This window comes from Streptomyces sioyaensis, assembly GCF_004122735.1.
In the GTDB taxonomy this organism is placed as follows: Bacteria; Actinomycetota; Actinomycetes; order Streptomycetales; family Streptomycetaceae; genus Streptomyces; species Streptomyces sioyaensis.
In genome coordinates this window covers 56,839-111,579 of sequence record NZ_SDIF01000012.1, presented here as the reverse complement: position 1 = coordinate 111,579, position 54,741 = coordinate 56,839, and the positions used below count along the sequence as shown (strand labels likewise).

44 protein-coding genes (1 of these 44 only partly in view) are annotated in these 54,741 nt (G+C 72.5%); 12 read left to right on the top strand and 32 right to left on the bottom strand.

Going from position 1 to position 54,741, the window contains the following annotated elements; translation table 11 throughout:
- The first annotated feature begins 251 nt into the window (after window positions 1-251).
- Window positions 252-983 (top strand): L,D-transpeptidase family protein, encoded by a 732-nt coding sequence (locus EST54_RS06990; RefSeq protein ID WP_129246094.1) that lies wholly within the window; start codon window positions 252-254, stop codon window positions 981-983.
- Window positions 984-1,089: 106 nt separating this feature from the next.
- Here the strand turns inward: EST54_RS06990 and EST54_RS06985 are convergent, their stop codons facing one another.
- Both EST54_RS06985 and EST54_RS06980 read right to left on the bottom strand, forming a co-directional pair.
- Entirely contained in the window at window positions 1,090-1,476 is a 387-nt protein-coding gene (locus EST54_RS06985; RefSeq protein ID WP_129246092.1) for a thiol-disulfide oxidoreductase DCC family protein, read from the bottom strand.
- A 128-nt stretch (window positions 1,477-1,604) separates the two neighbouring features.
- Entirely contained in the window at window positions 1,605-2,108 is a 504-nt protein-coding gene (locus EST54_RS06980; protein ID WP_129246090.1) for a C40 family peptidase, read from the bottom strand.
- A gap of 237 nt (window positions 2,109-2,345) precedes the next feature.
- Between EST54_RS06980 and EST54_RS06975 the strand changes: the two genes are divergently transcribed.
- Window positions 2,346-3,167 carry an SDR family oxidoreductase gene (locus tag EST54_RS06975; protein ID WP_129246088.1) on the top strand — a complete coding sequence of 274 codons (822 nt, stop codon included), beginning with the start codon at window positions 2,346-2,348 and terminating at the stop codon, window positions 3,165-3,167.
- A 40-nt stretch (window positions 3,168-3,207) separates the two neighbouring features.
- Window positions 3,208-3,711 (top strand): metallophosphoesterase family protein, encoded by a 504-nt coding sequence (locus EST54_RS06970; RefSeq protein ID WP_129246086.1) that lies wholly within the window; start codon window positions 3,208-3,210, stop codon window positions 3,709-3,711.
- Window positions 3,712-3,730: 19 nt separating this feature from the next.
- Here the strand turns inward: EST54_RS06970 and EST54_RS06965 are convergent, their stop codons facing one another.
- From EST54_RS06965 to EST54_RS06915, 11 genes are all read right to left on the bottom strand, one after another.
- Window positions 3,731-4,240, bottom strand: a complete 510-nt coding sequence (locus tag EST54_RS06965) for a mycothiol transferase (RefSeq protein ID WP_129246084.1) — start codon at window positions 4,238-4,240, stop codon at window positions 3,731-3,733.
- Window positions 4,241-4,541: 301 nt separating this feature from the next.
- A complete protein-coding gene (locus EST54_RS06960) occupies window positions 4,542-5,027 on the bottom strand; it encodes a hypothetical protein (RefSeq protein ID WP_129246082.1) in 486 nt (161 codons plus the stop codon).
- A gap of 175 nt (window positions 5,028-5,202) precedes the next feature.
- The gene (locus tag EST54_RS06955; protein ID WP_129246080.1) at window positions 5,203-6,438 is read right to left on the bottom strand and encodes a cytochrome P450; all 1,236 of its coding nucleotides are present in this window, start codon (window positions 6,436-6,438) and stop codon (window positions 5,203-5,205) included.
- A complete protein-coding gene (locus EST54_RS06950; protein WP_129246078.1) occupies window positions 6,435-7,160 on the bottom strand; it encodes a TetR/AcrR family transcriptional regulator in 726 nt (241 codons plus the stop codon). The genes EST54_RS06955 and EST54_RS06950 overlap by 4 nt, the downstream gene beginning before the upstream one ends.
- A 212-nt stretch (window positions 7,161-7,372) precedes the next feature.
- Entirely contained in the window at window positions 7,373-10,228 is a 2,856-nt protein-coding gene (locus EST54_RS06945; protein WP_129246076.1) for a condensation domain-containing protein, read from the bottom strand.
- Window positions 10,218-12,134, bottom strand: a complete 1,917-nt coding sequence (locus EST54_RS06940) for a non-ribosomal peptide synthetase (protein ID WP_129246074.1) — start codon at window positions 12,132-12,134, stop codon at window positions 10,218-10,220. The genes EST54_RS06945 and EST54_RS06940 overlap by 11 nt, the downstream gene beginning before the upstream one ends.
- Before the next feature lies 1 nt (window position 12,135).
- The gene (locus EST54_RS06935; protein WP_129246072.1) at window positions 12,136-14,055 is read right to left on the bottom strand and encodes a non-ribosomal peptide synthetase; all 1,920 of its coding nucleotides are present in this window, start codon (window positions 14,053-14,055) and stop codon (window positions 12,136-12,138) included.
- Entirely contained in the window at window positions 14,052-17,240 is a 3,189-nt protein-coding gene (locus EST54_RS06930) for a non-ribosomal peptide synthetase (protein ID WP_129246070.1), read from the bottom strand. Before EST54_RS06930 ends, EST54_RS06935 begins: the two co-directional genes overlap by 4 nt.
- Before the next feature lie 140 nt (window positions 17,241-17,380).
- The gene (locus EST54_RS06925; RefSeq protein WP_129246068.1) at window positions 17,381-18,676 is read right to left on the bottom strand and encodes a condensation domain-containing protein; all 1,296 of its coding nucleotides are present in this window, start codon (window positions 18,674-18,676) and stop codon (window positions 17,381-17,383) included.
- 104 nt (window positions 18,677-18,780) lie between these two features.
- Window positions 18,781-20,091 (bottom strand): MFS transporter, encoded by a 1,311-nt coding sequence (locus tag EST54_RS06920; protein ID WP_239012481.1) that lies wholly within the window; start codon window positions 20,089-20,091, stop codon window positions 18,781-18,783.
- A 366-nt stretch (window positions 20,092-20,457) separates the two neighbouring features.
- Window positions 20,458-21,033 carry a TetR/AcrR family transcriptional regulator gene (locus EST54_RS06915; protein WP_129246064.1) on the bottom strand — a complete coding sequence of 192 codons (576 nt, stop codon included), beginning with the start codon at window positions 21,031-21,033 and terminating at the stop codon, window positions 20,458-20,460.
- Window positions 21,034-21,125: 92 nt separating this feature from the next.
- On the opposite strand from EST54_RS06915, the gene EST54_RS06910 reads away from it, so the two are divergent.
- Window positions 21,126-22,268: an agmatine deiminase family protein gene (locus EST54_RS06910; RefSeq protein ID WP_129246062.1), complete on the top strand. Its 1,143-nt coding sequence runs from the start codon at window positions 21,126-21,128 to the stop codon at window positions 22,266-22,268.
- An 87-nt stretch (window positions 22,269-22,355) separates the two neighbouring features.
- On the opposite strand, the gene EST54_RS06905 is transcribed toward EST54_RS06910, so the two are convergent.
- Genes EST54_RS06905 through EST54_RS06890 form a run of 4 tightly spaced genes read right to left on the bottom strand, consistent with a single transcriptional unit; the run spans window position 22,356 to window position 27,925 of the window.
- Window positions 22,356-23,177 (bottom strand): class I SAM-dependent methyltransferase, encoded by an 822-nt coding sequence (locus tag EST54_RS06905; RefSeq protein ID WP_129246060.1) that lies wholly within the window; start codon window positions 23,175-23,177, stop codon window positions 22,356-22,358.
- 22 nt (window positions 23,178-23,199) lie between these two features.
- On the bottom strand, window positions 23,200-24,531 hold the full coding sequence (locus EST54_RS06900) for an MFS transporter (RefSeq protein ID WP_129246059.1): 1,332 nt from the start codon (window positions 24,529-24,531) through the stop codon (window positions 23,200-23,202).
- The gene (locus tag EST54_RS06895; protein ID WP_129246057.1) at window positions 24,528-26,543 is read right to left on the bottom strand and encodes a PEP/pyruvate-binding domain-containing protein; all 2,016 of its coding nucleotides are present in this window, start codon (window positions 26,541-26,543) and stop codon (window positions 24,528-24,530) included. The genes EST54_RS06900 and EST54_RS06895 overlap by 4 nt, the downstream gene beginning before the upstream one ends.
- Complete coding sequence (locus tag EST54_RS06890) at window positions 26,540-27,925, bottom strand: ATP-grasp domain-containing protein (RefSeq protein WP_129246055.1); 1,386 nt, start codon at window positions 27,923-27,925, stop codon at window positions 26,540-26,542. The genes EST54_RS06895 and EST54_RS06890 overlap by 4 nt, the downstream gene beginning before the upstream one ends.
- A 338-nt stretch (window positions 27,926-28,263) precedes the next feature.
- Here EST54_RS06890 and EST54_RS06885 point away from each other — a divergent pair, with 338 nt between their 5' ends.
- Together EST54_RS06885 and EST54_RS06880 are read left to right on the top strand one after the other, a co-directional pair.
- Entirely contained in the window at window positions 28,264-29,547 is a 1,284-nt protein-coding gene (locus tag EST54_RS06885; protein WP_129246053.1) for a helix-turn-helix transcriptional regulator, read from the top strand.
- Window positions 29,548-29,742: 195 nt separating this feature from the next.
- Window positions 29,743-30,147, top strand: coding sequence for a hypothetical protein (locus EST54_RS06880; protein ID WP_129246119.1), 405 nt, complete (start codon window positions 29,743-29,745; stop codon window positions 30,145-30,147).
- Between the two features lie 139 nt (window positions 30,148-30,286).
- Here EST54_RS06880 and EST54_RS06875 read toward each other — a convergent pair whose 3' ends face one another.
- The 4 genes from EST54_RS06875 to EST54_RS06860 all read right to left on the bottom strand — a co-directional run bounded on the left by EST54_RS06875 (window position 30,287) and on the right by EST54_RS06860 (window position 34,399).
- Window positions 30,287-30,652, bottom strand: a complete 366-nt coding sequence (locus EST54_RS06875; RefSeq protein ID WP_129246051.1) for a hypothetical protein — start codon at window positions 30,650-30,652, stop codon at window positions 30,287-30,289.
- A 269-nt stretch (window positions 30,653-30,921) separates the two neighbouring features.
- Window positions 30,922-31,797: an HpcH/HpaI aldolase/citrate lyase family protein gene (locus EST54_RS06870; RefSeq protein ID WP_129246049.1), complete on the bottom strand. Its 876-nt coding sequence runs from the start codon at window positions 31,795-31,797 to the stop codon at window positions 30,922-30,924.
- Between the two features lie 5 nt (window positions 31,798-31,802).
- Window positions 31,803-32,876: an HpcH/HpaI aldolase/citrate lyase family protein gene (locus EST54_RS06865; protein ID WP_129246047.1), complete on the bottom strand. Its 1,074-nt coding sequence runs from the start codon at window positions 32,874-32,876 to the stop codon at window positions 31,803-31,805.
- Between the two features lie 224 nt (window positions 32,877-33,100).
- Window positions 33,101-34,399 (bottom strand): glycosyl hydrolase family 28-related protein, encoded by a 1,299-nt coding sequence (locus EST54_RS06860; RefSeq protein WP_239012483.1) that lies wholly within the window; start codon window positions 34,397-34,399, stop codon window positions 33,101-33,103.
- A 39-nt stretch (window positions 34,400-34,438) separates the two neighbouring features.
- On the opposite strand from EST54_RS06860, the gene EST54_RS06855 reads away from it, so the two are divergent.
- Window positions 34,439-35,170: a CDP-alcohol phosphatidyltransferase family protein gene (locus EST54_RS06855; RefSeq protein ID WP_129246045.1), complete on the top strand. Its 732-nt coding sequence runs from the start codon at window positions 34,439-34,441 to the stop codon at window positions 35,168-35,170.
- A gap of 76 nt (window positions 35,171-35,246) precedes the next feature.
- Here EST54_RS06855 and EST54_RS06850 read toward each other — a convergent pair whose 3' ends face one another.
- The 5 genes from EST54_RS06850 to EST54_RS06830 all read right to left on the bottom strand — a co-directional run bounded on the left by EST54_RS06850 (window position 35,247) and on the right by EST54_RS06830 (window position 42,050).
- The gene (locus EST54_RS06850) at window positions 35,247-35,675 is read right to left on the bottom strand and encodes an adenylyltransferase/cytidyltransferase family protein (RefSeq protein ID WP_129246044.1); all 429 of its coding nucleotides are present in this window, start codon (window positions 35,673-35,675) and stop codon (window positions 35,247-35,249) included.
- A gap of 22 nt (window positions 35,676-35,697) precedes the next feature.
- On the bottom strand, window positions 35,698-37,236 hold the full coding sequence (locus EST54_RS06845) for a fibronectin type III domain-containing protein (protein WP_244942458.1): 1,539 nt from the start codon (window positions 37,234-37,236) through the stop codon (window positions 35,698-35,700).
- Window positions 37,237-37,324: 88 nt separating this feature from the next.
- Entirely contained in the window at window positions 37,325-38,878 is a 1,554-nt protein-coding gene (locus EST54_RS06840) for an oligosaccharide flippase family protein (protein ID WP_129246042.1), read from the bottom strand.
- Complete coding sequence (locus tag EST54_RS06835; protein WP_129246039.1) at window positions 38,875-40,554, bottom strand: polysaccharide biosynthesis tyrosine autokinase; 1,680 nt, start codon at window positions 40,552-40,554, stop codon at window positions 38,875-38,877. Before EST54_RS06835 ends, EST54_RS06840 begins: the two co-directional genes overlap by 4 nt.
- A complete protein-coding gene (locus tag EST54_RS06830) occupies window positions 40,551-42,050 on the bottom strand; it encodes a hypothetical protein (protein ID WP_244942457.1) in 1,500 nt (499 codons plus the stop codon). The genes EST54_RS06835 and EST54_RS06830 overlap by 4 nt, the downstream gene beginning before the upstream one ends.
- 188 nt (window positions 42,051-42,238) lie before the next feature.
- Between EST54_RS06830 and EST54_RS06825 the strand changes: the two genes are divergently transcribed.
- The gene (locus EST54_RS06825) at window positions 42,239-43,447 is read left to right on the top strand and encodes a glycosyltransferase (protein WP_129246111.1); all 1,209 of its coding nucleotides are present in this window, start codon (window positions 42,239-42,241) and stop codon (window positions 43,445-43,447) included.
- Between the two features lie 37 nt (window positions 43,448-43,484).
- Here the strand turns inward: EST54_RS06825 and EST54_RS06820 are convergent, their stop codons facing one another.
- Genes EST54_RS06820 through gmd form a run of 3 tightly spaced genes read right to left on the bottom strand, consistent with a single transcriptional unit; the run spans window position 43,485 to window position 46,152 of the window.
- Window positions 43,485-44,609, bottom strand: a complete 1,125-nt coding sequence (locus EST54_RS06820) for a glycosyltransferase (RefSeq protein WP_239012485.1) — start codon at window positions 44,607-44,609, stop codon at window positions 43,485-43,487.
- A complete protein-coding gene (locus tag EST54_RS06815) occupies window positions 44,606-45,142 on the bottom strand; it encodes a DapH/DapD/GlmU-related protein (protein WP_129246037.1) in 537 nt (178 codons plus the stop codon). The genes EST54_RS06820 and EST54_RS06815 overlap by 4 nt, the downstream gene beginning before the upstream one ends.
- On the bottom strand, window positions 45,139-46,152 hold the full coding sequence (gene gmd / locus EST54_RS06810; protein ID WP_129246035.1) for a GDP-mannose 4,6-dehydratase: 1,014 nt from the start codon (window positions 46,150-46,152) through the stop codon (window positions 45,139-45,141). Before gmd ends, EST54_RS06815 begins: the two co-directional genes overlap by 4 nt.
- A gap of 184 nt (window positions 46,153-46,336) precedes the next feature.
- Here gmd and EST54_RS06805 point away from each other — a divergent pair, with 184 nt between their 5' ends.
- Window positions 46,337-47,281 carry a GDP-L-fucose synthase family protein gene (locus EST54_RS06805; protein WP_129246033.1) on the top strand — a complete coding sequence of 315 codons (945 nt, stop codon included), beginning with the start codon at window positions 46,337-46,339 and terminating at the stop codon, window positions 47,279-47,281.
- 88 nt (window positions 47,282-47,369) lie between these two features.
- Here the strand turns inward: EST54_RS06805 and EST54_RS06800 are convergent, their stop codons facing one another.
- Window positions 47,370-48,686, bottom strand: a complete 1,317-nt coding sequence (locus tag EST54_RS06800) for a sugar transferase (RefSeq protein ID WP_129246031.1) — start codon at window positions 48,684-48,686, stop codon at window positions 47,370-47,372.
- A 464-nt stretch (window positions 48,687-49,150) separates the two neighbouring features.
- Here EST54_RS06800 and EST54_RS06795 point away from each other — a divergent pair, with 464 nt between their 5' ends.
- Window positions 49,151-49,828, top strand: a complete 678-nt coding sequence (locus EST54_RS06795) for an AIM24 family protein (protein WP_129246029.1) — start codon at window positions 49,151-49,153, stop codon at window positions 49,826-49,828.
- 198 nt (window positions 49,829-50,026) lie between these two features.
- Window positions 50,027-50,773, top strand: a complete 747-nt coding sequence (locus tag EST54_RS06790; protein WP_129246027.1) for a ribonuclease H family protein — start codon at window positions 50,027-50,029, stop codon at window positions 50,771-50,773.
- 67 nt (window positions 50,774-50,840) lie between these two features.
- Here the strand turns inward: EST54_RS06790 and EST54_RS06785 are convergent, their stop codons facing one another.
- Window positions 50,841-53,036, bottom strand: coding sequence for an FUSC family protein (locus tag EST54_RS06785; protein ID WP_129246107.1), 2,196 nt, complete (start codon window positions 53,034-53,036; stop codon window positions 50,841-50,843).
- 483 nt (window positions 53,037-53,519) lie between these two features.
- On the opposite strand from EST54_RS06785, the gene EST54_RS06780 reads away from it, so the two are divergent.
- Complete coding sequence (locus EST54_RS06780) at window positions 53,520-54,062, top strand: DUF4232 domain-containing protein (RefSeq protein WP_129246025.1); 543 nt, start codon at window positions 53,520-53,522, stop codon at window positions 54,060-54,062.
- Between the two features lie 116 nt (window positions 54,063-54,178).
- Here the strand turns inward: EST54_RS06780 and EST54_RS06775 are convergent, their stop codons facing one another.
- A protein-coding gene (locus EST54_RS06775) for an NAD-dependent epimerase/dehydratase family protein (protein ID WP_129246023.1) crosses the window boundary here: on the bottom strand, window positions 54,179-54,741 show its 3' portion. Its footprint extends 394 nt past the window's final position; only the last 563 of its 957 coding nucleotides appear in the window; its start codon lies off the right edge, out of view; it ends in the stop codon at window positions 54,179-54,181.

Sequence of the window (54,741 nt, the reverse complement as noted above, 5' to 3'; positions counted from 1 at the left end):
GTCTTCTACTTCGACGACGACGGGTTCAGCTACGCGCACGAGGAGACCGCCGCGGTGCTCTGAGCGTCGCGGCCGCCGGCGGACGGGACGACCTCCCGTCCGCCGGCGGCACCACCTCCTGGAGCCCGGCCGCCCGGATCCAGGCCGACGGCGGGGGGCGTACCCGCCGGCAGGAGCGCAGGACGGCACAGCAGATATTTCGGGTCGGTCACGCCTGCAACCGACGGGTCGGGCAAACAGTCCTACGGGACATGAAAAGACGACTGAACCTGCGTATGCGGCGGTCCGCTGCCGGTCGCCGGGTGGGCGCCGCGCTCGCCTTCACGGCGCTGACCGTCCCGCTGACGGTGGCCTTCGGCTCCACGGCCCAGGCGGCCACCGCGTCCTCGTGCACCGCGGCCCGCGGCCCCTATCAGAAGCAGGCCGAGAGGTTCCTCGGGCTTCCGGTGGACGGCCGGCAGTCGGCCGCCGACTGCCGGGCGATCCGTGACTTCCAGACCAGCCACGGCATCACCCCGAACATCGGCTACGCGGGCCCCGTCACCTGGGGGGTGATGAGCCTGGTGGCGCAGCAGAAGGCGGCCGGGAGCAACCCGAACAAGGCGCACAAGTGCCCCACCACCAAGGGGCGGATAGCCTGCGTCGACCTGACCCGCCAGCTCAGCTGGGTCCAGGACGGCTCGAAGCTGGTGTACGGGCCGGTGCCGATCCGCAGCGGTCGCGACGGTTACGAGACCCGCACCGGCGCCAAGAAGATCTACTGGCGCAACCTGCACCACTACTCGACGATCTATCACGTGGCCATGCCCTACAGCCAGTTCTTCGACGGCGGCCAGGCATTCCACTCCATCAGCGGCAGCGTCTGGTCGGCTCCCGGCTCGCACGGCTGCGTCAACATGCGCACCGGCGACGCCAAGAAGTACTGGTCGCTGCTGAAGAACGGTGACGACGTCTACGTCTACGGCCGTAAGCCCGGCACCTGAGCCGACCCCGCACGGGGGAGCGCCCGATGGCGGAGAGCCACCGGGCGCCGTGCCCTCGGCACGCCGGGCCCGTCCGGTCCGGTCCGGCTGGGTCCTGCGCGGCCCGCTAACGGGAGGCGCGGGAGGAGGGCAGCGCACAGGCCGCCGTGCCGCCCGGCAGCCGATGACGGTTGCGGGCGATCAGCCGGTACAGGCCGTGGGCCATCCAGCGCACCGGCGGGAGAGTGAGCAGCGCTCCCACGAGCGGCCACCCGCCGGACGCGCTCAGCAGCAGCTTCGCGACGGCCTGGGCGCCACCGTGCACCGCTCCGGCCGGCGTCACCCACAACACTTCGCGCTCCGCGCGCCCGGGGGTGACGCCCAGCCCTGCGAGATCGGCGAACTGCCAGGGCGTGGCGGTACAGCGCGGACGCAGCCATCGTTCCGCGAACCGGACCGAGGACGTGCAGAAGGCGCAGTCGCCGTCATAGACAAGTACGGGCTGCCGCTGCATTTCCCGTCACCCCTCGACCCTCACGCGGTCCGTCACGATGTGCGCTGCCGACGACCATGATATTCGCCGCGTTGCGCGAGGAATCGTGCGGCGCCGCCGCGCGTGGCCGCCGAGGGGGACGGGCCCGGTCAGTCGGCCAGCAGGTGGTACAGCGCCATCGGCGTCACATAGCCCGGCCAGCGGCCGTCGGCGAAGAGATGCACGCCGGCGTCCTCGTAGCACTGGTCGACGAGCTGGGAGCAGATCATGTGCCGGGTGCTGGCGACATAGCGGCGCAGCCCCGGCAGGGGCAGACGGAAGCGGTGCGCGGCGATCGCCAGGTAGTCGAGGAAGCTGTACGGCACCCCGGTGTAGCGGGTGGCCGCGGTGCAGAGAGCGGCGCGCTGACGTTCGGTGAGCCGCTCCGGGCACACATAGCGCACCTCGGCGCCGTCGTAGGTGTCGAGCGGCACGATGCGGGCACCGCCCGGTTCGGCCTCCAGCAGCCGGTCGTCGGGCAGGACCAGGAAGGCGTGTTCGTAGTCGGCGAAGCCGTCTCCGTTGATCCATTGTCCGAAGCGGATCAACCGGCCTGTGACGCCGGATATTTGGGTGAGTCCGATGTCGCCGGGCAGGGGGTGGGTGTGCCTCATGAGCAGCTCCCGGGAGCCGAAGGGGGTTCCCGGAGGTGATACCCGCTGGACCGTCAGGCGGACCGCATCGCGCGGCTGCGCGGCCGAATTCCGGCCGCGGCAGGGCAGATGGCGGACGGGGCGGGAAATCGGACTCTGGGCGGGGTACGGGTCACCGGACCGGGATGTCACGGGTCACCGGACCGGAATGCGGCCCGCCGGGAGCCGGCGGGAACGAGCAGGAGGAGCGGGCGCACTATGGGCACCGGAGAGAGCGAGCACACCCCGGCCGCGCGCCGGGACGCCTCCGCGCCGGGCGGCGGCAACGGCCAACGGCCGCTGTCGGGCACCGTGGCGCTGGTGACCGGCGCCTCCAGCGGCATCGGTGCGGCCACCGCACTGGCGCTCGCCCGGGAAGGCTGCTCCGTCGCACTGGTCGCCCGCCGCACCGGGCGGCTGGCGGAGCTCACCCGGTCCCTCGGCGCACAGGGCGCTACGTCCCTGGCCCTGACCGCCGACCTGTGCGACGCGGCGCAGCCGGCCGAGGCGGTCGAGCGGGCCGTGGCCCACTTCGGGCGGCTGGACATCGTGGTGAACAACGCGGGCTTCGGCGTGCGCGGCCCGGTGGCGGAGAGCGATCCCGAGGACTGGGACCGGATGATCGACCTCAACGTCAGGGCGGTGCTGCGGATGTCCCGTGCCGCGCTCCCGCATCTGCTGCACGCGGCGAACGCGGGGCCGCGCGGCGTGGCCGACCTGGTGAACGTCAGCTCGGTCGCGGGCCGGGTGCCCCGCAAGGACAACAGCGTCTACTCGGCCACCAAGCATGCGGTCTGCTCGTTCAGCGAGGCGCTGCGCCGGGAGGTGACTGGGCGTCAGGTCCGGGTCGGGCTGGTCGAGCCGGGCATGACCACGACGGAGATGACGCGCGGCGGCCAGGCCGCGTCGGCCCACGGACTGCCGCCGGACAGCTGGCTGCGGGCCGAGGACATCGCCCGCTCCCTCGCCTTCATGGTCACCCAGCCGGCGCATGTGGCGATCAATGAGATCATGGTGCGGCCGACCGCCCAGGAACACTGACCGACCTGCCGTCTCCACGAGCCCTGCCGAGGAGAGTCCCGTGCGCCTGCTGATCGTCTCCGACACCCATCTCCCCAGCCGCGCCAAGGCGCTGCCGCCGCAGCTGCTCGACGAAGTGCCGCGCGCGGATGTCGTCGTGCATGCCGGTGACTGGGTCGACACCGCGACCCTGGACCTGCTGGAGGAGCGGGCCGCCCGACTGATCGCGGTGTACGGCAACAACGACGGCCCGGAACTGCGCTCCCGGCTGCCCGAGGTGGCATACGCGGAACTGGCCGGAGTTCAGCTGGGCGTGGTGCATGAGACGGGCCCGGCGCAGGGGCGGGAGCGCCGGTGCGCCGAACGGTTCCCCGGCCTCGACGTCCTGGTCTTCGGCCACAGCCACATCCCCTGGGACGCCATGGCCGGCGACCGGCTGCGCCTGCTGAACCCGGGCTCGCCGACCGACCGCCGCCGGGAGCCGTACTGCACCTATATGACCGCGGAGATCGCCGCGGGCCGGCTCACCTCGGTGGAGCTGCACCGGCTGCCGCACCGCACATGAGAGACGCCCGCCCGGATCCTCAAACGCCGAGCAGCCCGCGGATGTAGGCCGCCTGTCCGGCGTGCTGCAGATCGTCGGCGATCACGCTGATCAGGCGGACTCCCAGGGTGACGGGCGGGGTCCAGGCCCGGTCGACGACCCGCTTCATGTCCTTGTCGTCGATCCCGGCGAGGTACTGCACCGTATTGTCGTGGACCGCGCCGTGATAGTCCGTCAACAACTGTCCGCTCAGGTCCCGTACGGCGGCCACGTCCTTGGTGGAGTGGGCGAAGCCGGTGTCGTCGGCGGCGAAGGGGAGGCCGAAGCGGTCGTACCAGCCGTCCGAGGTCCAGATCTGCTCGGTGCCGGCCACACCGGCGAGGTGGTCGTCCTGGATCCTGGTGAGGTGCCAGACCAGCCAGCCGATGGAATTGGCGTCGTCCTCGGGGCGGGTGCTGAGTTCGTCGGGGTCGAGCCCGGTGACCACGTCTTCGACGACCTCCCGGATCCGGCCGAAGGCATCGACGAGCAGGTCCGTGCTGGCGTTCATACAGGGCTCCTTTGCGGCGACGGAGGTCTGCGCGCGGAAGGTCCGCGGCTGCCGGTACCGGTCGACCGATCCGTCGCGCCCCGGCGGCGGTCGCACACCCGGCGGGCCCCGGTCCCGGCAGCCCGCCCATGGTCGCAAGCCGAGCGGAGGAATCGGCGGGGGCAGGCCGACGGGCGGCATTTTCCCCGGCGCACCGAACTCGTTCGGCCGGGGCCGCGCCGCACCGCGGCCGCGTCCGGCGCGCGCCGCGGTGCGCGGTTCCTGCTAGGCCCTGTCCGATGGGTACAGGGTCGGAAAGGGTCTAGGGAACGGCGGTGGGCGACCGCACCAGCAAGTAGCGGTGCAGGAGCGGCCCGAGGACGGTGATGACGCTGGTCAGCCCCGCCGCGACGGCCAGGTCGGGGTGGCGCATCGAGTCCTCCAGCAGCCAACTGGCGCCGATCGCGAGGGCGACCAGGGCGATCTTGGCGGCGGCCAGCCGGACGAACGACAGCTGGAGGCGTCGCGCCGGACGCCGGGCGGCACGGCGGCTGCGCGCGCGGTGCAGCAGCGGTGCGGCGACGAACAGGAGGACCAGCAGCTTCACGGCGTGCTCCCACAGCGGTGAGCCCTGGTTCCAGGCCCAGACGCCGCCCATGACGAGCCCGGCGACGAGGTAGAGCCCGGCGATGGTCCCCTTGCCGGGGCTCGGGGCGGGGTCGTCGGACGCCGCGGTGGTGCCGCTGGGCGGGGTGGCGGCGCCGGTTCGGGCCGGGCCGTGCGGAGAGCGGCGCGTGGGCGTGGGCAAGGCGACCTCCGAGGGGCCTCGTGTGAGGGTGCGGGCGGGGCGGCGGTGCTCGTGACACCGGATCCCTGGTGCGGGCCCGGGCGTGGGCGGGGGTGGTGCTCGTGACACCTCCCCGCACGACAGTTGGGAGAAGTGGGGCAGCCGTGGGAGAAGCGGGTCGGCCGGGAGAAGTACGTCAGCCGAGCGAGAGCGGAAGCCGGCTCAGCCCCCGCAGCGTGATGTGGTCCTTCCACTCGGGCTCGCCGGCCAGTCGCACCTGTGGGGCGCGGGCCAGCAGCATCCGCAGCGCGATCTGTGTTTCGAGGCGGGCGAGCGGAGCGCCCAGACAGAAGTGGATGCCCTGGCCGAAGGCGAGGTGCCGCAGGGGCGTGCGGCCGATGTCCAGCCGCTCGGGGTGCTCGTACGCCGCCGGGTCGCGGTTCGCCGCACCGATCAGCAGCAGAAGTGTGCTGCCCGCGGGGACCGGGACCCCGGCGACCTCGGCATCCTGCAGGGCGAAGCGGACGGTGAGCTGGACCGGCGAGTCATAGCGCAGCAGCTCCTCGACCGCGTTGTCGGTCAGGGCCGGGTCGTTGCGCAGCCGCGTCAGCTGGTCGGGGTGGCGCAGCAGGGCGAGGGTGCCGTTGCCGATCAGGTTGACGGTGGTTTCATGACCGGCGATCAGCAGCAGGGTGCAGGTGGCCAGCAGCTCGTTCTCGGTCAGCGCGTCGCCGTCGTCGTGCACGGTGACCAGGGCCGAGAGCAGGTCGTCGCCCGGTGCGCGGCGGCGCTCGACGACGAGTTCGCGCAGATAGTCGGTGAACTCGCGGCGGGCCCGCGCTTCCTGTTCGGCGGCACCGGGCGGCAGCAGGAAGTCCGGGACGAGGGCGCCCGCGACCGCATGCGACCAGGTCAGCATCCGGTGGCGGTCCTCCGTGGGCACGCCGAGCAGTTCGCTGATCACCGCCACCGGCAGGGGAGTGGCCAGGCCCTCGATGAGGTCGACCGGTCCCGGTGTGCGCTCCATCGCCGTGAACAGCTCGTCGGTGAGCTCTTCGATCCGCGGTGCGAGACGCTCGACCCGTCGCCGGGTGAAGGCCTGGGAGACCAGGGCCCGCATCCGTGTGTGGTCGGGTGGGTTCAGGCCGAGGAAGCCGCGTACGGGACGGCCGTCGTCGTCGACCAGGACATCGAGGGACGGGCGGCGGCCGGCGAACCGGGGATCGTCGGCCTCCGGGTGCCCGAACCGTCCGTCGCGCAACACCGCGGCGCAGTCCTCGTACCGGGTGAGCACCATCAGTCGATCGTCGAGTCGCGCGAGCGGCGTCTGTGTCCGCCAGCGGGAATAGAGGGGGTAGGGGTCGGCCTGGTTCCGGGGGTCGAGCAGGTCCTGAAGTGACGGCAGGGCAGTTGTGGTGCCGAGCTGGGTCATCGGTTCTCCTCGGGCCGGTCGGCGGCCGCGGGGTCGTCCGTGGCCGCGGGGGCATCCGGGTGGGCGGGGCCCGGGGCGCCGCTGGTGGTGCCGCTCGCCGCGATACCGGCGAGCAGCCACTGCATCGCCTGGCCCAGCAGCTCGTCCGGCACGCTGGCCGGGTCGATCCGCCGCTGGCGCAGCAGGCCCTGGAAGAGCGCCATCGCGATCGTGGCCACCGCATCGGCGGGTACGGACCCGGCTGCCCCGACGTGCTCCAGCGCCTTGCCCATGAGGCTTTCCAGCTCGGCCCGGGGACCGCGCAGCTCCTCGGCCAGCGTCTCCATCAGCGGGGGGTTGCGCACCGCGTAGAGCCAGAATTCGGCCTGGAGGGGAGCGAAGTCGGGATCCTTGTCGGCGGCGTTCGCCAGCAGCCGGCCGAGCGCCGGTACCGGATCGTCGCCGGCCTGTGCGTCGGCCATGATCCGCGTCGCCCGGGACACCTGCTCGCTCGCGCGCTCCTTGAGCAGCTCGACGAACAGCCGCTCCTTGCTGCCGAAGTTCGAGTAGACCGCGCCGATGGAGAACCCCGCCGCCTCGGCGACCTCCTCGACGGAGGCGCCGGCGAATCCCTTGCGGGCATACGTCCGGGCCGCCGCGTCGAGCAGCAGCCGCCGGGTACGGGCCTTGGTCTCCGCTCTCGTCGGGCGGCGCTTCGGTGGGTGGTCGGCATCCGGGCTCATGCCTTCCACGCTATAGATAGCGCTGGCTATGTCAATATCTCGCACTATGTGAAGCGCCGGCTACCGCGGGATCCGGCGGTGTCGCCGCGCGCCGTGCGACCGGGGTGCACGCCGATCCGTCCGGTGCGGGAGGCCGGATACGGCAACGCCGCGGGTGACGGCACGGCTGTCACCCGCGGCGCGGCACGGCGGCACCGCCCCGCCGCGGCGGTTCAGTCCTCCTCGGGGCCGACCATGGCGGCCAGCACGGATCGCCAGTCCTCGCCCGGCCGCGCCGCGAGGGACGGGGCCAGCCGCCCGGAGCGGTAGTGCCAGCGGTGGTCCAGATCCGGGTGGACCTCGTCGGTGTCCCGGATCTCGCTGTCGCTGCCGAGCAGTGCGGTCAGTTCGGTGGCGAGGTCCCGCCAGGCGAGATGTCCGCTGATGGCGTTGGCGACACCGTGCACGGGGGCGTCCAGGCAGGAGACCACCGCCCGGGCCAGCGCCGCGGCGTGCACCCAGGCCGCGCCGTACCAGGCATGCCCGCCGGTGCCCGGCCGCGGCAGGGCGATCGGCCGGCCCTCCCGCGCGGCCTGGTAGAGCAGACCGGTGGCGCCCCAGCGCAACTGGTCCCGCAGCCGCTGGTGCGCGCCCCACACCAGAGGGGAGCGGACGGCGCTCGCGCCGCCCCGGCCCTCGGCACCGGCGGCCCGCAGCAGCAGCCCCTCACAGTCGGCCTTCGCCTGGCCGTACCCGCTCAGCGGCCCGCGCGGGGCGGACTCCTCCGCCACCCACTCGCCCTCGGGGTGCCCGTAGGCGTCCACGCTGCTGACGAAGACGAACGGGCCGCGCGACCAGGCCCCGATCATCGCTGCCATCGCCGTCACGTCGACCTCGGGCCGGGTGAAGGTACAGGCCGCGTGGATGACCGCGTCGGCGTTGTCGACGGCCTTGCGCAGCCCGTCCAGGTCGGTGAGATCGCCCTCGATGACGTCCACGCCCTGCGCGGCGACCAGGTGCGCGGATTCGGGGCGGGCCAGCGCCAGCACCGGGCGCCCCCGGGCGGCCAGTTCCCGCAGGACGAACGCGCCGACCCCGCCGGTGCCTCCGGTGACCAGGACCGTGCCCTCGCGGGCGCGCCGCGGGCGGGAGGGGGCGGCCGAGGGCGCGGCGGCCCGCTCCGCCTCGCGCGCGTCCAGCAGGGCGGTGACTGCGCGCGGGGTGCGGGCCTGCATGATGTCCAGGCCGGTCAGCGGCAACTTCAGCGCCTGGCGCAGCCGTTCGGCGAGCTGCACGGCGATCAGCGAGTGGCCGCCGAGCAGGAAGAAGTCGTCGTCCGGCCCGGGCGCATGCCCCAGCAGCGCGGCGAAGCCCTCGGCCACGGCCTCGGCGCGCTCGCCTTCCGGCGCGGGGGCCGACGGGATGCCCGGCAGCCGGGCCACATCGACCGTGCCGGCGGCCGTCCGCGGCATGGCGTCCAGCAGGGTCACCGCGGCGGGCACCAGGTCCCGGGCCAGTGCCGCGCGCAGATGGGAGCGCAGCACGGCCGGTGCGGGGCCGCCGATCTCCCGCAACACGGCGTACGCCAGCAGCGGGCCGCCCGCCGGTTCGACCACGACGGCCTCGGCCACCTCGGGGTGCGCCCGCAGCAGTGCCTCGGCCGGGTGCCCGCCGCCCTCGCCGCGGCGCGCCGGCGGCTCACCGGGCAGGCGGGACAGCCGCAGGCCCGGGTCGGCGGCGACCGCGGTGAGCAGGGCGGCGTAGTGCCCGCCGAGCGCGGCCGCGGCCTCCTCGTCCAGTGCGGTCCGGCTGTACTGGACGAGGCCGGCCGGTTCGGCGCCGTCCACCAGGCCGAAGGACAGGTCGAACTTGGCTTCCCCGGCGCTGACGTCGAGGTACTCGCCCTCGGTGCCCGGCAGTTGCAGGGTGGTGGGCGCGCCCAGGACATCCGCGGTCACCCGGATCAGCGGTGTCCCGTCGGCGTCACGTGCGGTGGCGCCGAGCCGTTCCAGGATGAGGTCGAAGGGCACCTCGCGGCCCTGCTGGGCGTCGAGCAGTGCGTCCCGTACGCGGGCCACGAGCGCGGTGAAGGACGGGTCGCCGGTGGTGTTCACCCGGACCGGGAGGGTGTTGACGCAGAGTCCGACCAGGCCGCGCATGCCCGCGCCCTGCCGGTGCGTGCCGGCCACGCCGATCACCAGGTCGTCCCGGCCGGTGAAGCGGTGCAGGGCGGCGAAGGCCCCGGCGAGTGCCACGGTGAACAGGGTGGCCCGGTGCTCTTGGCCGAGGGCGCGCAGGGCGGCCGGCACCTGAGGGTCGAGCGGGACGGTGCGGGTGCCGGCCGGCCGGTCGCATGCGTCGGCGGGCGGCTGCGCGGGGCGCGGCAGCGGTAGCGGAGAGGCGCCGTCGAGCCGCTCGGCCCAGTGGCCCAGCCCCTGTGCCAGCCGGTCGGCGGCCGCCTGCTCGCGCCGGGCGAAGTCCGCGTACTGCGGGGGCGGCGACGGCAGAGCGGCGGCCGAGCCCTCGGCGGCGGCCGTGTAGAGCAGGCTCAGCTCCCCGGCCACCGTCTCCAACGACGGGCCGTCGATGGCGATGTGATGGAACGTCAGCATGACCGTGTGGTCCTGCGGCCCGTGCCGCAGGACCAGGGACCGCGGCACCGGGCCGGCGGCGAGGTCGAACGGGCGGTGGGCCTCCTCGGCCAGCAGCGCGGGGGCGCCCGCCTCGTCCGTCTCCACGACGCGCGGTGCGAGCGCCTCCGGTGCCGGCAGCACCTCCTGGTACGGCTCACCGTCCCGCTGCCCGTAGCGGGTCCGCAGAATCTCGTGGCGGCGTACCAGCGAGGTCAGCGCGGTCGCCAGCGCCTCCAGATCGAGCGGGCCGCGCAGCCGGGTGGCGAAGGGCACGCTGTACGAGGCGCCGTCCTGGCCGAGCCGGTCCATCAGCCACATCCGGCGCTGGGCATGGGAGAGCGGCGTCGGACCCGCAGGGGCGGCCTCGTCGGCGGGAGCGGGGCGGGCGGTGCGGGAGCGCGCCCGGCGCAGCAGCTCCTCCTGGAGCGCCGCGGCGGTCGGGGAATCAGTGGCCATCGGTGTCCTCCGGGGCGCCGGGGTGCAGATCGCTGTGGGCGGCGAGCAGCGCGCGCTCGACCAGCGCGGCATGCCCCGCCACCGTCGGGGCGGCGAAGAAGTCGGCGAGCGTCAGCTCCACGCCGAGGTCCTCGCGGAGGTCGTCGGTGACGGCCAGCGCGAGCAGGGAATGACCGCCCAGCGCGAGGAAGTCGGCGTCCGGACGGGCGACTTCACGCCCCAGCGACCGGCTCCAGATCTCGGCGACGGCCTGCTCCAGCGGACTCAGCGGCCCGGCCGGGGCCTCGGCCCCGCCGTCGGTGACGAGATCCGTCAGCGCGCGGCGGTCGACCTTGCCGGAGGGGGTGAGCGGCAGCGCCTCGACCAGCTGGATGTCGTCGGGGACCAGATGGGCGGGCAGGACGGCGGTGAGCGCCTCGCGCAGGGCGCCGGGACGCGGCACCGGACCGGGCGCGGCCACCACGAACGCGGCCAGCCGGGCGTCGTCGGGCGCGGGGTGGTGCACGGTGACGGCCGCGTCGGCCACCTCGGGCCGCTCCCGCAGGGCGTGTTCGATCTCGCCCGGCTCGATCCGGAAGCCGCGGATCTTCACCTGGTCGTCGGTGCGCCCGTGGAAGTCGAGAGTGCCGTCCGGCCGCAGCGAGACGAGGTCGCCGGTGCGGTAGCAACGTCCCCACTCGGGCAGGTCGCAAAAGCGCTCGGCGGTCAGCTCCGGCTGCCCGGTGTAGCCCTGTGCCAGCCGGCTGCCGCCGATCCACAGCTCCCCGCGCGCACCGTCCGCGACCGGCCGCCCGGCGTCGTCGAGCACGTGCACGCTGGCCCCGGCGATCGGCCGGCCGATGGGCACCTGGCCGTGGCAGTCGGCGTCGGTGACGCGGTGGGCCGTGGTGAACGTCGCCGCCTCCGTCGGCCCGTAGCCGTTGACCAGTTCCAGCCAGGGGAAGGCTCGCAGCACCTCGCCGGCGTGGTGCGCGGACAGCGCCTCGCCGCCCACGATCACCGACCGCAGCAGCGAGAAGATCCGGGAGCGCCGGCCGGCCAGCTGGTGGAACAGGGCGGTGGTGAAGAACGCGACGGTGACGCCGTGGCGCTCCACGTGCCGCGCCAGGTCCTCCAGCGACGGCCGTTCGGTGGTGCACACCACCACGGCGGCGCCGTTGGCCAGCGCGCCCCACACCTCGAAGGTCGAGGCGTCGAAGGTCATCGGCGAGTGGAAGAGCACCCGGTCGCGGGCGGTGAGGGTGAGGTACGCCGGGTCCAGGACCAGCTCGGCGATCGCGCGGTGCGGGACGGCCACGCCCTTGGGGCGGCCGGTGGAGCCGGAGGTGAACATGGTGAACGCCGTGGCGTCCGGGGCGAGTTCGGCCGCGGCGAGGGCGTCGCCGCCGAGCAGCGGTTCACCGGGCAGCACCAGGGTGGCACCGGCGGGCGCCGCGGATTCCAGGAGCTTGCGGTCACCGACGGTCAGCGTGGCACCCGCGTCGGCGGTCAGCGCCTCGGAACGGGCCCGCGGATGGGCCGGATCGAGCGGAACGCACCCGGCGCCCGCCCACCACAGCGCGAGCTGGGCGACCACGGTGCGGGCGGAGCGGGGCAACAGCAGCGCCACGGTGTCACCGGGGCGCACGCCGTGCTCGTGCAGATGGGCGGCGAGCGCCCGGGCCGACGCGACGAGCTGCGCATAGGTCAGCGTGGTGTCGCCGTCCGCCACGGCCAGGGCGTGCGGGGTCCGTTCGGCGTGCCAGGCCACCAGGGTCGCCAGTCCGGCCGCGGGCGCGGGCCGGCCGGCCGCCGGGACGGGCCCGGTTCGGTCACCGGACGGGATGCGCTCGTGCGGCAGGGTGCCTTCGGTGAGCACGGGGCCCTCCTTCGGGGCGTCGGGGGAGTACGGGATGCGGGCGGTCATCTCAGGCTCCCGTCGCCTGCTGCCGGGCGCGGCGCTCGTCGATGAGCCGCGCCACGGCGCGCAGGTCCGGCTGGCGGAGCAGTTCGGGGGCGCGCAGCCGTACCCCGCTCTCCTTCTCGATGACGGCCAGCAGCCGGGCGGCGACGATCGACGTGCCGCCGGCCTCGGTGAAGTTGTCCGTCAGCGAGGTCTCGGGACGGGCCAGCAGATCGCGCACGGCGGTCAGCAGGAGCTGTTCGCCGGGGGTGGCGCCGGCGTCCGGCGCGGCGGGGGCGGTGCCCTCGTCCGGGCGGGCGTCGGCGGCGGCCGCCGCCTGCCGGGTCAGCTCGGCGCGGTCCACCTTGCCGTTGGCGTCCAGGGGGAAGGCGTCCACGATCCGTACGTCGGAGGGCACGGCCTGTTCGGGCAGCCAGGTCCGCAGGGCGGGCAGCAGGGACTCCGCCGTGGGGGCGGCACCGGGGGCCGGCCGGACGTACGCCACCAGGCGGGTGTGGCCGTCGGCGGTGCGCGGCGCGGTGACGACGGCGCTCAGGACCGCCGGGTCCTGCTCGAACGCGGCTTCCACTTCGGCCGGTTCGATCCGGACACCGCTGATCTTGACCTGGTCGTCGAGCCGGCCGAGGAACTCCAGCTGCCCGCCGTCGCGCATCCGTACCCGGTCCCCGGTGCGGTACAGCCGCTCCACCCCCGGCAGACCGAGGCTCTCGGGCACTGCGGTGAAGCGGCGCGCGGTCAGTTCGGGATCCAGATAGCCCAGGGCCAGACCGCTGCCGCCGATGTGGAGTTCGCCCTCGGTGCCCTGCGGGACCGGCCGGCCGTCGGCGTCGGTGACGACCACGGTCACGCCCGGGAGGGGGCGCCCGATCGGCGGCGCGGAGTCCGTGCCCGCCGCGGGGTCGGTCCCCTGCATGGTGTACACGGTGGAGGCCACGGTGGCCTCGGCCGGCCCGTAGGCATTGTGGACGGTGGCGGTCACGTCCGCGCCCGGTCGGCGGCGCATCCGGTCACCGCCCACCATCAGATGACGCAGCGTCAGGTCGGTGGGCCAGGGCCGGTCCAGCAGCGGCTCGGCCATCGGGGTGGGCGCGACACCCACCGTCACCCCGGCCTCGCGCCACCAGTCGGCCAGCACCATCGGGTCCCAGCGGACCTCGTCCGGAGCGGGGACCAGCGCCGCCCCGGAGGTCAGCCCGGCCCACAGCTCCATCAGATGGGGGTCGAACGCGACGCCGATCAGCAGGGACTGCCGGTCACCGGGGGCGAGACCGGTCGTGCTGCGGTACCAGTCCAGGAGGGTGCCGAGCGCCGGTTCGGCGACCGCCACCGCCTTGGGACGGCCGGTGGAGCCGGAGGTCAGCACGGCGTAGAACGCCTCGGCGGGCGCGGAACGGGCCGCCCCGACGGGCGTGGCGAACGCCGCCACGACGCGGGTGGCCGCATTGGTGCCCGCGTCGGGCAGCGCCAGATCCCGCAGCTCGGCCGACCGGTGGCGGGGCGGCAGGAACGCGGGGTCGCCGATCAGCGCGACGACGTTCAGGTCGTCGGTGACGGCGGCGGTACGGCGCTCGCCGGGGCGGGGGCCGAGCGGCAGATACACGGCACCGAGCCGGGCGAGCGCGACGGCGGTCACCACGAGGGCGGCCGAACGGTCGAGGCAGACGCCGACCAGGTCCCCGGGCCGCACCCGGTCGCGCAGCGCGGCGGCCACCTCATCGGCGGCGGTGGCGATCTGCCCGTACGTCCAGCGGTGCGGCCCGTCGAGAACCGCGGGCGCCTGCGGGGTGTTCCGGGCCCACTCCTCGAAGCGGGCGAGCACCCCGATGTCGGCGCCGGTGGCCGGCGCGGCGCCGTGGGCGATGCTGAGCGGCTTCTCGTCCGGAGTGTGCGGGGCGGTGGCCGGGGCGGTCATCGGCTGGGTCATCGGGACTCCGTCACGGGGGTCGAAGCGGCGGAAGCGGGGACGGCGGCGGTGCCGACGGTGCGGAGCGCACGGGCCTGGTCGGCCAGCACCGGGTTCTGGAAGAGCAGCCGCAGCGGCGGACGTTTGCCCAGCCGCGGTTCGAGCCAGGCGGCCAGCTCCGCGGCGAGCAGCGAATGGCCGCCGGACCGGAAGAAGTCCGAGGACTCGTCGAAGCGGCGGTGGCCCAGCGCCACGGACCAGCCCTCGGCCAGCAGCGCCGTCAACGGATCGGCCGGCACCGGCGGTTGCCCGCCACCGCTCTCCACGACGGGCGCGGCCGGCTCCAGCGCGGCGGCCCGGCGGGTGAGCGCGGTGCGGTCCGGCTTGCCGCCCGCCAGCCTCGGCATGGTGTCCAGCACGGCCCAGCGGCCCGGTACCAGGGCGCTCGGCAGCCGGCCGCTCAGCTCCGTGTGCAGCTTCTGCTCGTCCCACGGGGCACGCTCGTCGGCGCTCTCCAGGAAGCCGACAAGCCGCGGCCCGCCGGCGGCCTCGCGGTCCAGCACCACGGCGCAGGACCGTCCGCCGAGCGCGGCCGACGCCGCTGCCTCGACCTCTTCCAGCTCGATGCGGTAACCCCGCAGCTTGATCTGGTGGTCCCGGCGGCCCAGGAAGTACAGCAGCCCGTCGCGGCCGCGGTAGCCGAGGTCGCCGGTGAGGTAGACCCGCTCGCCGCCGAGGGCTTCCACGGAGAGGAATCGCGCGGCGGTGGCCTCGGGATTGCCGACGTACCCCTCGGCCAACCCGGCGCCGGCGATGGCGAGTTCACCGACCGCGCCGTCGGGAAGCGGCCGGTGGTGGGCGTCCAGGACGTGGATCCGCTCGCCGGGCAGTTCGGTGCCCAGCGGGATCTCCGCACCGTCGGCGAGGCCCTCCCGGGTGATCTCGTGGACGGTGGAGCTGATGGCGGCCTCCGTGACGCCGTAGACGTTGAGCACGGTGCTGTCGGTGTCCGCCAGGAAGGCGCTCAGTACATCCGCCGGGAGTCGTTCCCCGCCGAGCACCAGCAGCCGCGGCGCCCACTGGCCTTCGCGCAGGGCGGGGCGCAGCTCCTCGCGGGTGGCGAGGAAGTAACTGGTCGGCAGATTGGCCACGGTGACCCGGGCGGCGACCAGGAGGGCGGCCAACTCGGCGCCGGTCGGCACCTCACGGTCGGGGGCGACCAGGCACGCCCCGGCGTACAGCGACGGCAGCACCTCTTCGAGGGCCACGTCGAACGACGGCTGGGCGAAGAGCAGCACCCGGTCGCCCGGCGCCAGCCCGAACCGCCCGGCCGCTCCGGTCAGATGGTTCTCCAGCGCCGTGCGGCCCACGGCGACGGGCTTGGGGATGCCGGTCGAACCGGAGGTGTGAATGATGTAGGCGGCACCGGGCACCACCTCCGCCGCATGGGCCGCCGGCAGCACCTCGGCGTCGACGGTGGCCGTCGGCAGTCCGTCCGGCACGGTGACCGGGGCCTGGGCCGAGGTCAGGACCAGCGCCGGAGCCAGCCGGCCCAGCAGCAGCTCCAGCCGGGCCGGCGGGTCGGACGGCGACAGCGGGCAGTACACCGCCCGGGTCCGAAGACAGGCCAGCAGGGTCACGACGGAGTCGGCCCCGCGGGGCAGCACCGCGGCCACCGGCTGCCCTGCGGTCACTCCGGCCGCCCGCATCCGCTCCGCGAGCGAGGTCACCCGCTCGTCGAGATCGCCGTAGGTGAGCCGGCGGGCGCCGGTCAACAGCGCGGGCAAGGACGGGTCGTGGGCGGTGGCGGGGTCCAGCGGGTCGTGCCCGGACGGCCGCGGCGCGGGTGCCGGAAGGGCCGGCGGTACGGGCGGCAGCGCCAGGTCCGCGAGAGCCGTGCCGGGCGCGTCGAGGTACGCCCGCAGCAGGTCCAGGAACCGCCCGGCGAGCAGCTTCGCCACGTCCTCGCCGAACATGTCGGCGTCGTAGTCCCACACCAGCGTCATGCCCGCGGCACCGTGCCGGGGGCCGACGCCGCGCCGGTCGTCCGGCAGCAGCACCACGTCCAGGTCGAACCGGGTGGTGCCGGTGTTGAAGCCCTCGAACAGGGTGATGTCCAGGCCGGGGACCTCGATCTCCGGGAGCTCGGCGTCGTGCGCGCTGAACATGACGCTGAACAGGGGGTTGTCGGCGCCCGAGGTGTGCAGGCCGAGCGCGCGGGTCAGCTCCTGGATCGGCACCTCCTGGTGCGGCAGCGCACGGAAGAGGGTGTCGGTCACCTCGTCCATGGACTCCTCGGCCGGGGCGGCCGGGTCCAGCCGGAGCGGGAGCGGGATGGTGTTGACGAACATGCCCACCGCGTCCTCGAATCCGCGCGGGCGGTTGCCGACCGCGGTGCCCACCACCATCTGCGCGCGGCCGCTGTGCCGGCGCAGCAGCTCGGTGAAGAGCCCGAGGAGCGTGGCGAACGGCGTCAGACCACGGGCTTTGGCGTGCGCCCGCAACCGCTCGGCCAGATCCGCACCGATCGACTGCCGCAGCTGACCGCCGTGGTGGCGGCGCCGGGAGCCGGGCCGGGTCAGGCCGGGCAGCGGCATGTCGTAGGACAGCTCGCGCAGTGCACCGGTCCAGAACTCCAGCCCGTCACGCCGCTCCGCGCTCGCCTCGTCGGTGGACCGGGCACGGACGTGGTCGGCGTACGAGGACGCGGGCGGCAGCGCGACCGGCTCGCCCAGGACGTGGCCCCGGTAGACGGTGAACACGTCCCGCAGCAGGATCGCGAACGAGTGCCCGTCGTGGATCAGATGGTGTTCGACGTGGATGAGCCGGTGCCGGTCGTCCGCCAGCCGGACCAGCGTCCAGCGCAGCAGCGGCGCCTCATACGTGTCGAGCGGCGTCTCGGCCTCGGTGCGCAGCAGCTCCTGGAAGGCGGCCTCCGGGTCCGCCGCCCCGCTCAGGTCCACCGTGCGCAGCCGCGGGGCACAGGCCTCGGCGACCCGCTGACCCGGCATCGCCCCGGCGACGGCGACGAGTTCCAGCCGCAGCCCGGCGTGCCGGTCGAGTGTGGCGGCGAGACCGCGGCGCAGCGCGTCGGCGTCGAGCGTGCCCCACAGATCGAGGGCGGCGGTGAAGTTGTAGGCGCGGCTGCCCGGTTGCACCTGCTCGTGCAGCCAGACGATCTCCTGCGAGGAGGAGAGCGGAAGCATGGGCGATCCCTGAGGTTGTCGGGTCGGTGTGCTCCGGCCGGGGCCCGTTCGAGCCCGGCCGGTGTGCGCGGACCGGTCCGCGGGTTGCGCGGCGGTCCGGCGGAGTGAGGTGGCGAAGGAGGGGCGGTGCCCCGGGCGGATCAGCCGGCCGTCGGGGCCGGGCTCCGCAGTGCGTCGGCGAGTGCCGCGAAGGCTTGCTCGGCGATGGGATCGGAAAGGATCGCGCGGTCCCACACCATGCGCAGCTGCAACTCGGCTCCCTGGGTGACGGAGACCGCGAACGGGCCGCGTACCGCCCTGCCGTCGATATGGACCTCCCGGCCCGTCACCCCGCCCAGGCACAGCGGCGGATGGCGCCGGCTGTCGTCCACGGTGAGCAGGCCGTCGAGCCGGCCGCTCCATCCGGAACCGGCCGCCCGGGCGGCGTGCACCACGGCGTCGAACGGGGTGGCGGCATGGTCCAGGTCGTCCCACCAGGCATCGGCCGTCGCGGACGCGTCCGGCTCCTGCCCGGTCGCGGTCGGGAACACCACGGTGTTCAGGAAGCAGCCCAGCACCGGCGCGGCGCCGGGCGGCCGACCGCCCCACGGGTAGCCCACCGGCACCACATGACCGCTTCCGTACAGTGCCGTCGCGGCCGCACGGCAGGCGTCGAGCAGGTCGGGGAACGGCACCCCGCCGGCGGGTGCGGGCAGCCGCACGGTGGCCGAGCCGCTCGGGAGCGCGCCGGATTGTTGCGGCGCCGACCGCGGCAGCGGGAACCGTTCGCGCACCGCGCGCAGCCGTTCGCCCCAGTACGCCATCGCCTCCGGTGAGCCCGCGCGCTCCTCCGCGGCGAGTTGGAGCAGGACGGCGTCCCGGTAGGCGGTCAGTTCGGCCGCGGCCTCGGCGGGCGAGGGGCCCTCGGCACCGGTGCCCCGGTCGTAGGCGGCGCCGAGTTCGTCGGAAAGCCGGGCCAGCGACCGGCCGTCGCAGGCGAGGTGGTCCAGGACGACGGCGAGCACCTCCTCGGTGCCCTCCGCGTCGTCCGGCACCAGGAACAGCCGCAGTGGTGCGCCCGGTGCGCTCCACCCTTCCAGGGCGCGCCGCAGCACGGTGGCCGCGTCCTCGCCGGGCTCGCACGCGAGCCGGACCACGGGGATCTGCGGCTGCTCCAGACGCAGCGCGGGGGTGCCGCGCACGACGGTGGGCAGGGACCGCAGCACGGGGTGCAGGGCGGCGAGACGGTTCGCGGCCGCCGCGAGGCGCTCCGGATCCACCGTGCCGCGCGGGAAGGCGAAGAACATCGGCACGAGGTCCGGCCGCCCGGCGGGGTCCATGGCACGCACCAGCGCAAAGCGACGCTGGGCACCTGTGACGGGCAGCAGAACGGGAGCCCCCTCCCCGGTGTCGAGTCGCCGGAAGCGGGCCAGATACTGGCTCGTGATGCTGGGCACCGTGATCCTCTGTGTCGTGGCGGACGCGCATCGCCGGAGCGCGATGCGGATGGAACTGCCGAGCAAGGGGGGAGGGGGAAGGGAAGAGCCGGCGGCTGTCGGGGTCAGCCGAGCGAGGCGGCTTCGGCCGCGTCCGCGGAGTCGGGACGGGCGGTGTCCTCGTCCGGGCCGGTGGCGGGCAGGTCCCGCATCCGGCGCAGCGGGGAGAGCAGCAGCGGCAACGGGACGGCCAGGAATCCGGCCGCACACCACGCCAGCGCCGTACGGGCGCCGAAGGCATCGGCCAGCGCACCGCCGGCCAGGGCCCCGAGCGGCAGGGTGCCCCACATCAGGAACCGCAGGGTGGCGTTCATCCGGCCGAGCAGCCGGGGCGGGCACAGGGCCTGACGGAAGCTCACCTGCGCGACGTTGTAGACCACGGCGCCGAAGAAGACCACACCGGAGCCGATCGCGAAGAGCACGGCTCCCGCGCCCCGCCCGGACAGCGGCCACAGCACCGCGAACGGGCCGGTGACCAGGGCGGACAGCCAGATGAGCCGGGCCTGGCCGAGCCGGGCGGCGAGCCGGCCCGCGCACAGCGCGCCGGCCAGCCCGCCCACCGCGGAGGCGGACAGCACCAGGCCGACCGCACCTGGCGCCAGCCCGAGCACCCGGACCAGGAAGACGGACTGGGTGGCCATCAGCGTCGCGGTGAAGAAGTTTCCCAGCCCGGTGGTGAACGCGATCACCCGCAGCAGGCGGTGCCCGAAGACGAACCGCAGCCCCTCGCCGATGTCCTTGCGCAGCGAGGCCCCCGGTACGGGCCGGGGGCGCTCCTCGGGCTGCCTGATGGCCCACAGGAACAGCGCGGAGAGCGCATAACCGGCCGCGTCGGCGGCGATGGCCAGGGCGGCCCCGAGCAGCTGGACGAGACCGCCGCCGAGCCCGGGACCCGCCACCTGTGCCGTGGAACGGATCGTCTCCAGCGCCCCGTTGCCCGAGACCAGCTGGTCCTTGGGCAGCAGCTGGGGCAGGTAGCTCTGGTGGGCCACGTCGAAGAACACCGTGGCCACGCCGGTGATCAGGGCGACGAGGTAGAGCTGCGCCATCGTCAGTACACCGGCGACGCCGGCCAGCGGGATGCTGGCCATCGCCACGGCGCGCACCACATCGGCCCGGATCATCAGCGGCAGCTTGCGCATCCGGTCGACCCACGCTCCTGCCGGCAGCCCGACCAGCAGGAACGCTGCGGTCTCGGCGGCCGTGAGCAACCCCACCTGGAAGGCGGGGGCGTTGAGCTGCAGCACCGCGACGAGCGGCAGGGCGACCAGGGTGACCTGGGCGCCGAGCTGTCCGGCCGCGGCGCCGGCGAGCAGAAGGCGGAAGTCGCGGATGCGCAGCGGACCGCTGGCCGCGGGTCGGGGTATGACGGGCATGCGAAGGACCATCGCTGAACAGACGATCAGCGGTCAAAACCTGATGCACACTTTCGGTCGCTTTTCTTCACGATTTCCCTACCAAGACAGAAAATTCTTCATCAGATCCTGGCGTCCACCGGAGGACCGTCATGTGCCGCACCCACTGTGAGGTGGGAACCTGTCGCACGCGCCGGGCGCAGGGGAGCGGCCGCACACAGAGAGTGACACGTCGAAATCAGACCGAAAACAGTCGCTGATGTCCGTTTATTTGCCCGAAGCGGTCGGTTCACCCGCTATGGCGTGCGACGTGGCAACGCCTGAGGTGAGGCCCGGGGCAGGTGGGTCGGGCCCGGCCCGAGCCGCGCCGCGACGGCGCCGGGCGGGTCAGGCCGGCCCGAGCTCCGCCGCGACGGCGCCGCGCACCAGCTCATGGGCGCGCTCCAGCGTGGTGGTGCCGCTCAGCCAGCGCTCGCTCAACCCCTCGACCAGCGCGGAGAGTCGCTCGGCCGCCGCCTGCGGGTCGGCGCCCGGACCGGCCGTTCCGGCGGCCTGGGCCCGGCGGATCAGATCGGCGAGGTCGTCGGTCCACTCGCGGGTCGCGTCGGCCAGCAACTCCCGCAGATCCGGATCGAAGACGGCGGTGGCCCGCAGCTCACCCCAGGCCGCGCTGTTCTCCCTGACCTTGGGGACGTCCTGGAACTCCAGCAGCAGCATCTCGGTGAGTTGGGTGAGCGGGGCGTCGGAGGTGTCCAGGGCGGCGTCGGTGTAGCGGATCGCGCGCTGGTTGATGAACTCCAGCGTGTGCCGCAGCAGTCCGGCGCGGCCCTTGAAGTGGTAGTAGATCAGCGCGGTCGAGACGCCGGCCTCCGCGGAAACCTCCTCGACGCGCAGCCCGCGCACACCGCGCCGGGCGATCAGCCGGGCGGCGGCTTCGAGGATCTGGGTGGGGCGGTCCGGCATCGAAGGCTCCCGGGTGCGAGGAATCCACTGTGGCTCGGGTCCGATCATGCCTTACGCTGGGTTTGACTAAAATTTCAGTCAGGAGGCTCATCGTGCAGATATCACGACGTCAGACCCTGCAAACGGCAGCCGCCGCCGCGCTCGGCGGCGCGCTGGCCGGCTGCGGCAGCCAGGACGGCGCCCGGTCGGCGCCGCGCACGGACCACGCGGTCACCGCGGCGGCCGCGCGGACGGCCGCCCGCCGGCGGCTGCCCGAGGAGACCCATCCGCACGCCGCGACGTACATGGCCTGGCCCACCCGGCAGATCTGGGGGCCGGCCGCGGCCGGTGTCCGCGACGACATCGCCCGTATCGCACGGGCCATCGCCGAGTTCGAGCCGGTGACCCTGCTGGCCAACGAGCGGGACGTGCCGGCGGCCGGGCGGGCGTGCGGGTCCGGGGTGGAGGTGCTCCCGATTCCGGTGGACGACCTGTGGATGCGCGACAGCGGACCGGTCTTCGTCCTCGGCCCCGACGGGGTCGCCGGCGTCGACCTCAACTTCAACGGCTGGGGCAGCAAGCAGGAGCACGGCCGGGACCGGCACGTCGCCCGCGCGGTCCTCGACCATGAGGACATCAGCAGGATCACGGCGCCGATCACCGCCGAGGGCGGCGGGTTGGAGACCGACGGCCGGGGCACTCTGCTGGCGACCGAGAGCTCCCTCGTCAACGACAACCGCAACCGCGGCAGGTCCCGCGCGGACATCGAGCGGGCGCTCAAGGACCTGTTCGGCGTCACCAGGGTGATCTGGGTGAAGGGCGTCAAGGGCAAGGACATCACGGACTATCACATCGACGCGCTGGCCCGGTTCGCCGAACCGGGCGTCGTCGTCATGAGCACACCGGCCGCCGGCGCCCCCCGGAACGCCTTCACCGCCGCCTACGAACAGGCCCGCACGGTCATCGAGGGGGCCCTCGACGCCCGGGGGAAGCGACTGGAGGTCGTCGAGCTGCCCGAGCCGTCCCACATCGGCCGCCACGGGGACGAGTTCCTGGCCTGCTATGTGAACTACTACGTGGCCAACGGCGCCGTCATCATGCCCTGTTACGGCGACAAGAAGGCCGACAGCAGGGCCGCGGCCACCGTCCGGGACCTCTACCCGGGGCGGAAGGTCGTCCAGCTGCCGCTCGACCACCTCGGCGAGGGCGGCGGCGGTATCCACTGCGCCACCCAGCAACTCCCCGAGGCCGGCTGAAGCCACCGCAGGAGCCCGGCACCGACGGCGCCCCGGCCGGCACGGCTCCGCGGCTCGTGGGCGGCTCCCGGAAGCGCTCCGGCCCGGTCAGCAATGCCGGTCCGGGGCGGTCCGGTCGGTCCGCCACCCCCACGCGGTGAGCATCCCGGGGGAGAGGGCGGCGCCCTCGGGCGAGGCCAGCTCGTGCCGGGCCCGCTCGATCTGTGCCTCGTCCACCCGTCCCGTCGCCAGCATGGCGCCCCGTGCCCGGTCCCAGGTGTCGGCCCAGAAGCGGCTGAGGGGACTGCCCGGCACCAGCGGGGGAGCGTGCAACTCCGCTCCCACCCGGCACAGTCCCTCCTCCTTCAGGAGGTAGGGGTAGCCCGGCACCCAGGAGATGTCCGTGCCGATGGTCTCCCGGAGCGCCTGCCACATCGCGCGCATCACCGTGGTGTACGGGGTGGCCGGCGCGCCCGCGCTCGTCAGGTCCGCGGCGTCGCTCAGCACCAGCACACCATCGGGCGCGACCAGGGAGGCCAGCGTCGCGACCATGCGGCGCCAGCAGCGCAGATGCATCAGGACGAACCGCGCATGGACCAGCTGGAACCGACCGGGATCGAAGTCCGGCGCGGTGATGTCGGCGCTCAGGGCCGACAGCCCGGGTGTGTCCCCGGCGGCGAGGAAGCGGGTGTCGCGGTCCACCGCGAGGACCGACTCGACACCGGCCGAATCCAGCAGCCACCGGGCGAGGGTGCCGGTCCCCGCGCCGACGTCCAGGCAGTGCCAGCCGGGTCCGGCTCCCAGCGCCGTCAACCGGGCGGCGCTCACCTCGTCGTAGGCGAGCGCCCCCAGATCGATGCGGTCGGCCTCGCCGGTCTCCTCCGGGCGGAACAGGCCTTCGCCGTACCGCCCGGGCTCCGTACCCGGCACGTCCCCAGTATGACGGTGCCGGTCAGGGGTTTCCTGCTGTGGTGACCAGCTCCGGTACCGGCTCGGTGTCCGGTGGGACGCGGCGTCGCCGGGCCGCCCGCCGCAGGACCAGCTGGAGGACGACCATCACCACGCCGGTCACCAGCGCGCTGTGCCACAGCAGCGCATCCAGCCGGCCCGCCGAGAGGTAGGCCCCCGCGGCCACCGCCGCCAGTGCGCACACCGCGCGGTCCACGATGCTCTCCACCGACAGCAGAGTGGCCCGCGGCGCCCCCGCCGGGATCGCGTCGTTCACCAGCTTGCGCTGGAGCGGATAGGCGAAGCCGGTGACCGCGGCGAACACACACAGCAGCGCGATCACGGTCCAGGGCCCGCCGAGGGTGCTGCCCGCGAGCGCCGCCGCCATCGCGAGGCTGAGCAGCGACACCCAGGCCACCGGCGACAGCCGTGAACCCAGCCACTGCGGACGGGCCGAGGCCACCGCCTCCGCGACGGTCATCGCGGCCAGCACCCCGCCGTGCGAGCTCTCCGGGATGCCGTGGTCCAGCAGTATCGGCTGGAAGAGATTGACCTGGCAGATACGGGAGAGCGTGAAGACGGCGACCCCCTGCAGCATGATCAGGCCGAGCCACGGGGTGGCCCACACACAGCGCAGCGCCTTGGTGGCCTCGCGCAGGAAGGCGAGCCCGTCGCGCGGTGTCCCCTTGGCGCGGGCCCGGTCGCCCGCACGAGCCGTGGCCTGCCGCGGCAACACCACGGCGCAGACCAGCGATCCCGCCGCGCTCGCCGCACTGAGGACGTACGGCGCGGGATGCGCCAGCGCCATCAGCGGACCGACCAGCGGCCAGCACAGCACCTTCGCCGCCAGCCCCAGGGCCCGCGCCTGCCCCTCGGCCTTCAGGTAGTGCTCCCCGGCGCCCTCGGCCGCCAGGCCGTCGTACAGATAGGCGCTGGCGGCGCCGGAGGTCAGCGAGCGGCCGGCCGCGATCGCCAGGAAGTGCACCAGAAATCCGGCATAGCTGGGGGAGAGGACCGGGGCCAGGTTCGCCGCGGTCATCACCACCGCACCGGCCCGCAGACAGTTGCGGGCGCCGATACGGTCGGCCACCATCCCGGTCGGGATCTCGAAGAGGCAGAACGCGACGTAGTAGATGCTCTGGATGCCGAAGATCTGCCCGTCGTTCAGGCCCGCCTCGCGCTGGTAGGCGTAGAAGACCGGCATCCACCACAAGAGGTTGAACAGCAGCTGGAAGCCGTTGTTGAGCCCGATGATCCGGCGGGCCCGCGGGGTCAGGGGCGGACTGCCGGCCCGGGGCCCACGGGCACGTCGCAGACCGGAGAAGTAGCCGCTCACAGGGCGTAGGGGCGGATCTGGACCAGGCGGAAGTCCCCCTGATCGGTCATCAGCCACTCGATGTCCAGCGGATGGTCCACATCGGCGTCGCTGAAGTGGGACTGGAGCAGCCGTCCGGCCAGGGCCAGCTGTGCCAGCCGGTCCCGGGTGCCGTCGGGCAGGTCCCGGCCGGTCGAGCCCAGAGCGACGGTGCGGCCGCCGCCCTCGACGGTGTTGTACAGGTACTGCAGCGGCAGCGTCGTGCCGTCGACGACCGTCTCCGGCGAGCCGGGGGAGCAGTTGAGGTAGACGTTGCGGAAGTCCTCGCGCCGGGTCGGATTGCAGGTCACCAGGACACCGCCGAGATCCGCCGGCACGTACTGCTGGATGATCACGCCCATGTAGGTGTCGTCGAGGGAGATGCCCGCCTGATGGCGCAGCCGCACACTGCGCGGCGACAGCAGCGAGGCCCACACCTGCCGGACCGCGTCGAGGAGTTCCTCCGCCCCGTGGACGGTGGTGATCGAGTCGTAGACCCCGGCCGCGGAGAACCCGGGCAGGTCCTCGGCGTTGGAGGACGAGCGGATCACCAGTCGGCTGCCGGCGGCGGGGCCGTCGGGCAGCGCCAGGGTGATCTGCCGGGTCACGTCCTCGGGCATGGGGGTGTTGCGGATGAGGTGCTGCAAATGCAGGCAGAGCGAGTCCAGCACGTCGACGGCGTCGAGTTCGAGGGCCATCTTGAGCTTGCCGAGGCCCTGTTGCACGGCCGGCGAGGACGTCAGAAAGCGGTGCTGGAGGGCGAAGGGGAGCGCGATCCCCTGAGGCGCCGCGATCACCTCGCTCACGAAGTCGGCCGCAGCCGCCCGCAGTTCACCGTCCACCGTCGTCCCGGGGACGCCGAGGCGGGCCGCGAGGTGGCCGTAGAGGTGGGCGCGCGGCGGCCGCGGCTGCCCGTAGAAGGCGGTGAGGTCGGCGCTGCGGCTGTCGAGAACGTGGTGGAGCTCGCCGAGGTTGGCGGCCTTGGTGCCGTACCGGTCGTGGTCGGCGCGGCGCAGCCGGTGCAGGGCCAGCGCGGGGACGTCCTCCAGGAGCGGCGGTTCCATCCGGATGCGCTGCTGGTGCCAGGTCGGGGCGTCCAGGGCCGGGGCATGGGCCAGCGGGACCAGGCTGATCTCGTCGTCCTGCACCCGATAGCGGACCCAGGCGCCGTCCAGACCGTCCTTCTCGACGAGCCGGTCCAGGTCGCGGACGATCGCGTTGGGGATGCCCCAGCCGGAGGCCAGCACATTGGTGTGCGACAGCGGGGTACCGGGCGCGGTGTTGAGGAACCCCGCCACCCGCGGCACGTCGTCCGGCAGACAGGGCATGGCCACGATGTCGGACCAGCCGAGTTCGCCGGCCACGGCCGCGTACTCCTCCGGGGTCCGGAAGTAGCGCAGCCGGCCGACGGCCTCGCCGACGTTGAGCGGCGTGCGGGTGCGGTTGCCGAAGAGCTCGTGCCCCAGGATCCGGGGCACCCGTACGTCGCTGATCGCGGCGAGTTCGTGCTCCTGCCCGTGGTTCGCCGGCTTCAGCAGCAGCGGCAGCCGGCCGTCGACCCGGTGGCGGACGAAGGTGTAGAACTCCTCCAGCAGCAGGCCGTTCATGGTGTCGGCCTCGGTCGTCTCCAGCACGAGGAACGGCCGCTCCCGGCCCTCGGTGTCCTCGTCGCTGTGCAGGGAGAGCACGCCCAGCAGGAACCGCCGTGCGGGATCCATGTAGACCGAGGCGTTGAAGGCGTCCAGCCCGGAGTCCAGGTCCGCCAGGTCCATCCCGAGCACCCGGGTGGCGATGTAGTTGACGTGGAAGGGGTGGACGGCGGTGTCGAGCAGATGCCAGGTGTTCTCGGTGCGGTCCACCACGACCTTGAGGTAGGGGTGGCCGGCCAGGACGCCGGAGAGGGTGCGGAACAGCGGCAGCGAGAGGTTCTCACCGATGACGGTGCGGTCGGTGACGGGCCCCGGTGCGCCCGAGGGCAGGAGGGTGGTGGTCATGACTGCACCTCCATGATGCCGTCCGTGGGCAGGACCTGCGGCAGGACCTGGGGCAGGGCGTCCACCAGGGTCCGGAAGTCGCGGAGCACGGTCTCCGGGTCGGTGGCGGACAGCAGACACAGCGCCGCCATGGTGTTGGCGCCCGCGGCCGGGTCGTACACCGGCACCGGGGCCCCGTCCGGCAGCGAGTTCTCCGCGACCACGGACAGATGGCTGCCGACGCTGAGCGGCACGGCGTCCCGCACCGTCGGGAAGTCCCAGACCCGTTGGTCCGGCCAGGCCGCACCGGCGCCGTCGACGGCCAGGACGACCAGCGAGCCGGCCGCGCCGCGCGCCTCCTGCGGGGTGCGGACCTCGGCGGGCCAGGAGACGGGACGCCCCAGCAGGTGGTCGGTGAGCATCCCGATGAGGTCCAGGCCGAAGACCTCCTCGATCTGCGGCACGGTCATCGCCCCGCCGAACCGGGCCGCCGTCTCGATCACCCACATCTGCCCGTCCGCCCCGAGCTTGATCTCGGTGTGCGTCCCGCAGGTGTGCAGCCCCAGCGCGTCGACGGCCTCGCGGGCCAGGTCCACGATGCGCCGCTGGGCGTCGTCCGGCAGCGCCGCGGGGGTGATGCCGGCGCGCTCGGTGAACGGCTCCACCGTCGGCATCCGCCCGCTGAGACAGACCGGGCGGAACTCGCCGTCCACGACGACCCCTTCGACACTGACGTAGTCGCCCCAGCCCTCCTGGTCGAACCAGTCCGCCGCGGTGCCCGGCACGATCTCCTCCACGAGGAAGTCCGCCCCGGCGCCGGCGACATGGAGCTCGGCATACCCCAACTGCGCCGATTCGGCCATCACCTCCCGTGCCCGCTCCCAGGCCGCCGGCACCTCCTCGGGCGTGCGCAGGGTGCGGTGCGCGGTGGAACCGGCGCTCCAGGCGGCCTTCAGCAACAGCGGGAAACGCAGCGCGCCGGCCGCGTCCCGCAGATCCCCCTCCGTGGCGACGGGCCGGAACCGGGGCTGGGATATGCCCCGCTCCTCCCAGGTGCGCCGCATCATCCGCTTGTCGCGGGCGAGGGCACAGGAGGTGCCCGCTCCGGCGAGGCCGAGCTTCTCGCAGGCCTCGGCGACCGCGACGACCGCGTACTCGGAGAACGTGACGACCGCGTCCGCGCCGACGGCCTGGGCCCGGGAGACGATCAGGGACACCAGATCGCGCCGCTCCGCTTCGGAGGGGCTCAGCAACGAGGCGCACAGCCGGTCCACCGACGCGGCCACGGTGGGCGGGAGCGCGCTGAGCGCCAGCAGGTGCACTGCCGACCGTGCGGCGACCCGTGACAGGGCATACCCCAAGGGCGGTCCACCCTTGGCATATACGAACAGCACCTTGCTCACTGAAATCCGACTCCTCTTCATTTGCAAACGGGCAGGAACCATCGGCGGCTGAAGGCGCCCGGACCACGTTGTCCGCACGCCGCCTCCAAGCGAAGCAGCCGTGCGGGACCTGGTTCCCCGGATCGGGCCACAACCGCTCAGGCAAACGCCAGAGTTGCGGATATGGTCAATTCGTCGTGAAGGTTCCGTGATGCCGTAAGGCGGCCGATGTGGCACACCGTTGCCCGGCCACCGCGAGATCGGCCGAGAACCAGGCATGCCACACAACGCTGAGGGATACGCATGGCGATGACGCGCCGTGCGCATCCGTTGAACTCTTCCTTGCAGAGGGGCCCGTCGTGGACGAGACCAGTCTGAAATCGCTGCTCGAAAACCTTCCGGTGTCCTGGTGGGAAGCCGACCGCGAATTACGGGTGATCGACAGCGGCGGTGGGGCCTTCGATGACACCAGTACCGCCCAGCGCTTTCTCGACACCGTGCGCAAAGAGCTCCCCGAGCCCGCCGCACCCCCTGGAACAAGCCATTGGCAGGCCCAGTTCGACGGCCGCCTCTTCGACGTGAACTGGCCCCTCGGCGTGCCCCGGCAGGGCCGCTCCCGCGGGCTGGCCGTCGAGGTCGGTCCGCGTCCGGCCGACCCCCGCCGCTACGACGCCTTCGCCGACCTCGCCCCCGCCGCGGCCTTCATCCGTGACGCCAACGGGCGCTATCTCTGGACCAACCACGCCTACGCCCACGTCTACGGCACCACACCGGAACACATCATCGGCAGGTCCGTCACCGACGTCGACGGCCCCGACGACGCGGCGCAGGTCCTCGCCCTGGACCGGGAGGTGCTCGCCCGCGGCAAACCGGTCCGGCACACCCTCACCTACCACCGCTTCGACGGCGGCAGCGGGCAGGCGGCGGGCCATCGCTTCCCCGTCCTGGAAGCCGGCCAGACCTGTGTCGCCGGCATCTACATCGACATCAGCGACTACACCCGCGCCCTGCACCAGCGCCGCGAGGCCGAGGAGAATCTGCATGCGCTGCGCGATCACAGCGGACTGCCCTGCGCCCTGATATCGGCGGGCGGACGCATCCGGCAGGCCAGCGCGGCAGCCGCCGAACTGCTGCAGACCCGGCTCTCGGACCTCGTCGGCCGCCGGGCGCACACGGTGCTGGCGCCCGCCCCGGAATTAACGGGGCTGCGGCGCAGCTGGCACGATCTGATCGCGCGCCGCAGCCGACGGATCCAGACCTCCGCCCTCTTCGTGGACGCCCGTGGGCGCCAGCGCCGGGCCCGGCTGCATCTCACGTCGGTGGGCTGGAGCGCGGACCGGGCCAGAAGCGTCTGGGCGGTCGTCACCCACCAGGGCATCGCACACGAGGCCCGCGCTCCGCTGACGGCCACTCAGATACGCCTGCTGTCCCTGCTGGCCGCCGGCCACAGCAACGCGGAGATCGCCACCTCCTTGCACCTCTCCCGGCAGACCGTCGACTACCACCTCAGCCGGCTGCGGGACCTGCTGGACGCCCCGACCAGACCCGCTCTCGTCGCGCGCGCCTATGTCCTGGGCATCCTCGCCCCGCAGACCTGGCCACCCCGCTCGGCGACGGCCTGCCATCCGCACAGCGTCACCTGACGGGCGCACCGGGCGGCCAAAGGCGGTCCCCCCGGACCCGCGCGGACGGCCGCACGAGGTGTTGGGCCACCCGGCTGATTGTGGGCGGCGGGCGTTTTGTTCCCGCGGGTTGAACGACGTTCCGGGACGCCGACGGCAGCACCATACGTCTGGCACCGGACGGACGCGGAGGCGAGGAGCGACGTGAGAAGCATCGTGCAGGCAGGAACCATCGTCGGGGCATGCGGGCTGATGATGTTCGGCGGCGGGGCGGCGCACGCCGCGACCATCCCGGGCGACTCACTGCTCTCGGCCGTGGCGGACGCCGATCTCGGCACCGTCACCGGCATGGTCAACGGGGTGGTCTGCAACAACCGCCTCGGCCAGATCCACTACAGGTCGCCGGTGTTCGCCTCGCCCCACGCCTGTGTCAACGGGCCCGTACACAGCGGCAACAGCCTGCACAGCGGCAACTTCATCAACCACGGGAACCCGAACAACAGCGGCAATCTCTCCAACACGAACGGCTCCACCAACAGCGCCGACTCCACATCGGGCGCCGCGACGGGCAGCAACAACAACGTGCAGCGGGTCATCGGAGGCTTGTTCGGCCACCACTGACCCGGATGCGGCGCCGACGGACCGCACCGTCCGGAGCGGCCGCACGCGTGCCCGGCGACGTCTGCCGGGCACGCGCCATTACGGCGGCTGCCCCCACGAGCCCCGGACGACACGGAGCCCGTGGGGGTTCAGCGCGCGGTCACAGCTTCTGCTCTCCGTCGCTCCCGAGGTGCTGCTGGTTGTTGCCGCTCTTCGTCGCGGTTCCGGTCGTGCCGCCCGTGTCGGAGTTGGTGTTGGCGTTGGTGTTCGTGGGGCTGCCGCTGTTGCTGACCGTGCCGGCGACATGCACGTTCTGCGCCTTCCTGGGGTTCCCGCTGAGCACCGGCCCGTTGATACAGAATCTGGCCCGGTGGCCGCAGTGGAACTTGGCGTCGAAGCGGGCGACGGTGGTGCTGTGGGAGACCCCGTCGCCGCCGGACGCGGCCCAGGCCGGGGCCCCGCCGGCGGCCAGGAGCAGACCGCAGGCTCCTGCGATCACGGTGTGGACGCGTGCCGTGTTCTTCACTGTGTGCTCCTGCACCTCATGGGTGGTACCCGGGGATCTTGCTATCCCGGATGCCCCGAACCACCAGGGCCGAGCAACCTCCGTCACCGGTATTCACCCTGTCCGATGAGAGGATTCACCGTGACGGCCCTCAGGGCCCGCCCGGAGAATCGGGGCCGGGGGCCGACGTCACCACAGCGTCGGCCCCCGGCCCTTCCCCCTCCCCGGGGCACCTCCAACTGACCTGCCACCGACGGCATCTGACGAACCGTCGGATCAGATGGAGGAGACTATGCGCGGCCGGCGACCGCCTCCGCGAGGGCGAGGATCCGGCGGGCCTCCTCGACGTGCAGGTTCTCGATCAGCCGGCCGTCGACGGTGACCACCCCGCGTCCCTCGCGGGTGGCCTCCTCGAACGCGTCGATGATCCGCTGCGCGCGGGCGACCTGCTCCGACGACGGGGCGAACACCCGGTTGCACGGTGCGACCTGCGACGGGTGGATCAGCGTCTTCCCGTCGAAGCCGAACTGTCGCCCCTGCACACACTCGGCCTCGAAGCCCTCGGCGTCCTTCACATCGTTGTAGACGCCGTCCAGGATCACCTTGCCGCTCTCCCGCGCCGCCAGCAGCGCCAGCGACAGCCCGGTCAGCAGCGGAGCCCGGCCGGGGACGTGCTCGGCGTGCAGCTCCTTGGCCAGGTCGTTGGTGCCCATCACCAGGACGGTGAGCCGTTCGCTCGCGGCGGCCACCGCACGGGCGTCCAGCATCGCGCGCGGCGTCTCGACCATGGCCCAGATCGCCGTACGGTCCGGGGCGCCGGCGGCCTCCAGCGCACGCTCGACGGCGCGCACGGTGTCGGCGGACTCCACCTTGGGCACGACCACCGCGTCCGGACCGGCCTCGGCGGCGGCCCGCAGATCGTCGTCGTGCCAGGCGGTGCCCGGTGCGTTGACCCGGATCGTCACCTCGCGGAAGCCGTACTCCCCCGAGGCCGCGGCGGCCGCCACCCGCTTGCGGGCCTCGGCCTTCGCATCGGGGGCGACGGCGTCCTCCAGGTCGAGGATGAGTGCGTCGGCGGGGAGGGACTTGGCCTTCTCCAGGGCGCGTTCATTGGCGCCGGGCATGTAGAGCACGGAGCGGCGCGGTCGCAGGATCGCGTCGGACATGGGTATTACTCCTCGTTCTGCCGGGATTCGGCCGCCGCGTAGGCGTCACGCAGTTCGGGGTCGCGGGCGGCGAGAGCCTCCGCGAGCTCGACGACCACCTGGCACTGCTTGTACGTCGCGTCGTCCTGCATCTTGCCGTCGATCATCACCGCGCCGGTGCCGTCGCCCATGGCCTCGATGACCTTGCGGGCCCAGGCGACGTCGGCGGGTGCGGGTGAGAAGACCTTCTTGGCGATGCCGATCTGCACCGGGTGCAGGCTCCAGGCGCCGACACAGCCGAGCAGGAAGGCGTTGCGGAACTGGTCCTCGCAGGCCGTGATGTCCTTGATGTCACCGAACGGCCCGTAGTACGGCAGGATGCCGTGCGCCGCACAGGCGTCGACCATGCGCGCCAGCGTGTAGTGCCACAGGTCCTGCTGGAAGGTGGCCCGCGGGGCGGCGCCGTCCGTGCCGTGCGGGTCCTCGCGGACCAGATAGCCGGGGTGGCCGCCGCCGACCCGGGTGGTCTTCATCCGGCGGCTGGCGGCAAGGTCGGCGGGGCCGAGCGAAATGCCCTGCATCCGGGGGCTGGCGCCGGCGATCTCCTCGACGTTGGCGACCCCGGTCGCGGTCTCCAGGATGGCGTGCACCAGGATCGGCCGCCGGACCTGCGCCTTCGCCTCCAGCTGGGCGAGCAGCCGGTCGACGTAGTGGATGTCCTCGGCGCCCTCCACCTTCGGCACCATGATGACGTCCAGCTTGTCGCCGATCTCGGTGACCAGCGTCAGCAGGTCGTCCAGCGCCCACGGCGAGTCCAGGCTGTTGATCCGGGTCCACAGCTGGGTGTCGCCGAAGTCCGTGGCCTTGGCGATCTTCACCAGGCCCGACCTGGCCGCCTCCTTGCGGTCGGCGGCGACCGCGTCCTCCAGGTTGCCCAGCAGAACGTCCACGGTGGGCGCGATGGACGGCACCTTCGCGGCCATCTTCTCGTTGCCCGGGTCGAAGAAGTGGATCATCCGGGACGGCCGGAACGGTACCTCGCGTACCGGTGTCGGCGCCCCGACGGCCAGCGGGCGGAAGAAATCCTTCGGAGAGCGCATGCAGTCTCCCTGGTCGGCTCACAGGACGGGCCGCCACCGGGTGCCCGGCGGCGCCATTCGGGCCTCACTCTAGGCCCGCACGACGCAAACGCTACTGGCCAGTACGTGTGCCGTTGATCACCGTCGGCGATCGGGGTGCTCGGGCGCGTCGGGGCCGCTTCGGTGCGTACCGGGGCGGGCCGGGCGCCGGCTCTTCGAGCCGGCCCCTACCCGCCCCGGGACGCTCAGGGCCCCACGCAGTCGACGAACCGCACCCGGTCGCCCGAGCCGGCGATGAAGTCCTGCTGGGGGTGATTGCGCAAGCGGCACATGTCGTAGCGCGCCCGGGGACCCGCTCCGCCGGTGCCGTCCGGCTCGTAGGAGTGCTGCCCGGACAGCTGGCACGAGTCGTAGCGCACCAGTGGGCCCTGCCCGCCGATGCGGTAGCGATGGGGGCGGCTGTCCTGGGCGAACGGCTTGAAGGCGTTCGCGGTGTCGTCACAGTCGTTGAAGTGCACCGTTCCGCTGTCCCAGGCGCAGTCGATCACGACGGTGTCCGGGGTGCGCACCTCGAAGCGGATGTCCTCGGCGTGGAAGCGCTGGACGGAGTCGTGGTGCGGACCGCGCGGGAAACGGAAGAAGGTGCTGGTGCGTCCGTAGTCGGGGGAGTGCTCGGGGCGGCTGCCGGTGACGATGTAGGAGCCGCCGCGGCAGGTGATGGAGCCGCCGTAGGGGAACTCCAGGAAGTTGCCCCAGGAGTACTCGACCTTCATGTCGTTGAACCAGTAGTTGAGGAACTGGTCCTGCTGCGTGCGGCTCAGCGAGTTCTGCGACAGCCCGGAGTACAGGAACGCCTTGCGGTACGCGCCGCCCACCCGGCAGGCGTCCCAGCGCATCTCCGAGTTGGTGTTGCTGCCGTCGAGCGCGACCCCGTAGGTCCACTCGCCGGTCCACTCGCACTCGGTGAAGCGGTAGTCCTGCGCCTGACCGGTCGAGTACGAGTAGAAGAACGAGGCGCCGGGGGTGCCGCAGGCGAAGCCGAGCTGCTCGAACATCACATTGGCCCAGCTGTCCTCGTTGCGGCACAGATAGGCGTCCTCGGCCCGGTGCGGCGCGAAGATCAGCTGGGTCATGCGCTTGCCGGCCCCGCGGAACCGTAAGCCGTTGGCCTTGAGCTTTCCCCGCTGGGCGTTGAGCAGTGCGTTGGGCGCACGGATGAGGTAGGTGCCGGCCGGTACGTCGATCACCGTCCGGCCGATGTGGTCCCACACCCGGCCGGCCGCGTAGGCGTACGCCCGGGCGAACGCGTGGCTGTCGTCGGTGCGTCCGTCACCCTTGGCGCCGCAGTCCGCCACCACATCGACAACGTCCCTGCCCTTGGGCTTGTGGCCGGTGACCACGGGCGCCTCGGCGTCGTCGGAGGTCTGCCGGCCGGCAGGCGCCGTATCGCACCCGGCCAGGGTGCCGGCCAGTGCGGCGGCCGTGCCCGCCAGCAGTGTCCGGCGGGTGGCGCCACCGGTTGACGGGGAGGTCCTGCCTGCCATGATGTTGCTCCTTCGGGGGTCCATTCATCAGGTGGGGATATGAGCCAGTTCGGATATGCGATCAGACAGCTGTCGGCGGCCCAGAAATCCGCGAAGGGGGTGTCCCTGTACTCGCGTTATGTGAACCGGCCGGCCGGCCGGATACTGGCCGCCGCGGGCTACGGTATGAAACTGACGCCGAATCAAGTCACCATGATCAGCGGGGCTTTCACCTTCGCCGGCGTGGTCATGATTGCGGTGCTGCGCCCCTCGCCCGCGGTGGCCCTCGGCATTTTCGCGGCGCTGGTCATCGGATTCGCGCTCGATTCCGCCGATGGACAGCTGGCCCGGCTGACCGGAACCGGAAGTGCCGCGGGGGAGTGGCTGGACCACGTGGTCGACTGCGCGAAGATGCTGGCCCTCCACATGGCTGTACTTCTCTCGTTCTACCGCTACTTCGGATTCGCCGACCCTCGGTATCTGTTCCTTCCCATCGCGTTCCAGTTCACCGCGGTGCTGGTCTTCTTCGGCGGCATTCTCACCGAACAGCTCAAGCGCGCCGAGCGGTTGCGGAACCCGGCGGGCCCACCGGCGCCCGCGGCACCGGCCTCCACACTGCGTTCGGTCGCCCTGCTCCCGGTCGACTACGGCGTCTTCTGCGCGGTGTTCCTGCTGTTCGGCAGCCGGGATGTGTTCGTGGCGCTGTACAGCGTGCTGCTCGCCGCCCATGTGCTCTTCATGGTGGCGTTCCTGGTCAAGTGGTACCGCGAATTGTCCGCCCCCGGCCGCTGACGGGCCGGGACGGACGCTCCACCGGGCGGCCGGCCGATGCGCCGGCCCGGACGATGTGCCGGGCCGACGCGTCAGCTCACGCCGAATCCGCGAGCCCGTCAAGCACCTTGCGCAACAAGGAACTTGATGTGTGCACGGTGTAGGGGAAATAGATCACATCGACCCCGACCGTCGCGAAGTCCCGTTCGAGCTTGTCGCCCTTGGCCGTGCCCCGCCAGTCGTCGCCCTTGAAAATGACGTCGAACCGCACCTGCTGCCAGGTCTCCAATTTGTCGGGCACCGTCTCGACGAACGCCGCGTCCACGAACCGGACACTGCGTACTATCTCCAGCCGCTCGGTGAGCGGAATGACCGGTGCCTTTCCCTTGGCCTGGGCCGCCATTTCGTCCGAGACCACACCGGCCACCAGATAGTCGCACTGGCTTTTGGCGTGCCGGAGAATATTCAGGTGCCCGACGTGGAAAAGGTCGTAGACCCCGGGCGCATAACCTACTCGGTGTGGCATTTACCCCCCACTCGGCACACGGTCAGTTGCTCGCCGTCACATAGACCGGGCCGTTGCGTCCCGAGACATTGGTGCCGTCGGTGACCTCGATCGAGTAACGGTGCCGGGTCCCCGGCTCCACGGTGTCCGTGTAGCTCATGTCGGGCCGGTTCCAGTACCGCGAGTCCTGGCTGACCGAGGTGAGATACGCACCGTCACGGTAGATCTTGTAGGTCAGGACGCCGTTGTCCCGGTCCCACGAGGCCTTCCACTTCAGCGTGATCTTCCCCCGGGACCCGCTTGCGCCGCTGAGCAGCGGCACCTGCGGCGCCCCCGTGTCCGGGCTCGCCGCGAACCGGGTCAGGCCCTGCTGCGGGGCGTCGTTGACCGTGGTGAACTCGCCGCCCGCCCACAGGATGCCGTCCGCCATGGTCATCGTCCGCGGGCCGATCTGCTCGCCGATCCCGTCATTGGTGTCCGGGAACCACGGCAGGATCGTTTTGTCCGAGATCGACTGCGCCAGGAAGTGCTGGCGGTTGTTGATGTCGGTGAATCCGCCCGGGGTGTTGGAGCAGTCGTGCGCGTGCGAGCCGCTGTAAAGGACGCCCTTGTACGGCAGCACGGTCTGGGTGGCGCCCAGACAGGTGTCCTTCCAGAGCTGCGCGCCGTCCGACAGCCGGCCGGCGATCCGGCCGTCGAAGACCCCGCCGCCGGTGCCCTCGGCGCCCACATAGAAGTTGGTGCCGTCGTTGGCGAGCGCCTTGACCGCCGAGCGGTTGGGGATCCAGCCGGTGAAGGAGTCGACGACCCTGCCGCTGGTGGCATCGAGCCCGGCCAGCGCGTGCACGCCCCACAGGCTGCCGTTCACCGAGGTGAACCGGCCGCCGATGATGACCTTGTTGAGCTTGGGCACGACCGTGAGGGCGTTGACCGCCGGTGTCGGGTCGTTGGAGACCGACGAACCGCGGATCGTCGCCTTGAACGGCAGCAGCGTGCCGTTCGGCCGCAGCGCGGCCACCCGCTCGCGGGTCTGCCCCTGGACCGTGCCGAACCCGCCGCCGATGTACACCGAGTCGGGCGTGACGTCGATGGCGCGTACGGTCGAGCTGACCGTCGGTTTCCAGTCCGCACCGATGGTGCAGTCGGCGGTGTTGAGGGTGGCGGTGTTGGACCGGCCCACCCCTCCGGCCTTCCCGAACGAGCCCCCGATGTAGATCATCGAGTCGTCGGGTGAAGCCTTCATGGCCCGGATCGTGCCCGTCCCGCCGGTGAACGCCGGGGCGCACGGCAGCGGGTCACCCGTCTTGGCGTCGAACGCCGCGAAGTTGGTGCGGGCGAGGTCATGGGTGCCGGGGGCGGCGCCCGGCGGCCGGATGTGGCTGAAGGTGCCGCCCACGTAGACGATGCCCTTGGCATAGGCCATGGACCACACGATGCCGTCGGTCTGCCAGGTGCTCAGCGGATCGGCGGTCAGGGTGGTCTCGCCGGTGGCCTGAGCGGGACCGGCGGCAAGCGCTGCCGACGCGGTGCCCAACACCGCGGCGGCGAGCAAGAGATGGGCTGATTTGTTTCTTGGGCGCACAGGTCCCCCCTGGAAGCATGGCGCGATTGGAATTGTCAGGATAGGAAGCGGGAACCAGACGCGTTCTGTGCGGAAATGGTCCCAGTGTTCATCGCGAGTTTTCCGAGCCGCGCTTGCGTAGCGCGCCGAAGAACTCCCCTACCCCCAGCGGCAAACGATAGCGCCAGACGGCCGCGCCGAAAGCCCCAATGGCTAAAACAATTCCCAAGAGGGCACCCGGAACGCGGTCCCCGCAAAACGTCCGCATGGCGAACACCGGGAGCGCCACCGCCACCAGAGTGATCACAGCGGCGCACACATACCCCCGGTCGACGGTGCGAAAGCCCAGCCGGTAGCGGGCCAGCAGCGCCGAGGCACCGTTGTCCACCACGATCGCCAGCCCCCAGGAGACCGCCGCCCCCAGCACCCCGTACCGCGGCACCAGCCATACGCCGCTGCCCAGTTGGACCACGAACGCGGCGCCGGCGACCACCAGATTCCAGACACTCCGTCCGGCCATCAGGATGACCGTCTGCGCATTGCCGACACCCACGTTGACCAGGCAGGCCACCGCCAGCGCCAGCAGCCCCGGCGCGCCGTCGGCGAAGCCCGGGCCGAACAGCGACAGCACGGTCCCCGGGAACGCCGCCAGGATCACGAATACGGGCCAGGAAAAGAGCGCGATCCAGCGGGTCGACAACCGGTGCAGCCGATGCGCCCCGTGCGCGTCGCCGCCCGCGAGCAGCCGGCTGATCTGGGGCGCCACCGCCAGCCGGATCGCCAGCTGGAGCAGCGTCCCGGCGGTGATCAGCCGCCCGATCGCCGTATAGATACCGGCCTCGGTGCCGGTGCCCAGCACCGACAGCAGGATCACGCCGATCCACACCGCGGTGATGTCGAAGACCGAGGACACCGCCCGCGGCCCGGCGAAGGACCAGAACTCCCGGGTCTGCGACGGCGGCAGGCCCGTGCCCGGATGCGTACGACGGGAGCGGCGCAGCGACACCCAGGCCGCCACCGCCCCCAGCACCCCGGGCGCCAGCCAGGCCGCGGACAGCCCCGCCACGCTCGGTGCGAGCAGGACCAGCGGCACCGCGAGCAGAACCCGCAGCGCCGGTTTGCCGATCTGCTCCACGCCCACGAACGGCACCACCGAGCCGTACCCCCGGGTGGCCCCGAGCAGCACCAGTGCCACCGTCGTCACCGGCAGGAAGGCCGCGAACAGCCGTAGTACCGCGGCGGCTTGACCCGGGTCCAGATCGGGCAGCAGCCAGCCGGCCAGGCCGGGGGAGCACAGCAGTACCGCCGCCCCCGCACCGCTCGCCAGCAGCGTGGGCCAGACCGCGGTCCGCAGCAGGGCCGGCACGCCGGCGCCCCCGCTGAGTTCCAGGTCCCGGGAGACGAAGCGGACCAGGGCGGTATCGGCCCCCAGCTTCAGCGCATTGCTGAGTATGGTGAAGGCGGCGACACCTGTGAAGACGGCGCCGGCTCCGCGGGCCCCGAGCCCATGGGTGACGACGGCGACGAGGACGAACCCGAACAGGGCGTTCGCGGCCGAGCCCGCCAGGCCGAACAGGCTGCCGCGGGCCGTGGTGGTGACACCCCGTCCGGCGTCCGCGGTCCGCCCGGGGGCCGGTGGCGCCGGCGGGCCGACGGCCGTCACCTGTGGAGCGAGGTGGTGTCGGCGTCGGTGGGCGCACCAGCGGCCGGAGCCGGGCCGGTGCGGGGCGGCGGGCCGGGCAGCGACGGCGGGGTCACCACGACGGCCCGCGGACGGCTCCGGCCGCGTTTGCGATGGGTCGGCCCGCCGTCCGAGAGCCGGCGCAGCGAGGGCCCGTGGCTGCCCTTGTCCAGGACGGCACCCAGGATGTGGCCGCCGGCCCCGGTGATCAGCTCCCACACCCGGTCCAGATCGTCCCGGCGGACCTCGTTGAGATCGCAGACCACCACCACGCCCGCCGCCTGCTTGGCGACGGCCAGCCCGTCCGCGTGCGCGAGCAGCGGACCGGTGACGACCACGACGTGCTCATTCGGGCCGGACGGCGCGTTCAGCAGCCGGGCGAACTCCGGGGCGGACAGCGCCCGCGCCGGGTTGGGCACCTCCCGGCCGGGCAGCAGGTCGAAGCGCCCGTCGACGCCCGCGTCCACCGCGAGCCGCTCGCCGTCCGCCCAGCTGCCCGGCACCGGCCGGCCGTGGCCCGGGTGCACCGGCAGCCGCCGGGCGAGGTCGGGGGTGCGCAGATCGGCCTCGACCAGCAGGATGTCGTTGCCGATCTCGGCGAACGCACCGGCCAGGTTGACCGCGACCGACACGGCATCGGCGTTCTCCCGGGGCGCGACGATCAAAAGGCTGCCACGCCCGGCGAAGCGCTGGTCGTGCGCCAGCCGGAAGGCGATGGTGCGGTAGGCCTCCGCGCGGTTGCCCCGGCCGGCCCGGCCGACCTCCAGGACGTCCGAGCCGCCCTGCCGGCGCGGCAGAATACCCAGCACCGGTGCCCGCAGATTGTCCTGCACGTCCGCCACCGACCGGACCCGCGGCTCCAGCACCGACCGCACCCAGGCCGCCAGGATGCCCAGCACCAGACCGATCACCGCTCCGGTCAGCAGCAGCATGGCCAGCCCGGGACTCGACGGGAAGGCCGGCGGATCGCCCTTGCGGACGATGTCGCCGGGCGTGGTGTCCAGGGACTTGAGACTGGAGATCCGCCCCTGCAGATCCGCTATCTCCGACACCAGATTGCTGCGCTCGGACTCGTCGGTGGCCCGCCCCGCTCCGCCACCGGCGTTCGCGATCCGCCGGTCCAGCACCTTGCGCTGATCCTGAAGGGGCTTCAGCTCGTCGCCGAGTTTGCTGACGGTCTTGTCGATCCGCTGGGACGCGGCGTCCTGCCGGTAGTCGAGATACGCCTGCACAAAGGCGTTGACCAGCGCGGAGGCCCGGTCCGCCGAGTCCGCGCTGTACTCGAACATCAGGGTCTGGGTCTCGGGCGGATTGCTCACCCGCAGATCACGCTGGAGCGCCGCCGGATCGGAGTGGATCCCCAGCCTCTTCGCCGCCTTGGCCGCGACCGAGGCGCTCTGTGCGATCTGCCGCTCGGTGCCCATGCTGATCTGCTTGTCCGCCGAGACACCGCCGGCCTCGAAGGGCGCCGTACTGATCGCATGCACCACGACCTCGCCGGTCGCCGTGTACGTCGAGCCGCCGAGCACGGACACGGCGGCCCCGCCGAGCATGCCCAGCACCAGCCCGAGCACCAGCAAAGCGCGATACCGGAAGAGCTGGCGCAACTGGTCACGGATCTGGTCCGGCTCCTCCGCGGGCTCGTCGAAGACGCTCACGTACGTGCTCCTCCTGTGGTGAGGGACAAGGCGTCGCGCTGCGCCCGGGGCGCCGGTGCGCTCGCGGACGGTGCCGCGGACGGCGGCAGGGCCGGCCGTCGCGCCTTACGGGTGATCAGAAGTGGGATGCACACCAGCAGCGCCAGCGGCCCCACGATGGCCATGAGACTGCCGCGCAGCAACACCAGCTGGTAGAAGCCGAACGCCGGGACCAGCAGCGCCGCGAGGGTGCCGCGGCGCCGCCGCAGCCGGTGCCGGAGGTCGTCGATGCGCCGTCCCACCGCGCCGATCAGACCGAAGACGGCGATGACCGACGGGAACCCCGCCCACATGTACGTCTCGATCCACAGCGGCGCGGAGAGGTTCTGGAAGGTGTAGCCCGCGTGCCGGGCGAGCAGGATCCCCGCGTCGTCGGGCTTGCCGGGCCATGCGGCGCGCGGCACGAAGAAGAGCGGGGGGCCCAGCGCCGCCGTCGGGGTGAAGCCGTGGGTACGGACGTAGTCCACCCCCGTTTCGATCTGCTGGAAGGCGTCGTAGTCGCCGTTGGAGGTGAACTGCTCGGCGAGCGAGACCACATGGACCGGCTCCCGCTTGTCGTAGCGGAAGTAGTCGCTGTACGGGAAGACCACCAGCACCACCGCCGCCACGGCCGCCGCCCCGAGGCGGAAGGCCCGCGGCCCGCGCAGCCAGGACGCGCTGAAGACCAGCGCCAGCAGCACCGTCCCGGCCCAGAAACGCGGTTGGCTGATGGGGTTGTTGACGGTGGCGTTCACCGCGATCAGCAGGGGCAGCAGCAGCCACCGTAACCCGCGCAGCGTCCGGTCACCGGCGGTGAACCGCGGGACGTGCACCAGCGCCACCAGCGCCCAGAACGCCGGCACCGACAGCGCCCAGGCCGCCATCGCCCGGTCCGCCGACGCGGCCGGTTCCGACGCTGCCGCCGCCTCGTTGGCCGCCTGCCGGCTGAGGAAGAACGCCGACAACCCGCCCTGACCGGGGATCAGCACGACGGCCAGCAGCAGCGCCAGACCGCACAGCAGCAGCACCCGCGCCGGCGACAGCCGCCGGGCGAGAAGCGGTTCGAGGACCGTGGAGGTACGCGACGACCGCCACGACGCCACCGCGGCACCGGCGCTGTAGGCGAGCAGCCCCGACTCCACCACCAGCGTGGTCACGAACGCGGACTGCGCATCGACCATGAACCCGCGCGGATACGCGTCCGTCGCGAGCATGGCCAACGGCGCGAGCCCCAGCCACACATACGCGAAGAGCCAGAAGCCGAAGCCGATCACCCGGGCCCGGACATCCGTCAGGACCCGGGCCAGCGCCCCACCCGTGTGCACCACCACCACGCACTGCACGGCGAGCGCGGCGCCGAAGCGGGCGTCCAGTGACTGCAGGATCAGCACCGGAAGCAGCACCACCAACAGCAGCGCCCAGCAGCCCAGCGCGGCGATGCCGCGAACCGGCCGGGCGGTACCCCACTTCCCGGGCATCATCGGCCCACCTCCCCCCAACTCCCCACCAGTGACCACAATCTAAGGGACTTCGGGAAGCAAGGTCGTCTTCGGGACACAATCGCAATCCAATTCACAGCCCGCGGCCCCCGGCGGGCTCCTACGATGACGGCACATTCAGAGGGGGGCCAGTCTTGGAAGACTCGTTCGCAGGCCGGTGTGTGCTCGTGGTCTCGACCAACTACGCGCCCGAACACACCGGCATAGGGCCGTACTCGACGCAGATAGCCGAGCATCTGGCCGCGTCCGGAGCCGACACCCATGTCCTGGCGGGCATGCCGCACTACCCGGCCTGGCGGGTGGCGGAGGGGTATCGGGGACGGTGGCGGATGCGGGAGCGTCGTGGCGGGGTGACGGTGCACCGCCGCAGACACACCGTGCCGCCACGTCAGACCGCGCTGCGGCGCGCGGCGTTCGAGGCGGGCATCCTGGCGCACGGCCTCGTGGCGCCGCCGCCCGTCCGCCCCGATGTGGTGCTCAGTCAGATGCCGAGCCTGGCCGGGGGAGTGCTGGGCGGCCGCCTGGCACGGCGGGCCGGGGTGCCCCATGTCGTGGTGGTCCAGGACCTGATGGGGGCCGCCGCCGCGCAGAGCGGCATCCAGGGCGGGGGGCGTGCCGCCGCCGTGGCCGGGGCGCTGGAGGCCCGGATCCTGCGCGGCGCCGATGTCGTCGGGGTGGTGCACGAGTCGTTCGTGGACCGGGTCATGGCGATGGGGGTGCCGCGCGCACGGGTGCATGTGGTGCCCAACTGGACGCATGTGAAGGGGCCCAGCGGCGACCGGGCGGAAACCCGGGCACGGCTGGGGTGGCAGCCGGACGAAACCGTGGTGCTGCACGCCGGCAACATGGGCCTCAAGCAGGGCCTGGAAGTACTGGTCGAGGCCGCCCGGCTCGCCGACCAGGAAGCCGCACCGGTCCGGTTCGTGCTCATGGGGGACGGCAATCAGCGCGCCCACCTGCAACAGCTCGCCGCGGGCAGCTCCGCGCTGACCTTCCTGCCGCCGGCCGGCGCCGAGGAGTTCCCCGAGGTGCTCGCCGCCGCGGATGTGCTCGCGGTGACCCAGAAGGCCTCCGTGCTCGACATGAGTCTGCCGTCCAAGCTGACCTCGTACTTCATGACCGGCCGGCCGGTGATCGCCTCGGTGGCCGCCGAAGGGGGCACTGCCCAGGAGGTGCTGCGCGCGGGGGCCGGCACGGTGATCGCACCGGAGGACCCCAAGGCGCTGCTGGCGGAGGTCCGTGCGCTCGCCGCCGACCCGGAGGGGGCGGCCCGGCTGGGCGCCCGCGGTCCGCAGTACGTCGAGCAGCGGCTCAGCAGCCGGGCCGGCCTGGAACGGATCACCGCGCTGCTGCGGCTGGCCACGGCCGGCCGGTAACCGCGGGCGGCGGGGGTCCGGCCCCCGCCGCCCGCCGTCATCCGGCTCCGGGCCGGGCGAGCAGTGGGTACCACTCCTCCAGCCGGTCGGCGACCGCCGCGAGGGAGAACTCCTCCTCCACGGCCGTCCGGCCCGCGCGGGCGACGCCCTCCCGCAGCGGCCCGTCCTCCAGCAGCCGCAGCACCGCGTCCGCCAGCTCCTCCGGCGAACCGTCGGTCACCAGCGCGGCCCCACGCTGCTCCAACTCGGCGGCGATCCCGCAGCTGTCCGTGCAGACCACCGGGGTGCCCACCGCCAGCGACTCCAGCACGCTCATCGGGAACGGCTCGTCGACGCTGGGAAGGACGTACACGGTGGCCCGTGCGGTGCGCCGCACCGCGGCGTCGTGATCTAGGGCACCGCCGTACGTCACCACCTCACCGAGCTCCTCCTCGGCGATCAGCCGGCGGACCTCCGGGAGCCGGCCCTCGTCCGAACCGTGCAGGGTGAAGGACACCTCGGGCCGCTTGCGGTGCACCAGCGCCGCCATCCGGACGAACGCTTCCGGGCGTTTACGGGTCTGCAAGCGGGCCAGGAACAGCACATCCGCCCCGTCGCGCGGCTCGTCCGCCGGCCGGGTACGCACCCCGTTGGGGAGCCGGACCAGCCGCGGGCCGCGCGGCCCCAGCACCTGCCGCAGCCCGGCCTCCTCCTCGTCGGTGAGCACCAGCGCCGCGCGGGCCCGGCGCAGCAGCGGCACATACACCCGGTCGAAGAGCCGGGCCACCGCCGAGCGGCGGGGCTGCACCATGCCGTGGGTCTGCACCACGAACTGCCGGCGGCGCAGTACGGCCGTCGCGAGCGCGGCCAGGGAGACCAGATCGCGCCCGGCATGCAGATGGAGGGCGTCGGCCCGGCCTGCCCGGCGCCAGAGCACCGGCAGCAGCCCCGGGTGGAACAGGCCCAGGAACCCCTGCCCCGGCACCAGGGTGCGGGCGGGCCGGGCGCGGAGCGGGACCTCGTCCACCGTGCCCGGGGGTGTCCCGCGGCCCCGCCACAGGGACACCAGCTCCACCTCGTGCCCCCGGGAGGCGAGTTCGCCCAGCTGACCGGTGGCCACGCTCACCGGTCCGCCGTACGCCCCGTCGTCGCTCACCAGCGTCACGACATGGGTGATCTTCATGCGGCACCCCCGGTGGTGTACACGGCGCCGGGCGGCACATCGCGAGGCGCGACCACTCCGGCACCGATCACCGCCCCCTTCCCGACGGTGACGCCGCGCAGAACCACGGCACGGGCGGCCACCCAGGCGCCCTCCTCCACACTGATCGGCGCGTTGTCGAACTCGAAGGTGGGCGACCGGCGTTGATGGCTTCCGGTGCACAGCACGGCGCCCTGCGACACACAGACGTCGGACGCGAGGCTGATCTGCTCCAGATTGATCAGCCAGGCATCCTCGCCCACCCAGACGTCATCGCCGATCGACAGCTTCCACGGCCACTGCACCCGCACCCGGTGCCGGATCAGGACCCGCTGACCCACACGGGCGCCGAAGGCCCGCAGCAGCGGGGGCCGCAGCCGCGGCGGGAACCACCACTTCATGAACACCAGGTTCAGCACGGCGAACCAGGCAGCCTGGGTCAGCAGCCCCCGGCCCTTGTCGTAGCCCGCGCCGCTGAAGCCGCGCAGCCGGCGGGCGGTGGCGGGAGTGGTCATCGGTCCACCCGTACCCGGTGGCCGGAGAGCTCGTCCTGCAGCTGGCGTACGTCCGACTCGACCATGATCCGGGCGAGCTCGTCGTACTGCACCTTCGCCGACCAGTCCAGCAGGCTCTTCGCCTTGGACGCGTCACCGATGAGCGCGTCCACTTCGGAGGGCCGCTCGTACTTCGGGTCGAAGCGCACGCTGCGCTCCCAGTCCAGCCCCACCGTCTCGAACGCGGCCTGCAGGAAGTCCCGTACGGTCGCGGCCACACCGGTCGCGACCACGTAGTCGTCGGGCTCGTCACGCTGGAGCATCAGCCACATGGCCTCGACGTACTCGGGGGCGTATCCCCAGTCGCGGACGGCATCGAGGTTGCCCAGATAGAGGTGCTTCTGCAGACCGGCCTGTATGCGGGCCACCGCACGAGTGATCTTGCGGGTGACGAAGGTCTCGCCCCGTCGTGGGCTCTCGTGGTTGAAGAGGATGCCGTTGACGCCGAACAGGCCATACGCCTCACGGTAGTTGACGGTCGACCAGTACGCCATGACCTTGGCGCAGCCGTACGGACTGCGCGGGTGGAAGGGCGTCCCCTCGTTCTGCGGCGGCGGTGTGGCGCCGAACATCTCCGAGGACGAGGCCTGGTACAGCCGGGTCCGGACGCCGCTGGCGCGGATCGCCTCCAGCAGTCGCAGGGCGCCCAGACCGGTCACATCGCCGGTGTACAGCGGGGCGTCGAAGGAGACCCGGACATGGGACTGGGCCCCGAGGTTGTAGACCTCGTCGGGCTGCACATCGCGCAGCAGATTCACCAGCGCCACCCCGTCCGACAGGTCGACGTGGTGCAGCAGCAGCCGGCGGTCCGGGGTGTGCGGGTCCTGGTAGATGTGGTCGATGCGCTCGGTGTTGAAGCTCGATGAGCGTCTCATCAGCCCGTGCACTTCATAGCCCTTGCTCAGCAGCAATTCGGCCAGATAGGAACCGTCTTGACCGGTAATTCCGGTGATGACCGCGGTTTTCGGCATGGCTTCCCCCCACGAGAAGTGACTGTGCATCGGGATCGAACGATGGATTGCCCGCGTGCCGGACGGCGGGCCGCGGGCGCTGGACGCTACCTGCGGCCCGGCCGGTGGTCGAGCGGAAGAAGCGGGCCAGATATTTCCTGAAATAGCCGGTGGGCGTCTCGGATTGACTGCGACAATCCGCCCCATGGATGACTTGCTGCCCACACCTGCTCGTGTTTTCGTCGCCGGCCACCGGGGTCTGGTGGGCTCCGCCGTGACCCGTCGACTGACCGCCCAGGGCTATGACGTGCTGACCCGTACGCGTGCGGAACTCGACCTGCGCGACGCCGAGGCCACTGGGGCCTGGTTGCGCGCGGCCCGGCCCGACGCCGTCGTGCTGGCGGCCGCCAAGGTCGGCGGAATCATGGCCAACAGCACCCACCCCGTACAGTTCCTGGAGGACAATCTCAGCATCCAGCTCAGCGTCATCGCCGGTGCCCACCACGCCGGGGTACGCCGGCTGCTGTTCCTCGGATCGAGCTGCATCTACCCCAAGCACGCCGCCCAGCCCATCACCGAAGACGCCCTGCTGAGCGGGCCGTTGGAGCCCACCAACGAGGCGTATGCGATCGCCAAGATCGCCGGCCTGGTGCAGATCCGGTCCTACCGCCGCCAATACGGTGCCTCTTTCATCTCCGCCATGCCGACGAACCTCTACGGACCCGGCGACAATTTCGACCTCGAAACCTCGCATGTGCTGCCGGCGCTGATCCGCCGCTTCCACGAGGCGAAGCAGCAGGGCCTGCCCGAACTCACCCTCTGGGGCACCGGAACGCCCCTGCGCGAGTTCCTGCACGTCGACGACCTGGCCGCCGCCTGTGAGGTACTGCTGCGCCGCTACGACGGTGACGACACGGTCAACGTCGGCTGCGGCGAGGACCTGACCATCGCCGAGCTCGCCTCCTGCGTCGCCGCCGCGGTGGGCTACGAGGGACGGATTGCCTTCGACCCCTCCCGCCCCGACGGCACCCCGCGCAAGCTGCTCGACATCAGCAGGATGCGCGCCCTGGGCTGGGCGCCCACCATCCCGCTCGCCGAGGGCATCGCCCGGACCTACGAGGCGTGGCAGGCGGAGCCGGCAACGGCGTGAGCCGGACCGGCCCGCGGTGTGCGGCCGGCGCCCGCCTCTCGGCGAGGCACCGGCCGCACACCGCGACCCACGGCGACCCGGGCAGGCCCTAGTACGCACCGCGCCCGTCCACGACGGCCCGCACGGTACGCATCAGCACCCCTATGTCGCGCGAGTAGGACCAGTTGTCCACATAGCTCAGATCCAGTGCGACGGTCTCGTCCCAGGAGAGGTCCGAGCGCCCGCTGACCTGCCACAGACCGGTCAGGCCCGGCTTGACCGACAGCCGGCGGATCTCGGTCCCGTCGTACCGCTCGACCTCCTCGGGCAGCGGCGGCCGTGGACCGACCAAGGACATATGGCCGGCCAGGACGTTGAAGAGCTGCGGCAGTTCGTCCAGTGAGAAGCGGCGCAACAGCCGGCCGACCCGCGTCACCCGCGGATCCCGCCGCATCTTGAACATCGCTCCGTCGTGCTCGTTGGCCGACTCCAGCGCGGCCCGCATCCGGTCGGCGGTGACCACCATGGTGCGGAACTTCCACATCCGGAACGGCCGCAGATCCCGGCCGACCCGGATCTGCCAGTAGAACACCGGGCCCGCGGTGCTGAGCCTTATGGCCGTGGCCACCGCGGCGAAGACGGGGGAGAGCAGCACGAGCAGCAGCAACGCCCCCAGCCGGTCGGTGGCCTGCTTCAGCAGTACCGGAATGCCCCGACGCGCCGCCGGGTCTATGTGCATCACCGTCAGCCCCGCCGCCTTGGCGAGCCGGACACGGTGCTGCGAGACGTCGATCAGGCCCGGCAGTATGGCCAGATTTCGTCCCCCGTCGTGCAGGGCCCAGGCCAGCCGCCGCACCCGGGCCGCGGGCATCTGCCGGCCCGGCGCCACGAAGACGAGATCGGCGCCGAGTTCGGCGGCGCACCTCAGGACCCGCTCCCCGTCCAGTGCCCCTTCGGGTGCCTCGCCGTCGGACGTGAGCCGGTCGTAGACGGGCAGTGCCGAATCGGTCGCTTCGTCGCCGATCAGACAGCTTCCGACGACGACATATTCGTGGTCGGTGTGGTGCCCCAGCTCCGCGAGCACCACATCGACCGCGCCCGCCTCCCCGACGATCAGCACCCGCCGCAGCGCCCGCGCACGGCGCCGGATGGCGAGCAGATACCGGTGCGCGAGCTTGCGCCGGGCCACGCCCAGCGCAAGACACGGCAGCAGCGCCGGCACACAGATCTCCAGCGAGAAGTCGACCCGCGTCGCGACGCAGGCGACGGCCAGCACCCCCAGCATGGTCAGCCAGTCCCGGAAGACGGGCAGCAGGGCACCGGCGTCCAGTTCGTCTCGGGTGTAACGATTCTTCGATGCCCCAACGGCCAGCCACGACGCACCGGCCAGCGTCGCGACGAGCAGCGGATGGGGCTGCCCCGTCATGGCACACAGCGCGGCGACCGGTAGCACGGCCCCGATTGCGTCAACGGCCAACGCCACCGGTAAGAGCCGTCGTTCGGCGGGCGTGTGCCTTTTTCCTCCCCTGTGGTGTTCCGGCGCGCGATCCAATTCGGCTGTTCCGGCGGGCGATTCCATCACCCGTGATCCGGCAGCTTCGAACAACCCCATGGCCCCCCACTTGGTCGTCCCCTCATTCCGGCGCAGTCGTCGCCCCCCTGGCACAGACCACCGCCCCGTGTCGGACGTGACGCTAGAGCACGTTGCGCCTGACTGCTGCGGTTTACCTATTTTGAGTGTTCTTGTGTCCCCGTGTTTACAACTCGCGGAAGGTATGAACCGATTTCAGCCGTCCCGTCGGGCCGGGAATCCGGACCGGAAGCAGCGCTCCGGTACCTGTCGACGGACTTCCCGGGTGCCCCGCCACGGCGCGCTCTAGCATTCTTGTCATGAACAGTGATCTCTTTGCCGCCGAGAACATGGCGACGCAGGCCACCGCGCCCGGCATGGTGCAGCAGAACGCCAAGTCGCTGAAATACGCGCTGGACGGGGAGTGCTACGCGCGGCAGGGCGCGATGATCGCCTACCGCGGTGAGCTGCAATTCGAGAAGCAGGGTCAGGGGGTCGGAAAGTTCCTCAAGCGCGCGGTCACCGGCGAGGGGCTGGCGCTGATGGCCGTACGGGGCCGCGGCGAGGTGTGGTTCGCGCACGAGGCGGCCAACTGCTTCATCATCGACCTCGCCGCTGGCGACGGCCTCACCGTCAACGGCCGCAATGTGCTGTGTTTCGACCCGTCCCTCTCCTATGAGATCAAGGTCGTCAAGGGCGCGGGCATGGTGGGCGGCGGACTCTTCAACTCCGTCTTCAGCGGCCAGGGAAAGCTGGGCGTGATGTGCGAGGGCAACCCCATCGTCATACCCGTCTCCCCGCAGTCCCCGGTCTTCGTCGACACCGATGCCGTGGTCGGCTGGAGCAGCGGTTTGCACACGGGGCTGCACCGTTCGCAGAGCCTCGGTTCGATGCTCCGCGGCGGCTCCGGCGAGGCCGTCCAACTCCGCCTCGAAGGCGAGGGGTTCGTCATCGTCCGGCCCAGCGAACTCCGCCCGGAGAAGTCGGCCGGGAACTGACCTTGCGGGTTCGGGGCCGAAGTATCTTGGCATGTTCGCGTCTGTGGCGCCTCGCGTCTGAGGTGCCTCGCTCTCGTGGCGCCTCGCTTCCGTGGTGCCTCGGGCCCGCCCCGCGTGTGCCCGTACGGCCTGCCCGGGGGACCGGGCGGCATCGAGCCCGTCCGGAGGCGGCTTCGCCCCGGCGGGCCGCCGCCTGGCATGATCGCGCCCATGGCTGAACGCGTGAGTGCCGCTTGTGACGGCGCGTCGAAAGGAAACCCCGGGCCCGCGGGCTGGGCCTGGGTCATCGCCGATGGTGCGGACACCGTCGTGCGGTGGGAGGCCGGGCCGCTGGGCACCGCGACCAACAATGTCGCCGAGCTCACGGCCCTGGAACGCCTGCTGACCGCCACGGATCCGGCCGTACCGCTGGAGATCCGGATGGACTCCCAGTACGCGATGAAGGCCGTCACGACCTGGCTGCCCGGCTGGAAGCGCAAGGGGTGGAAGACGTCCGCGGGCAAGCCGGTCGCCAACCAGGAACTGGTCGTACGCATCGACGCGCTGCTCGCCGGCCGCTCCGTGGAGTTCCGGTACGTGCCCGCGCACCAGGTCGACGGGGACCCGCTGAACGACTTCGCCGACCGGGCCGCGAGCCAGGCGGCGACCGAGCAGGAGGCCGCCGGCAGTGAACTCGGCTCCCCGCAGCCGCCGGCCGCCGCGGCCGCCGCGCGGTCCGCCGGCACCCGTCGAGGTACCTCCGGCGCCACGGCGCGGACGGCCTCCGCACCGCAGCGGCGCGGCGGGGGCAAGCCGGCGCGCACGCTCAAGGCCAAGTTCCCCGGCCGCTGCCGCTGCGGGCGCTCCTACGCTGCGGGCGAGCCGATCTCCAAGAACGACGAGGGCTGGGGGCACCCCGCGTGCCGCTCCGGCGCGGGCGCGACGGACCAGGAACGGCCCCGGTAGAGCACGCCCTGGACCGCAATCGGGCGGAGCCCCGGGCCGCCCCGGTGAGCGTCCGGCAGGCTCCGGCTCAGGACGCCTTGCCGCTGCCGCCTCCGCTGCGGCCGGCCACCGGCACGTCGAGGGGGCGGGCGATACCCACCACTCCCTCGTCGAGGCGCTGGAGATGCCGCAGCACGCGGAAGGTGACCGTGCCCGTCCGCAGCGCGCCGGAGCCGGCCGTCTCCAGCATCGCGGCGACGCTGGCGCCGGACTGGACCTCGCCCTCGGTGCTCTCCTCCAGCACCCGCGCGACGATCAGATCGATGTTGTACGCGATCCGCCGGCCGGCCCGCTCCAGGCGCGGGTCGGCCGCGATCGTCTTGCTGTACGGGACGAGTTCCGCGGTCGCCGCCAGGGAACGGGCGTGATAGGCGGAGGTCTCCAGGAGGGCCACCAGATAGCGGGCGGTCCGCCGCCGTACCCGTAGCGGGGTGATCGGGTGGGTCAGCGGCTGGATGGAGGCGCGCAGCTCGTCCAGCGCCTCGTCCAGCTCGCGCGCCTTGCCCAGCAGGTCGACGGCGGGCCCGCCGCTGAGCTGTTCCACCGCGGCGGTCACCACGTCCCGCAGCCGGACCAGCACCGTGCCCAGCAGCTCGTCCGTACGGCGGTCGGTGTGCACCGGCAGCACCAGCACCGCGCCGATGATCCCGCAGGCGGCACCCAGCGCGGTCTCCTCGATGCGCAGCACCAGCACATCGAGGCTGTAGGTGTTGAGCAGGGTGTAGAGCAGTCCGAGCATCGCGGTGACGAAGAAGGACACCAGCGCGTAGGACAGCGGCGCGGTGAAGAACATCCCGAAGATGCAGAGCAGTACCAGCGCGAACGCGGTCCAGGTGTGGTTGCCGACCAGCCCGGCGAGCGCGACACCGGCGACCACGCCGAGGACCGTGCCCACCAGCCGGCGGTAGCCCTTGACCAGGATCTCGCCCGTGGACGCGGTGTTGAGGAAGACCACCCAGCAGGTCAGCACCGCCCAGTACCAGCGCTGGCTGGACAGGAACTCGCCCCCGATCATGGCCAGCGTCGAGCCCACCGCGACCTGGAACGCGGCCCGGGTGGTGGGCCGTTGCAGCCCGGTGCGGTCGTCCTCCGGCTCCTCGGCCTCCTCGGCGACGTCGATCGCGAGGTCCTCGGCGTCGAACTCCTCGCGCGAACGCGTGGTGGCCGGGGAGTCGTCCGACTCGTCCTGCGGTCCGTCCAGCGCCAGCCGCAGACCCAGCACGGAACGCGCGGCCTCACCGAGCCCGCGGAAGACGTCCTGGACGGCGGGGGAGGCGGGCGGCAGGTTCTCCTCGTCCCGGTAGCCGAGCAGCCGGTTGCGTACATGGGCCACCGCGGTGCCGCGGCCGCCGGGCGTGGGCCGGGCGACCAGCACGAGGAGGGCGTTCAGATCGCGGCGCAACGTGCGGATCGCCTCGTCCTCGGTCCGTATGCGGGTGCCCGTGGCCGGCACCGGCGCATGCGGCAGATGCATGGTGAGGGTGTCCGCGCGCCCGGCGCTGCGGGCGTTGAGCAGCAGCATGCCCAGCCGCTCGGCGGCGACCTCGGCCTCCGCGACGCGACGCTGCACCAGGCCGGCCGCGGCTTCGTCCCGCGTGCCCTCCTCCAGGAGGCCCTGGATCATCAGTGCCGCCTCGTGCAGCCGGGCGGTGTGCCGGCGCAGGTCGTCCAGGACCTTGTCGAGCTCCTCGGGGCCCACGTCCAACAGCTCGTTCTGGGTCGCCAGCAGCTGGGCGAGGCGGGCCCGGAAGGCCTCGCGCAGCCGGCTCAGGGTGCGCTGGGGAGTCTGCGGCACGACGGCGAACCGGACGAGGGCGCTGCACCCGATGGCGACGGCCAGCGTCAGATACAGCACGGGCAGGGTGCGGACGCTGGCCTGCACGAACAGCGAGATGAAGTAGACCTGGAACCCGATCAGGCCGAGGGCGGTGCCGCGGTCACCGAACCGCCGGAAGTAGACGGCGGCGAAGATCAGCAGCACGAAGAACACGTCGCCGGCGATGACCAGGGTGTGCAGCAGCGCGCCCAGCGACATGGCGGCGAGCGCGACGGGCAGGCCGAGAGCCAGCGTGATCGCCTGGCCGCGCACCTCCTTCTCCCTGATCGCGAAGGTGGACACCATGGCGACCATGGAGCCCGCGACCATCAAGGGGACGCCGGTGCCGAGCAGCGCGAGGACGAGGAGGGTGAGCACGATGGCCCCGACCGTCCGCAGTCCCGCCATCAGTCGCAGCAGCCCCGGGTCGGATGCCGCGAAACGGTCCCAGGTGTTCGTCCCCGCCCGCCGTATCGCTGCCACCACGCTGCCGTACGCTCCCACTTCTTGCCATGATCCCCGGTGCTCCAGCATCGCACGTCTGCTCGGACGGGCTTCAGTCGCCTCGTCCCCCGGTCCGGCCGCACCGCACCGTGCACCGCCTGGTGGGCCCGCGCCCCCGCACCCTTCCCGTACTCCCCGGCCTGCCTGCTCCCTTTGCGTATTTCGGGTGTTAGTGAGGCGTTAGTGGATCATCAGCGGAGGTGCCCAGGGTGGGTGGTGCACAAAACGCATGCCCAACCCACCGCCCGGATCGACGGTCCGGTGCTGTCGCCGGAGGGCGCCCTGCCCGGTGCCTTCGCGGACGGAGCGACGGAACCGTGCGCAACCGGGCGGTGGGGAGGGCACCGCTATTTCTCCGGATGCCGGAGAAGAGGGAGTTGATGACTGATGACCATCCGTGGTCTGCGTAGGGCTGTCACCGTCACCGCCGCCGTCGTGCTGGCCGCGGGGGCGAGTGCAGGAATCGCCGCCGCGGCGGGTTCGGCCGGCTCCGGCGCGGGGGCTGCCGGCTCGTGCGGACCGGGGGCGCTGAAGGTCTCGACCACCAGCGCGGGTTCGGGCCAGGCCGGGATGAACCACGAGGGCACCTACCTGCGGGTGACCAACACCGGCAAGAGCACCTGCGCGATATCCGGGTACCCGGGGCTGGCGCTGCAGGGCGCTGGCCACTCGGCCATGAAGACCACCGTGCACCGCGGTGACACCTACTTCGCGAAGGACCCGGGCGCCCACCAGGTCACGCTCAAGCCGGGCAAGAGCGCCTACGCCGACCTCGTCTGGAGCCACGCCGGGCCGTCCGCGAAGGCCAAGTACCTCCAGGTCTCCCCGGCGGGTGGCAACGCGCACAGCGTCCTGGCGTTCGACAAGGACGTCGATGGTGCGGCGCTGTCCGTGACCGCCTGGTCGGCGACGCCGCCCGGCGCCTCCTGACCGCTGCCGGTGCAGCCGGGGGCCGACGCATGTGGCGTCGGCCCCCGGCGTGCGTGGGGCGGTCCGGTCGCTCCGGGGACGTCGCTCCGTGCACGTCACCGGCCGGATGCGGCAGGTCAGTTCCGCGCGCCGGTCACCAGCGTGCGGTACCAGCCGAGGGTGGCGTCGAGGGTCGCCTCCAGCGGCGCCGGGCGGAGGCCGAAGGCGCGCTCGAACGCCGAGGAGTCCACGATCTGCGGCTCGGTGTGCTGGTAGAACATCTCCGCGTACTCGTCCATGAAGGTCGCGTCGAAGGGCCCGAACGGGCGGGGCTCGGTGAGGATCACCCGTCGCAGCGGGCGGTCCACCCGCTCCTCGATCATCGAGTGGATCTCACGGGTGGTACGAGCGGGCGCGGTGGGCAGGTGCCACACCCGGCCGTCGCCTTCCGGGTCTTCGCCGAGGGCGGCCAGTCCCTTCGCCACATCCTGGATGGCCGTGTAGCTGTGCGGGAGGTCGATGTCGCCGAGCGCGAGGACCTCGCCACCGGTCAGTGCGGCCGGGAAGACCGCGCCGCCGAGCGTCGAGTTGAGCACGCCGGGCCCCACGAAGTCGGCCGCCCGGCCGAGGACGACACGGGCCCGCCCCGCACGGTGGGCGGCGAGATATTCCGTGTCCAGCTGTGCCCGCATCAGTCCCT

Coding starts and splice junctions, on each gene's coding strand:
- EST54_RS06830 (WP_244942457.1), bottom strand. CDS start 42,050: ATGCCCGGGAAGTGGGGTACCGCCCGGCCGGTTCGCGGCATCGCCGCG.
- EST54_RS06790 (WP_129246027.1), top strand. CDS start 50,027: ATGATCGCGCCCATGGCTGAACGCGTGAGTGCCGCTTGTGACGGCGCG.
- gmd (WP_129246035.1), bottom strand. CDS start 46,152: ATGCCGAAAACCGCGGTCATCACCGGAATTACCGGTCAAGACGGTTCC.
- EST54_RS06915 (WP_129246064.1), bottom strand. CDS start 21,033: ATGCCGGACCGCCCCACCCAGATCCTCGAAGCCGCCGCCCGGCTGATC.
- EST54_RS06870 (WP_129246049.1), bottom strand. CDS start 31,797: ATGTCCGACGCGATCCTGCGACCGCGCCGCTCCGTGCTCTACATGCCC.
- EST54_RS06860 (WP_239012483.1), bottom strand. CDS start 34,399: ATGGCAGGCAGGACCTCCCCGTCAACCGGTGGCGCCACCCGCCGGACA.
- EST54_RS06865 (WP_129246047.1), bottom strand. CDS start 32,876: ATGCGCTCTCCGAAGGATTTCTTCCGCCCGCTGGCCGTCGGGGCGCCG.
- EST54_RS06805 (WP_129246033.1), top strand. CDS start 46,337: ATGGATGACTTGCTGCCCACACCTGCTCGTGTTTTCGTCGCCGGCCAC.
- EST54_RS06785 (WP_129246107.1), bottom strand. CDS start 53,036: ATGGCGGGACTGCGGACGGTCGGGGCCATCGTGCTCACCCTCCTCGTC.
- EST54_RS06920 (WP_239012481.1), bottom strand. CDS start 20,091: ATGCCCGTCATACCCCGACCCGCGGCCAGCGGTCCGCTGCGCATCCGC.
- EST54_RS06895 (WP_129246057.1), bottom strand. CDS start 26,543: ATGACCACCACCCTCCTGCCCTCGGGCGCACCGGGGCCCGTCACCGAC.
- EST54_RS06815 (WP_129246037.1), bottom strand. CDS start 45,142: ATGACCACTCCCGCCACCGCCCGCCGGCTGCGCGGCTTCAGCGGCGCG.
- EST54_RS06945 (WP_129246076.1), bottom strand. CDS start 10,228: ATGGCCACTGATTCCCCGACCGCCGCGGCGCTCCAGGAGGAGCTGCTG.
- EST54_RS06975 (WP_129246088.1), top strand. CDS start 2,346: ATGGGCACCGGAGAGAGCGAGCACACCCCGGCCGCGCGCCGGGACGCC.
- EST54_RS06955 (WP_129246080.1), bottom strand. CDS start 6,438: ATGACCCAGCTCGGCACCACAACTGCCCTGCCGTCACTTCAGGACCTG.
- EST54_RS06940 (WP_129246074.1), bottom strand. CDS start 12,134: ATGACCGCCCGCATCCCGTACTCCCCCGACGCCCCGAAGGAGGGCCCC.
- EST54_RS06820 (WP_239012485.1), bottom strand. CDS start 44,609: ATGAAGATCACCCATGTCGTGACGCTGGTGAGCGACGACGGGGCGTAC.
- EST54_RS06985 (WP_129246092.1), bottom strand. CDS start 1,476: ATGCAGCGGCAGCCCGTACTTGTCTATGACGGCGACTGCGCCTTCTGC.
- EST54_RS06965 (WP_129246084.1), bottom strand. CDS start 4,240: ATGAACGCCAGCACGGACCTGCTCGTCGATGCCTTCGGCCGGATCCGG.
- EST54_RS06990 (WP_129246094.1), top strand. CDS start 252: ATGAAAAGACGACTGAACCTGCGTATGCGGCGGTCCGCTGCCGGTCGC.
- EST54_RS06800 (WP_129246031.1), bottom strand. CDS start 48,686: ATGACGGGGCAGCCCCATCCGCTGCTCGTCGCGACGCTGGCCGGTGCG.
- EST54_RS06980 (WP_129246090.1), bottom strand. CDS start 2,108: ATGAGGCACACCCACCCCCTGCCCGGCGACATCGGACTCACCCAAATA.
- EST54_RS06930 (WP_129246070.1), bottom strand. CDS start 17,240: ATGCTTCCGCTCTCCTCCTCGCAGGAGATCGTCTGGCTGCACGAGCAG.
- EST54_RS06855 (WP_129246045.1), top strand. CDS start 34,439: ATGAGCCAGTTCGGATATGCGATCAGACAGCTGTCGGCGGCCCAGAAA.
- EST54_RS06780 (WP_129246025.1), top strand. CDS start 53,520: ATGACCATCCGTGGTCTGCGTAGGGCTGTCACCGTCACCGCCGCCGTC.
- EST54_RS06935 (WP_129246072.1), bottom strand. CDS start 14,055: ATGACCCAGCCGATGACCGCCCCGGCCACCGCCCCGCACACTCCGGAC.
- EST54_RS06950 (WP_129246078.1), bottom strand. CDS start 7,160: ATGAGCCCGGATGCCGACCACCCACCGAAGCGCCGCCCGACGAGAGCG.
- EST54_RS06850 (WP_129246044.1), bottom strand. CDS start 35,675: ATGCCACACCGAGTAGGTTATGCGCCCGGGGTCTACGACCTTTTCCAC.
- EST54_RS06795 (WP_129246029.1), top strand. CDS start 49,151: ATGAACAGTGATCTCTTTGCCGCCGAGAACATGGCGACGCAGGCCACC.